This window comes from Flavobacterium sp. AK-301, from assembly GCF_058310215.1.
This window is the reverse complement of the sequence record NZ_JBZEES010000008.1, coordinates 60,383-118,053: the sequence shown is the minus strand read 5'-3', so window position 1 is coordinate 118,053 and position 57,671 is coordinate 60,383. Positions and strand designations below refer to the sequence as shown.

Sequence of the window (57,671 nt, the reverse complement as noted above, 5' to 3'; positions counted from 1 at the left end):
CCCTTAGAGGAGCGTTTCGATTTATTTAAAAAAATTAACTTTTATTTTTGTAAATTCTTTGCTTCAATACTCATTGTAGCATGTGGCACTAGTTTTAATCTTTCTTTTCCGATTAATTTTCCTGTGACTTTACAGACTCCGTATGTTTTATTTTCGATACGGATCAGGGCATTTTTCAGATCACGAATAAATTTTTCCTGTCTTGTTGCCAATTGTGAATTTGCTTCTTTGGACATTGTTTCACTTCCTTCTTCAAAAGCCTTGAATGTGGGAGACGTATCATCTGTTCCGTTATTCAAATCATTCATGTAGGCACTTTTGATTAAATCCAGATCTGCCTTCGCTTTCTCAATTTTCTTATTGATGATTTCCTTAAACTCTGCTAAATCAGCATCTGAGTATCTTACTTTTTCATCCACCATAATAAATACATTATTTTGAAATTAATAATACAGTTTTTATCTCGTCAAATTCTATAGGGGTACCATCGCTGATAGTATCTTTTATTATTAATTCTTCTGTTAATGTTTCTGTTTTAATATATTCTTCATTACTTTTTATTGCTTCTTCAAGGATACCGTTTCTCTGAACAAAAACTTTAATCTTATCTGTTACTTCGAATCCGGAATCTTTTCTAAGATTTTGTATTCTGTTTATAAGTTCTCTTGCAATACCTTCTTTTTGCAACTCTTCAGTTATTGTAATATCTAAAGCTACAGTAATAGTTCCTGAATTTGCAACTAACCATCCTTCAATATCCTGAGATGTTATTTCTACGTCTCCCGATGTTAAATTAACACTTTTCCCTGATATAACAATGCTTATATTTCCTTCTTTCTCTAATTTACTTATCTGTTCTTGAGAAAAAATACCTATCTCTTTAGAAATCAACCCCATATCTTTACCAAAACGAGGTCCTAAGGTTTTAAAATTAGGCTTTATTTGCTTCACCAACACACCTGAAGCATCGTCTAAAAGAACAATTTCTTTAACATTCACTTCTGCTTTTATCAAATCGGAAACTGCTTCGATCTCTTTTCTCTGATTCTCATCGGAAACAGGGATCATAATTTTTTGTAATGGCTGACGTACTTTTATCATTTCTTTTTTACGAAGTGATAAAACTAAAGAGGAAATCGTTTGTGCTTTTTCCATCTTACTTTCTAATTTTTTATCGACACAATTTTCGTCATATACCGGAAATGATGCTAAATGTACTGATTCAAAAGCCTCAACACCTGTTGGAGTAGTCAGATCTTTATAAATCTTATCCATAAAGAACGGGGCTATGGGAGCACTTAATTTTGCTACAGTGACTAAACAGGTATATAATGTCTGATAGGCAGCAATTTTATCTGTTTCGTATTCTCCTTTCCAGAAACGTCTTCTACATAGACGGACATACCAGTTACTTAGATTTTCCTGAACAAAATCAGAGATTGCTCTAGCTGCTCTTGTAGGTTCATAATCTTCATATAACTGATCTACTTCTTTAATCAGCGTATTCAGCTCTGATAATATCCAACGGTCGATTTCGGGTCTCTGTTGTAAAGGAATCTGTTCTTCTGTAAACGAAAATTTATCAATATTAGCGTATAAACTAAAAAATGAATAGGTATTATATAATGTTCCGAAAAACTTTCTGCGTACTTCTGCAATTCCTTCGAGATCAAACTTAAGATTATCCCATGGGTTAGCATTGGAGATCATATACCAACGAGTGGCATCAGGACCGTATTCTTCTAAAGTTGTAAAGGGATCTACGGCATTACCTAAACGTTTGGACATTTTTTGTCCGTTTTTATCCAGAACTAGTCCGTTTGAAACTACATTCTTATATGCTACAGTATCAAAAACTGATGTTGCTATAGCATGTAAAGTATAAAACCATCCACGAGTCTGGTCTACTCCTTCAGCAATAAAATCTGCAGGAAATGCTTTATTTTGATCAACAAGGTCTTTATTTTCAAAAGGATAATGCCATTGGGCATAAGGCATTGCACCTGAATCAAACCAAACATCAATTAGGTCGCTCTCTCTTTTCATTTCTTTACCGGATGGAGAAACTAAAACAATTTCATCTACTACATTTTTATGCAGATCAATCAGATCATAGTTCTCTTCGCTCATATTTCCAATCTCAAAACCTTTGAAAGGGTTTTCTTTCTGGAAACCTGCACGGATTGATTTTTCAATTTCATTGTATAGCTCTTCAACGGAACCTATTAAAATTTCTTCTGTTTTATCTTCTGTTCTCCAAATCGGTAACGGAATTCCCCAGTATCTTGATCTTGATAGATTCCAATCATTGGCGTTTTTCAGCCAGTTCCCGAAACGTCCTTCTCCTGTTGCTTTTGGCTTCCAATTAATCGTTTCATTTAAATCGAACATACGATCTTTGAAATCTGTAACTTTAATAAACCATGAATCTAACGGATAATACAAAATAGGTTTGTCTGTTCTCCAGCAATGTGGATAACTGTGTACATATTTTTCTACTTTGAAAGCTCTATTCTTTTCTTTCAGATCAATTACAATTTCAACATCAACTGATCTTTCCGGTGCTTCGTTTTCATTATAATATTCATTCTTCACATATTTTTCAGACAGACTACCTAATCCTTTTATAAACCTACCTTGTAAGTCTACTAATGGTTCCGGATTACCTGCTTCGTCTAAAACCAGCATCGGAGGAATTTCGGGAACTGCTTCTTTAGCTACTTTAGCATCATCTGCTCCAAAGGTAGGTGCGGTATGTACTATTCCTGTTCCGTCTTCTGTAGTAACGAAATCACCTGCAATTACACGGAAAGCATTTTCAGGATTCTGATACGGTAATACATATGGCAACAACTGTTCGTATTTTATACCTACTAAATCTGCTCCTTTTATCTCGGCAAGAACAATATATGGAATTTTCTTATCATCTGGTTTATAATTCTCTAAATCACTTTCGTTTTCTATCTCAAAATATTTTCCTGAAAACTGACTGCTTATTAATGGTTTTGCCAGTATTACGCTGATAGGCTCGAATGTATACTGATTGAATGTTTTTACTAAAACATAATCAATCCTCGGACCTACTGTTAATGCTGTATTGGATGGTAATGTCCATGGAGTTGTTGTCCATGCCAAAAAGAAAATCTCATCTAAATCTAAAACTTCAAATTTATAATGTTTCAGGTTTTTTGAAGTGATATAATTATAAAATCTGGATAACAACCGTTCTACATCTTCATCTACTACTTTAAATTGTGCTACTACGGTCGTGTCTGTAACATCTCTGTAACTTCCCGGCTGATTCACTTCATGTGAACTTAAACCTGTCCCTGCCTTTGGAGAATACGGCTGAATGGTATATCCTTTATACATCAGATCTTTGTTATACATCTGTTTTAAAAGCCACCATACCGTTTCCATGTATTTTGGTTTATAAGTAATATACGGATCTTCCATATCTACCCAGTATCCCATTTTTTCTGTCAGGTCATTCCATACATCTGTATAACGCATTACTGTATTTTTACAGGCTTCGTTATATTCTTCAATGCTTATTTTTTTACCAATATCTTCTTTTGTAATACCTAATTCTTTTTCGGTACCGAGCTCTACGGGTAATCCGTGGGTATCCCACCCTGCTTTACGCTTTACCTGATATCCTTTCTGGGTTTTATAACGACAAAAAATGTCTTTAATGGCACGAGCCATTACGTGATGAATACCTGGTAGTCCGTTTGCTGAAGGTGGTCCTTCAAAAAACACAAAGGGCTGGTTTCCTTCACGAGAAGTTATACTTTTTTCAAAGATGTTTTCTTTTTTCCAAAATTCAAGTACTTCATTAGCTACATTTGGCAAGTCAAGTCCTTTGTACTCAGTAAATTTCTTACTCATTTTATCGTTTTCTAAAATCAATTTGCGAAAATAAGAATTTTAAAATTAATGATAGAAAAAAAAGAGAAAGAAAGAGAGTATAAAGTTTTCAGAATGCAGTCTCAATTTTCAGTAACCAAAAACCAATTTTTAATTTTTAAAATAATTTTTAAGAAAGAATTATTGATGTTTTATTAAAGTTTGAAAAAAGAAAAGTATGATTTCTGATAAAATCAACAGCAATGGGCAGTTTATTCTCACTTACCATCTCTTAAGATCATCACTTTTCAACACACCAAACTAAACAGAGAAATTTATCTGCTATAGGAAAAATTAATTCAATCTGTTCTTAAATATTATGGTGGTTCTGTCGAATGGATTCAAGAACTTCTCCTTTAATCAGATCATCCTGTAAGATCCAATTATTACCAGAGAGGTGTTTTTATTTTTCTGACTGTAATTGTTCGAAAAATAAAGCCTATTTCTAACATTCAAAACTTTGCAATACTACTGCTGCTTCCTGTTCTGTATAATATCGTTCAGATAATTTCAATATCTTACATACAAAATGGTATTCGGCATGGTCAAAATTATTTTTAAAAACAATATCAAAGGAAGCTTCTTTTGTAAAATTAATCCTTATTGAATAATTTTCTTCTAAACTACACAACATCTCTAATTCTTTTACTGAACAAGGCATATTCTCCAACTGCTCAAGTCTTAATTCCATAACAGGATTCTCCTTATGGAAAGCCATCCCTGTATATGAATATCCCATAAATAAAATTGAATCTTCTTCAATTTTGCAACTAAACAACTGACCTATCACTGCTTCCATAAAATTAAATTTCAAAAATCTATATATTTCTGTATCCGATAAAGGTACAAAAAAATTTATTCTTCAACAAAATCGAATCAAAAAAGGAACCAAAGTTAACAAAATATAACTTTATAGCCAAAAACCTTTTATTTATTGCATATTTTAAAAATTTATACAGAAAAGGGTTTTTCTGAAATCTAATATCTTTTTACCTTTTAACCAACAACAATAAGTTTGCCACTTTTACAAAGTAAAATACAATACTTCACAAAAAACATTAAAAACATTTACCTCTATTTTTTATTTATGCAAAAACCTCTTTTAATACATCAAGTGATTTTGGTTTTCTGAAACCACCAATGTGGGCTGAATAATAATTCATCAACAGATTTAATAACATTTGTCGTTCTATTACATGAAATGTTTTCTCATTATTGTCCAGTTTGAGATCTAATAAGATTCTGAATAAATCGGTCTGATGTTTCGTCAAAGAACTTACTCCTTTAAAAGACGTAAAAACACCTTCTGAAATTTCAAAAAAAGGTAAATCAACATTGGAAATATCAGGATAAAAACCAAAATATTTGGTTATCTCAAGAAGCAAAATCAGATGAAAATTTGCTATTTCTTCGTGGGTATCGAGCCATACTAAAGCTGCTTCTAGATAAGAGAATAGGTTTTCATTCTTTTCTTCTTCCTGAATGCTATGAGATAAAACTTCTGAAAGAAACATAATAATAGTACTTTTTGTAATATCAATGGTGATAGTCTGATACTGTATACTTACTTTTATTTCTTTGAAATTTTCTAAAGTTCCTTTATTCTTATGACTGGCTTCAATTTCCAGAATGGTAAGTGGCTGAAAATAAGCAATTCTCTGATTGTTTTTTTTAGAAGAAAAGGCGTCTCTGACAAAATAGGTCTTTAATCCATCAGACAGTGTAAAGCATTTTACAATGAGACTTTTTTCATTGAATTTAATGGTGCTTATTACTATTGCTTTTGTTTTGATATTCATTCTATTCGAATCTCTGTTCTTAAAGCTTATTTTATTCTTTAAAGCAAAAATACATCATCATTTTGGTCTACCTATCTTTTTGATAACATACTACAAAAAAAGCTTTCTGTTTAGGAAAGCTTTTCGTTCTTTATGGTTGTGTCACTTTTACAAGTGAAACTTCTTGTTCTCCATTCGGAAAACTCCATACAATTTTATCTCCTTCGGCATATCCTATAAGAGCAGTTCCCATAGGCATCAAAACAGATAATTTTTTCTGTGCAGGATTACTTTCTGTTGGTATAACTAACTGATATCCTTTCATCAACCCTGCTGGTCCTTGAATATCGATAACGCTATTCAGTCTCACTACGTCTGCAGGCATATCGGACTCTTCGCGAATATCTGCTTCTTTCAGTTCTGCTCCTAATTTAGCGTAAGAAGCTTCATGTACTGCATCTTTAGCACCTGCTTTAGATAGAATCTCTTCTAATAATTTGTGCTCTTTTTTTTCAATAACTAATACGTTATATTTCATAATTTCAATTTTTAATAAAACTAAAAGCGAAGGCACCATCGCCCAAGCTTTATTTTTTTGTGAAACAATCTATTCTGTTCTTCTATATTCTTATATAACAAAAAACCCGTGTTGTACACGGGTTTTTCAATTTTTATATTAAAGCTTTAATCACTTTAAAAAATCAAGGAAAAATACCCCGTTGTTTATATGCTAATTCTATTCTAGTCAATGCTTGTATATATGCTGCATTCCTCCAGTCTATCTGATGTAACTTAGCAATATTGTTTACTTTTTCAAAAGCATCTTCTATTTTTTTTCTCAATTTAGTAATCACATCTTCCATTTGCCAAATTTCTCCACTTCTATTCTGTAACCATTCATAGTAACTTGTTATTACTCCTCCTGAATTGCATAAAATATCGGGAATTATTTCTATTCCCCTTGTTAATAATATATTTTCTCCTTCTATATCTATGGGTCCGTTCGCTCCTTCTGCAATTACAACAGCTTTAATATCTCCTGCATTTTCGGCAGTGATCTGGTTTCCTAATGCTGCTGGTATACATATATCACAATCTAGCCCAAAAAATGTATTCGGACCTATGTTTTCTGCATCAGCAAAACCGGATATCCTATTTCCGTTGGCTTCCTGATAATTCAGAACTGCTTCGGGATCTATTCCATTCGGATTATATAATGTTGCTGAAGCGTCTTGTATTCCTACAAGAATAGCTCCATTCTCTTTCATAAAATGAGCGGCCCAGTATCCTACATTTCCAAAACCCTGAACAATATATTTCTTCCCTTTCAGAGTTGTATTTCTATATTTTGCCCATGCTTCGAGTGTGACTACTACTCCAAAACCTGTTGCTCTGTCTCTTCCTTCTAGTCCTCCGGAACCTACGGGTTTCCCTGTAACTACATGCTGGTTCTTAGAGCGCTCATTTGGTGCTTTTGTCGACATATAAGTATCTGCAATCCAAGCCATCATCTGAGGCGTTGTATTTACATCCGGCGCAGGAATATCATGTTCTGGACCTATATTATCTCCTAATGCAAATGTGAAACGACGTGTAATGCGTTCCAACTCGGACTGAGAATAGTTTTTAGGTTCAATTTCAATCCCTCCTTTGCCTCCTCCGTATGGTAGTCCTGCTAAAGAAGTTTTCCAGGTCATCCAAGTGGCTAAGGCTCTTGCTGCATCAATATCCACTGTTGGATGATATCGTAACCCTCCTTTATACGGGCCTAAAACATTATTATGCTGAACTCTATATCCTGTAAAAATTTCGACTGTTCCATCATCTAACTTTACAGGAAAATGAACTACAATCTCATTGTTTGTAATCGCCAGAATTTTTCTGACACTTGGATCTAATTTCATAATATCAGCTGCTTTTTCAAACTGACGTTTTACATTTTCGTACATGCTGGGCTTTAATTTACTTTTTTCTGCCATAAAAATATTTTTTTATCAAAAAATTAAACGTTTTATATCCGGAATATCATCCTTAAAGTTACATAAACTAATTTTAAGACTCTAAAAAAATCCTTCTCATTTTAATTTTTTATGCAGATTCTTGCCATTTTAGCACCAACTACAACGTTTTCGCACGAAGTATCAATTACAAACATAAGCAAAAAATCAAAACACCTCTCCTGAAAATTCTTAAAATAGAAAATTTGGAAAACGCTTTGACTTAATATGTTACAAAGATACATTATATAAAGACAATACAATCTATTTTTTCTAAACAGGATAATTATTATCTTAAATTCATGTATTATCTCTACTCAATAAAATAACATCTGTATATTTTGAATTTTAATAGATTTATTTTAAACAAATAAGTTATTTTAAAGAATAAACATCACACCATATTTATTTATTTTTAAGGAGGTAATATAAAAATCCCCTTATTCTACTCTAAAACTTTACGTGTTATATATTTACATCTATTAACTAGTATACCTGCAAGGTCTTTTGACCTTGCAGGTATACTAGTTAATATCTCTATCCTGATCCTTTACCGGTTGTTTAAAATCCGGATATTATTGTAATGCTTGTTTTAAGTCCTGTATCAGATCTTCTATGTCTTCTACACCTACGCTTAATCGGATCAGAGAATCAACTACCCCGGTTTTTTCTCTTTCTTCTTTTGGTATTGAGGCATGTGTCATACTTGCAGGGTGCCCTACTAATGATTCTACTCCTCCTAAAGATTCTGCTAGTGTGAATACACGAAGTTTTTCCAATACTTTTATGGTTTCCTGATAATTATTTCCTTTTGTTGTAAAGGAAATCATTCCTCCAAAATCTTTCATTTGTTTTTTTGCAATCTCATGATTTGGATGACTTTCAAAGCCCGGCCAGTATACTTTTTCTACTTTAGGGTGAGTAACGAGATATTCGGCAATTGCTTTTCCATTCTCGCAATGACGCTGCATTCTCAGATGTAGTGTTTTTATCCCTCTCAGCACCAGAAAACTGTCCATTGGTCCACAAACGGCTCCACTTGCATTCTGAATAAAATACAGACGATCTGCTAATTCTTTCTCTTTTACGATCAATGCTCCCATAACAACATCTGAATGTCCTCCGAGATATTTTGTTGCGGAATGCATCACAATATCTGCTCCCAGTTCTAACGGCTGTTGTAAATAGGGTGTTGCAAATGTATTATCTACCGCTAAAAGCAGATTGTGTTTCTTAGCCATTTTTGCAGTTTCGGCAATATCAATAATATTCATCATTGGGTTCGTTGGTGTTTCTACCCAAATTAATTTTGTGTTCTTATTAATATAAGACTCAATATTTGCTGCATTTTGCATTCCAATAAAATGGAATTTTATCCCGTAACGTTCAAATATTTTAGTAAACAAACGATAGGTTCCTCCATATAGATCATTAGTCGAAATTACTTCATCTCCGGGATTAAATAATTTTATAACAGCATCTATTGCTGCTAATCCTGAACCGAATGCTAATCCAAATTTTCCGTTCTCTATACTTGCCAATCCGTCCTCTAAAGCGGTTCTGGTAGGATTTGCTGTTCTGGAATATTCATAACCTTTATGTGCTCCCGGTGAGGTTTGTGCATAGGTTGAAGTCTGATAAATTGGAGGCATTACTGCTCCTGTACTTGGGTCATGTTGTTGACCACCATGTATAACTTTTGTGTTGAACTTCATATAAATATTTTTAATAGTCTCTTTAATTTACAAATTTACCGTTAAATTTCCTGTTCGCAGTAATCAAAACCTTACCTTTATGCTTAATTAACATTTTTTAAGATGAAAAAAGCAATATCATTAACACTATTACTCTTTCTAATAGTAAGTTGTAATAATGACAAACTAGAGTTTTCTTATAAAGAATATGAGAAAACTTCATCCTTAAACTGTGGGGACAGTTGCCCAAAGGTAACGATAAGAATCCCGATTGCTAAAAATGTTCCTATTGTTGCTGACAGTATTAATAAAAGGGTCTTTAATGTCATAAGAGACATTATCTATTTTGGTGAAGATCCTTATGTAGCAACGGATTATGACCAGTTACTGGACTCGTTTATTGACTCTTATGAGGATATAAAAACAAAATTTCCAAATGATGCTCTGGGATGGGAAGCAAATGTAGATGGTAAAATAAAGTATGAATCAGACAGTATTATTAATATTGAAATCTCTCATTACTCATATACGGGAGGTGCTCATGGTTACAGTGGACTGAAATCTCTAATCTTCAATAAAAAAACAGGTAAAATAATTCCTAATGAACAACTTTTCAGTGATTTGAAAGGCCTGAAAGCTTTTGCTGAAAACAAATTCAGAATAGAAAACAATATTCCGGCAACGGAGCCAATCAATACTACCGGATTAATGTTTGAAAACGATGTTTTTGACCTTCCAAGTAGTATTTTCTATACGGATAAAGGCTTACTTCTTTACTTTAACATCTATGAAATCGCCTCTTATGCAGATGGCCCAAAAGAATTATTATTAACTTATGATGAGATAAAACCTTTTTTAAAGGTTAGATAAATTTCTTGATGGATGCTATGACTCCTAAATGCATTGCTTCATGGAAGTTATTGAAGGCAATGGCATCCTCAATGTTTTTTAGCGTGAAACCTATGCTTGTAGGATATTCTTTAAAGGAAGTGAAAACTCCTTTTTCATAATCTGTTCTGGTCTGATCGTAACTAGTACTCAATAAAATCCGTAACTCTTCCAGTTCTTCGGAAGTAGTATCCTTTATCGGTCTGGTACCATTTCTATACTGGTCTACTAAGGTATCAGAAATCATCATAGGCAACCCTGATAATTTATAGATCAATAATTGTTGTGTTACTATAACATGAGCAATATTCCAGATCAGATTATTGTTAAAACCAACTGGGATCTTATTTAATTGTTCTAAAGAATAATTCTTTAAATAATTAGCATATAGCTCTCTGCTAATTTTGAAAACATTAAAGGACTGGTTCATGGTGTTTATTTTTTAGTAAAAATAGAAATTTTGATTCAATATTTAAAAGAAGTTTCTTTGTATAAATTTTAAAAACTTGAAAAATGAACGTAATATACTACCTGGCTTCTTGTGATACTTGTAGAAAAATAATTAAATCACTTCCTAATTCGGATAAATTAACTTTTCACGATATTAAACAGCATCCTATTACAGAAAAAGAACTGGAAGGAATGCATACTCTTGCGGGAAGTTATGAGGCTCTTTTCAGCAAAAAAGCACAACTTTATAAATCTATGGGTTTAAAGGATAAAGCCCTGACGGAACAAGATTATAAAAAATATCTACTGGAACATTATACTTTTCTAAGTCGCCCTGTATTTATAATTGACAACAATATATATATTGGCAACAGTCAAAAGAATATAGCGGAAGTTATTACTGTATTGAGTTGATCGTTTTTAATTGATTTTGTTTAAAGTTTAAGATTTAAAGTTAGCTAGACTATAAATAGAGTTAAATGTCGAAAGTCTTAAAGTCAGCAGAGCTACAAATAACATTTTACTTTTTACCTCTTACAAAAACTATCAACTCTAATTTAACTATCTTTGCACCTATTTTTATAATTCTTTTATGATACAATCAATGACCGGTTTTGGTAAAGCAACATTGCAATTACCAACAAAAAAAATAACAGTGGAGATCAAGTCCCTGAACAGCAAAGGTTTAGATCTAAATGTAAGAATGTCTTCTATTTATCGTGAGATGGAACTGGGACTGCGTAATCAGATCGCTCAAAAACTGGAAAGAGGTAAGGTAGATTTCTCTGTTTATATTGAGGTAACGAGTGAGGAAACTTCTTCAAAACTGAATATTCCAATTGTTAAAGGCTATATTAATCAATTACGTCAGGTGGTTGATGGTGATGAAACGGAATTATTAAAAATGGCGGTCAGAATGCCGGATTCGATGAAAACGGAACGTGAGGAGATTGATGAAAATGAATGGAAAAAAATTCAGAGTGTCATTGATGAAGCTTTAGAAAACATCTCTAGTTTTCGTATTTCGGAAGGGGCTTCTTTGGAAAAAGAATTTCAACTGCGAATCGGCAATATCCGCTCGTTAATGAATGAAACACTGGCACTGGATCCGGAAAGAGTACAGGCTATTAAGGATCGATTACAAACTGCAATCGCGGAACTGGCACTAAATGTTGATGAAAACCGCTTTGAACAAGAACTGATCTACTATCTTGAAAAACTGGATATCACGGAGGAAAAGGTGCGTTTGACTAATCATCTGGACTATTTCTTAGAAACTTTAAGAGGGAATGAGGCTAATGGTAGAAAATTAGGTTTTATCACTCAGGAAATGGGAAGGGAAATTAATACAATGGGTTCTAAGTCGAATCATGCTTTAATGCAGAAACTGGTTGTCCAGATGAAGGATGAGCTGGAAAAAATAAAGGAACAGGTTCTTAATGTTTTATAATTTTTTGAATATAGAGCTTTAAACAAGATAATACACAACAATGAATAAAGGGGGTAAATTAATTGTTTTTTCGGCACCTTCAGGGTCTGGAAAAACAACTATTGTAAGACACTTATTAGGGAAAGAGGATCTGAATCTGGAATTTTCTATATCAGCTACTTCGCGTGATCCTCGTGGTGAGGAAATTAACGGAACTGATTATTATTTTATATCGTTACACGACTTTAAACAACATATTAAGGCGGAGGATTTTCTAGAATGGGAGGAAGTTTATCGTGACAACTTCTATGGCACTCTTAAAACGGAAATAGAACGTATCTGGGCTAAGGGAAAGAATGTTATCTTTGATATTGATGTTGCGGGGGGATTGCGTATTAAAAAGAAATTCCCGAATGAAACTCTGGCCGTTTTTGTAAAACCACCAAGTATTGACGAGTTAAAAATCCGATTAAAAAAGCGCTCTACGGAAAGTGAGGATAAGATTAATATGCGTATTGCTAAGGCTTCAGTGGAACTGGCTACTGCTCCTCAATTTGACAAGATTATTAAAAATTATGATCTGGATACGGCAAAAAAGGAGGCTTATGAACTGGTGAAAAACTTTATAAAATAATCGGGCAAATGAAAATCGGTCTTTATTTCGGAACGTTCAACCCTATTCACATTGGTCATATTATCATAGCAAATTATATGGCTGAATTTTCTGATTTGGATCAGGTATGGATGGTGGTAACGCCTCATAATCCGTTGAAAAATAAAGAGACACTTCTGGAGGATCATCACCGTCTGCAGATGGTCTATCTTGCAACGGAGAATCTTCCAAAAATAATTCCTTCGGATATTGAATTTAAATTACCGCAACCTAATTATACGGTCAATACGCTTGTTCATCTTGAAGAAAAATTCCCTCTACATGAATTCTCTCTAATCATGGGTGAGGATAATCTAAAATCTCTTCATAAATGGAAAAACTATGATGTTATTTTACAAAAAAATGACCTCTATGTTTATCCGCGTATCTCTAATGGGGAAATGAATCCTGAATTTGTGAACCATCCAAAGGTTCATCGTGTGAATGCTCCTATTATCGAGATTTCTTCTACTTTTATCAGAAACTGCATTAAACAGGGTAAAAACATTGAGCCTATGCTTCCTCCAAAGGTATGGGAGTATATTGAGCATAATCTGTTTTATAAAAAATAGAATCCGGTTTTAAAATTTGAAAATGTGCTAATTTGAAAAATAGAACTAAAAAAAATTAAAACTCTAAGAACTTGTTTAAACTTTCAGGAAAAACATATTCTTCAAAGAAAGTCATTGGCTATTTCCTGAGAATAAATTTATATAAAATACTCCAAGGATTAAAATTATAAAAAAAACCGCTTACAAAAGCGGTTTAAAATAACATTATAATTTTCTTTCTTACATACTTGAAATAGCAAACACTATAAATTTTAATCCAAACATCAAAACTACATATATTGAAATAAAGAATAAGAAAAAATTTAAGTTTTTACTTTTTTTTAATTCTTTAAATGGATAAATAAGATGCATAAAATAAATAAAAGGTATTAAGAACACAAAAAACATATAATGAATGAGTTCCATGTTTTTTAAAACATTATAAACAACTACTATAATAGTAAAATAGATACTCAAACTTATAAGAAAAAATTTTAAATATTCGTTTTTTCTATCAATCCATTTATCAGGGCAAAAAAGATAAGATATAGTCATAAATATTATTGCCATAAAATCCCAAGCATAAAATACTCCTACTGTATACATAATATTATTTTATAATTCATTCCAACATTGCCCTCTACCCATAGCATAATCACAATCACTACCTGCAAAATTTCGGTATCTTTTCCAATGAGTCTTTCTATATTTTACGCAATCAGTTACCCAACCATTATAATCTAAACAAGTAACACTTTGTCTTGCACATCTTCCATAATAGCCAAAAGCTGTTGAACAATTCCTTCTTCCATGATTACTATAACAGGTTACTTTACTACCCTCAAATGTTTCTATTCCCTGTTCTTCTGCATGACAATGATCAAATTCTCTAATTCCTAAGTCAAAGACATAGACTAAATTATTTGGTTCAACTTTAGAACGGGAGGCTGTTAAACTGGTACTTAACAATATCTTATCTTTCATTATGATATTTGAACCTGTTCCTTGTATAAATTCTGATTTTTTTCTACCAACTATCGTAATTTCTGTATTATTATGTTTAGTTTTAAGGTTCTCTTTTACATAATTAAATAATCCATTTTGGTCTGCTTCAAACGTTTTTCCATCATATTCTATAATAGCCTCATTTAAAGGAAAATACACCCTTACAAAGGAACCATCTTCAGCATAATAATGGTTTTTGTTTTTATTTATATCTTTTTCAAAAACATTTAAAAATTCTAAAAATTCTTTTCGTTGATCTTCTTCTATAGGAATAGTCTTATAGCCTATTAGTTTAACAGAATTTAAACCATTAAGTATAGTGTCATAAAAATTATTTACATATTGTTTTTCAAATTCCTCAATAGTCATTGGTTTAAAAACAACATTACCATCATCAGAGATATTAGAAGACTCTTCTGAACACCCTATATTCATTAACAAAATTGTAACGAACATAATTTTTAATACGAAATTTTTTATTGCATACATAATATTAATATTTTGATAATTAATATCAATATTAATAAATAATTTCAAATAAAAAAAATTAAAACCCAAAAAACAAACTAATTATTTAAATTAAAACCAAAAATTAAATTAATAAATTTATTTTAATTAATCAATTATCTTGCTAACTTTAATCTTTTTTAACACTTTGCTACTGACTCCAAGTCTTTAACTGATGATATAAACTAAATCAGTATAAAATAGTTTTAAAAATTAGATGACTTTTAAAAACTCTACAAAGAAGGCGGGATGTTCAAGTTTTACGTTTTAACTACGTTACCGACTTTAAATAAAAATGAACTAAAAAAATCAATTTAGAATATTTTTTAATTTTTCTTTTCTCTTCTCACAAAAAACATTTCACTTATTGCTCAATTAACATAGTTTTAAAAGTCTCTGAGATAATCTTCCTTAACTTTAATCTTTTAATTTTAAAACTAAAGTTATTATGCAAAACTTCGAATTATACAATCCTACAAACCTTATTTTTGGTAAGGGTCAGATTGCTCAGATCAATAAGCACATCCCTACAAACAGTAAGGTACTGATTGCTTATGGTGGTGGAAGTATTTTTAAGAACGGTGTTTATGATCAGGTAAAAAAAGCACTGGAAGGTTATAATATTATTGAATTTGGAGGTATTGAGCCAAATCCTCATTTTGAAACACTGATGAAAGCCGTAGAGCTAATCAAAGAGAAAAAGGTAGATTTTATTTTGGCTGTTGGTGGCGGATCTGTAATTGATGGTGTTAAATTTATTAGTGCTGCTGTACATTTTCAGGGAAATCCAATAGATATTCTTCAAAAAAGAATACGCATTGAAAATAATGCAGTTCCTTTTGGTACGGTACTGACTTTGCCTGCAACAGGAAGTGAAATGAATTCGGGTTCTGTTGTGACAATTGAAGCTACTCAGGAAAAACTAGCTTTTGGAGGACCTGCTATATTCCCAAAATTCTCTGTTTGTGATCCTACGGTTATTGCTTCTTTACCGAAACGTCAGATTCAGAATGGTGTTATAGATGCTTTTACTCATGTTATGGAACAATATCTAACTTATAGGCATGATGCATCTCTTCAGGATCGTTTTGCGGAAGGGATTCTGCATACTCTTATTGAAATAGGACCGAAAGTAGTGGAAAACCCAACGGATTATGCATTAGCTTCTAACTTTATGTGGTCCTGTACTATGGCGCTAAACGGACTGATCCAGAAAGGGGTTCCTCAGGACTGGACTACTCATATGATCGGACATGAATTAACGGCTCTATATGGTATTGATCATGCCCGAACTCTAGCTGTTATTGCTCCCAACTTGTTTACGGTTATGTTCGAAACAAAAAAAGAAAAATTAGCACAATATGGAGAAAGGATCTGGGGTTTAAATGGGGATATTGATACGGTGGCTAAAAAAGCAATTGAAAAAACAGTTACTTTTTTCCACACTATGGGAATGGGTACTAAACTTTCTGATTATACACCGGAATATAAAAATACGGCTGACTTTATTGTAAACCGTTTTGAGGAAAGAGGATGGATTGCTATGGGTGAAAAACAAAACATTACACCGGATAAGGTTAAAGCAATTGTTGAAATGAGTTATTAAAAAGACTTATAAATCATTTCTTTTTATAAGTTCAAAATTTAAAAGGCGTTTTCAAAAAACAAAAAACGCCTTTTTTAAAACACTAAAACAAAATTTAACTAACTTCTTTATTAAAAACGTAGATACAAACTCATTAATTGTTTTATAAATCATAATATATCGTTAATATTTTGCTTTTTATTCTAATAAAATAAAACTGTTGATAAAAATCATAATTCTTTGTCTATTATCAGTTTATCAGTTTTAAAAATGAATTATTTCTACTCTTTTACTACTATTGGATGCTTTGTAACTATTACTATTTTAAGTACTTTTGAAGATTAAATGAATATTAAAAATGAATGAATATCCAAAATTTGCTGTTATAGGTGGTGGCAGCTGGGCAACAGCAATCGCGAAAATGTTATGTGTTAATCTTCCTGAAATTACTTGGTACATGAGAAACACTTCTGCAATTGAGCATATGAAGATTTATAAACATAATCCTAATTATTTAAGTTCTGTTGAGTTTGATACCAATAAATTAAAATTGACAAGTGATATAAATGAAGCGGTCATTTATGCGGATTATATTGTTTTTGCTATCCCTTCGGCTTTTTTAAGTACTGAACTGAAAAAGTTAAAAGTAAGTCTGAAAGGAAAAATCATTTTCTCGGCTATTAAAGGGATTGTTCCTGAAACAAGCCTGATTATTGGGGAGCATTTCCATAAAACTTATAATATTCCTTATGACAACATTGGTGTAATTACAGGTCCTTGCCATGCGGAAGAAGTGGCTTTAGAGCGTTTATCTTATCTTACTATTGCAAGTGGAAATGAAGAGAAGGCCAAAATAATGGCAAAATGTTTATCTAGTGATTTTATTAAAACGAAAATATCGGATGATATCATCGGTACGGAATATGCTGCGATGTTAAAGAATATATATGCTATTGCTGCGGGTATTGCTCATGGTCTGGGTTATGGTGATAACTTTCAGGCTTTACTAATGAGTAATGCTATTCGTGAAATGAAAAAATTTATCCGAAAGGTGCATAAAATGAAACGTAATATCAATGATTCTGCTTATCTGGGAGATCTGTTGGTTACGGGTTATTCTTTGTTTTCCCGAAACAGAACGTTTGGAAATATGATAGGTAAAGGATATACGGTAAAATCAGCAATGACAGAAATGAGTATGATTGCTGAGGGTTATTATGCTACTAAAAGTGCTTATCTGCTAAATCAGGAACTTAAAGCTAAAACACCAATCATTGATGCTGTATATGAAATATTATATGAAGGAAAAGAGGCTAAAAAAGTTTTTAAGAAACTCACGGATAAATTAGATTAAAAATTATAGGATTGGCTATAATGTATATTGAGAAGTTAGGATTGAGATTACTAAAGTTTGCTAATTGAGCCTGACAGAATATAAAAAGGGAAGTTAATAAGATAAAAAAAGGTCACTGATTAGTGACCTTTTTTTTATCTTATTTTTTAGAATCTTCGATAGATACCTTACGGAATTCTTTTAACGATTTTTCAATTGCTAATGATGATTTTCTTGCACGTGTTCCTGCTGCTTTATTTCCGCCTTCTGCCTGTAATGCCGCGTCTTTTGAAAATTCTGCGATCAACCCGTTTAAGTTTTCTAATAATGCTTTCATGTTGTATCTTTTTTATTTTAAAAATTGAAGTGCAAAGATAAAAATGCTTTTTATATCTGTATGAATTTCGAGATTTAATTTATGCTGAAAATGCTTTTTTAAGTCTTTTTAACAAAAGTAGGATATGTGTGTTTTTGTTTAACAGAATTTTCTTTCAAGTTTTCAAATTCAGAACATTAAAATCAAAGATGTACTTAATGTTCTGAATAACGGAATAGTAACTATATATATCGGTCAGATGCCGATTAATGCTTTCACAAAATAGAGATTTCCAGAAGCTGGTTTTTTTGAAAACTAAAACTGAAAACTTATTTACTACTTCGCAAAGTAATTTATCCGATCATAATACCGTCTTTAAAAAGAATAGGTACCTCTTCTACTGCACTTTCATTAATGGAATTCGCTTTAAAAATATAGTTTTTGTCATATAGTTTTCCATCAATAAAGAAGGTTACCATAAACTCATTATTTAAGGCTAATACGCTTTTTTCAATTAATTCTATTTTAACGACGGAAACCGGTTCTATTTCAACAAAAGCATGTCGCAATAGTGAAGTCTTCTTCATTTCGCCATTAATCAAGCCTGAAGCTTTAGAAACTACCATAACGCCTTCGAGTTTATAATCACTGTCATTTATTAGATAGGCATACCAGGTTTTTTCCATAAAGTCATCATTCCACTCCTGAACGGCTGCAATATAAACGTTTTCCACTTTGGGGATAATAATATCTTCTTTCATCTTTAATTAAACAGGGAGAAATTATAAGTTGTAGAAACAACTGAAAGAAAGAGACTGGCATTTTTAAGAAATAACCAGTCTCTTTTCATTTTTATATACTTGATTTAAATTGCTCTAAAAAACGAACATCATTCTCATAGAACATTCTGATATCTCCGATCTGATATAACAACATCGCTATACGTTCGATTCCCATTCCAAAGGCAAAACCATTATACTTTTCTGAATCGATTCCACAGTTTTTCAGAACATTCGGATCTACCATTCCGCAACCCATGATCTCCAGCCAACCGGTTCCTTTTGTGATTCTATAATCGGTTTCTGTTTTCAGTCCCCAGTAAATATCTACTTCGGCACTTGGTTCTGTAAAAGGAAAATAAGACGGTCGTAAACGGATCTTCGATTTCCCAAACATTTCTTTTGTAAAATATAATAATGTTTGCTTTAAATCGGCAAAAGAAACATCTTTGTCAATATACAAACCTTCTACTTGATGAAATATACAGTGTGAACGGGAAGAAACGGCCTCATTTCTAAATACTCTCCCGGGAGAAATCGTTCTGATAGGTGGTTTGTGATCTTCCATATAACGTACTTGTACGGGTGAGGTATGGGTACGAAGTAAAATATCCGGATTGGTCTGAATAAAGAAAGTATCCTGCATATCTCGTGCGGGATGATATTCGGGTAAGTTCAATGCGGTAAAATTATGCCAGTCATCTTCGATCTCGGGACCTTCTGATATATTGAAACCAATATTTGAAAAAATATCTACAATCTGATTTTTAACAATGGATATCGGATGACGTGAGCCTAATTGTACTAATTCGGCAGGACGTGTTAAATCTCCATAAAAACCGTTGCTTTCTTCTTTACTCTCAAATTGTTCCTGGATAGCAGTCACTTTGTCCTGAGCAGCATTTTTTAACTGATTTATTATTTGTCCAAATTCTTTTTTCTTATCATTTGGAACGTTTTTAAATTCAGTAAAAAAATCATTCAGAAGACCTTTCTTTCCTAAAAATTTAATTCTGAATTTTTCTAATTCTTCTTTACTTTCAGTTCTAAACGTCTCTGCTTCGGCGACTAATGCTTTTATCTTATCTATCATTGTATTTTAAATAATTGACCGCAAATTTAAATAAAATTTTTTAGTCGGTAATGGGTTATTCTTTCATTCCTATTTCAATAAAACGGTATTAAAATCGAAATCCTGCTTTGTTTCTATATTACAAACTTAACTTAGAACCTATTTAAAATTTAAACAGGCTCTAAAATATTACTTTTTTTTCTAAAAAATAATTTACAATTGCTTCTTTCATTAGTACGGACTGCTCTCCAGCTCTTAATGCGGGAAGATTTTCTTTCACTTTATAATGTGGCCAGCTGTCTTCGTCATAAAAATCAAATTCGTAGAAACCATATGGCTCTAACAGTCTGCAAATCGCAATATGCATCAGATTTAATTTTTCATCTTTTTTAAATTTCTGATTTAACTTTCCAAGTTCCTGAACTCCTATAAGATAAATAATGGCATCCAGATCCATTTTTTCTCCTTCTGCAAACTGATTGGATAATATAGTGACGAGCTGTTCCCAGCGTTCTTTTAATTGTAAGTCTCTTGACATATAATAGGGGTTATTTAAAATGTACTGGGTTTACTGATACACTTTAAAATTTTAGAACACAAAGATACGGACTTGAAGTTAAATTTTACATGAAAGTCTTTTATCTTAGTTTTATTTATCTTTGCTGTTTTGCGATTTATATGGAAGTTATAGATATTATATTGGGTGGATTTTTAATCTATGGTCTGATTAAAGGGATATGGAAAGGTTTATTTGTGGAACTCGCTTCTCTGGCATCTCTGGTTCTAGGAATTTATATTGCTATAAAGTTTTCTTATCTAGTACGTTCTGTCATCACAGACTGGGTGTCCTGGAACCCAAAATACATTGAAATAACGGCTTTTACTATTACTTTTATAGGAGTTGTGGTCGGTGTTATTTTACTTGGCAAATTCTTCACTAGTGTGGCTGATTTTGCCAGTTTAGGCTGGCTGAACAGAATAGCGGGAGGTGTTTTTGGTATTTTGAAAATTATTCTCATTCTGAGTATTGTTCTACATTACTTCGAGAAACTAAATTATAATGGGTTTCTGGTAAAACAGGAAACAATAGACAAGTCCTTCTTCTTTAATCCGATAGTACAGGTTTCTAATACCGTTTTTCCAATAATTGAGGAGTGGTTTCCCGAAGTAGTTGATAATTAACAATTGATAGTTGATAGTTTTTGTGAGAAGTGAAAAGTTGTTTGTAAAATGTGAGAGGTGAAATAGTTTTTTAGCTCGCAAAGTCGCAAAGGTTTTCTGAATACTGTTGACTGAATACCGGAAACTGAATACTCATTTAACAGCTCATTTTTCAAATTAACGAATCTTCAAATCTTCAAATTAAACTTATTTCAGCTTTTTAATGCTTTCGGTAGTGATCCAACCTTGTGAACCGTCTTCGAGTTTTATTTTATTCCAGCCTTCTAAGGTTTCTAATATAAATACTTTTGTGCCTTCGTGTAAGGTAAAGGCGTCAGAAGAGGCTGTGTTCGGTTCGTCTTTAACGGTTATTTCTTCTGCAAAAACGATGGCAGGTTGTTCACTGTCAAAATCTTTTTTCTCAAAAACAGCGGCTCCTATACTTAACAGAATACAGATCAGAAAGATAAACATTCCTGCAAAGAAAAGACGTTTGGACAATGTGGTGCCTGTAAAGTAATATCCTATGAAACAAAGTAGGAACAAAGCGGAAAAACTTACTGCAATCCATGCCCATGTATTGTAATGTACCATAGAGGTAAAACCATGAACTAGTTTTGCGAAACCTACTTCGGGAATAATTTTAATGTCGTCTACTCTTCGGTTCTGTGCAAATTTCAGATTATTCTGTACATCGGTATTATTAGGGTTTAACAACAATGCTTTTTCATAATAATAAATAGCTGGAGCTACTTTATTAAGCTTGTAATAGGCATTCCCTAAGTTATAATATAATCCAACAGATTGATTTCCTGCTTTCAGCACGGCTTCATATGATTTTACGGCTTCTTCGGAATTATTTTTTCTATAATATTCGTTTCCTTTGTCAAAGGCACCTTGTGCCCAGAAAACCTGGGTAAATAATAAAAATAAATAGATACTCTTTTTCATCTTTCTAATAGTTTCAATTGTTATACGATTTGCTTTTCTAACTCGGAAATAATGGTTACTGCTTTATCGTAATCTTGTTGAATGGTTACTTGTGATGAAGGGGCATATCTTGCTAAATCACAATTCTCTGTAAGATATATAAATGATTCTACAGATTCGGGAAGTGCTTTTCTGGAAAGCAATATTTCTCTGATCTTGTCTTTACTCATTTCTGAGGTTTCAATATCTAATTTTGCTTTTAGAAAGTTATGCATTGCTTTTTCTAATGCGATATAAAACGGTTCTTTATTATGGATTTGCTTTTTAGCTTCTGACAGATATTTTTTCGCCAGTCTGTTAGACAGCTTAATTCGATTTCCGACAACGTCTCCGTCTATTGCTTCTTTTTTCTTTTTGGTAATAACAATCACTGGAATAATCAGTAAAGGTGCAAAAAGGAAAGAATAGAATAATCCTGAACCAAAAAAATCTTTAGTATTGGTTGGTTTTAAATTTGTCTTTAACTGAATAAAACGGAACTGGTCACCGCTGGCAACTCGTTTTTTTTCTACTCCGGGATTACCTGAATTAGATGATGCAACCTGATCGGACGCAGATGGTCCGTCCAGGACGGAAATCATCACTTCCGGAGACTGAATGGTTTTATAACTTTTACTGCTCAAATCAAAATAGGAGAAAGACATTGGTTTAATAACATAGTCTCCTTTGAACTGAGGAATTAGCGTATATTTATCTGAAACGGTTCCTTGAGTTCCGGCAAGTGTTGTGGTTACCTGCTCATTATGAACAGGATCATACATTTCTAATGCTGAAGGAATGGCTGGTTTTGGTAAATTGAATAATTTCAGATTCCCTTTTCCTGTAACTGCTACGTTTAATTCAAGGGATTCTCCGTGTTTTAAACTGGTTCTGGAAGAGGTTACTGCAAAACTAAACTGCCCTACGGCACCATTAAAGTCTTCTGGCCTTCCTTCTTCGGGAAAGGATTTCACCGTAATAGTTCTGGCTCCTGTTGTAATGGTTTTATTGGTATTGGTAACCATAACGCCTCCAAAAATATCTCTTCTGTTTGTAGGCACTTCAACAGCAACATCGAGTGTTAAAGGTTCAATGGTCAGTGTACCTGATTTTTGCGGATACAGAACCATTTTTCTTAATACTACAAATCGATATCTTTCTCCGTTATAGTTTCCCTCTTCGGGTATTAACTCTTTTATATTGATATTCTGACTCCAGAAATCGTTATATTTAGGAGAATCGAGTTCTTTCCATGTTCGAATACCAATATTGTTACCAAAATACATTTTATATACAACGGTTATCGGTTCATTGATATACGGATTCGTTTTGGAAACCTCCGCTACTAAATGAATATTAGCATTTGGTACATAATCCGGACTGCTTGGGTCTTTAGACTGATCTACAGCTGCGGTAACGGTAATATTTAAAGGTGCTGTTTTATAAATCTGATTATCAATTTCTATGGATGCTTGTTTTATTACTACTGCTCCTTTTTGCAAGGGTAATAAAAAATAAGAATAGGTTTTATTAAACGATTTTTTACCATTCACCCATGAGTAACTTACAGATTGATTGGGTCCGCCAATAATCCTGAATCCTTCAAAGGAAGGTGGTGTGAAATTATCACCATCTTCATTCATCGTAAAGTCTACACGTAATCTTTCATTTATCCCTAAGGTAGCTTTACTGACTTTAGCCTCAAACTGAACTTGGGCTAAAAGTCCCTGAAAACAGAAAATTAATACTACGATAATATACTTTTTCATTCTATTGTGTTTATTTCCGAAAATTCTTTTTTTACCAATTTTTTTCTTTCTGAACAGGTCTGCCTTTTACTTTCTGAGCATTTACTTTATCCTGAACTTTTTTCTCTTCGTTATTTACAGCCTCTAAAATATTCTCTAAGCGTTGTTTGGAAATGCCACCTCCTTGCCCCTGCTGTTGCTGAGGATTCTGATTCTGTTCTTTATTTCCTTTTTCTCCCTGAGGGTCTTTGCCTTTATTATCTTTATCGCCGGACTTATCTTCTTTATCTTTTCCGTCCTTTTTGTCGTCCTTATCGTTCCCGTCTTTATTTTTATCTTCTTTATCGCCCTTATTCTGATCTTTATCCTGATCGTCTTTCTTATCCTTGTCCTTATCATCCTTCTTATCGTCTTTTTTATCAGGCGGTGGAGGATTGTTTTTCAGATATTCTTTTGCCAGTGCATAATTGTATCTTGTTTCTTCGTCTGTGGGATCATTTCTTAATGCATTCTGGAAGGCGCTGACGGCTTCCTGATATTTCTTCTCGGACATAAATACATTTCCCAGATTATGAAAAGCTCTGTGTTTTTCTGATTTTGTTTTAGCATTCTGAATTGCTTTTGCATAGGCATATTTTGCCTCACCGGGCTGATTCATTTTATAGATTGCATTTCCTAAATTGTAGGTTGCTGTAGCTTCTGTCGGTTTTCTTGATTGTGAAATACGATAATTTGCTTCTGCTTCTATAAATTCTTTCTTTTCAAATTCCTGGTTCGCTTTAGGCAAAAAAACATCCTTTTCTTGTGCTTGAACGGCAAAAGAAAAGAAAATTAAAATATACAAAATCAGGTTCTTCATTTTATTTTTAAAATTTTATGCTGTTTATGCTCTACTACTCTTTTTTTGTTTATTCTCATTAAATAAATTCATCTTTTTCACCCAGCCTGTTTTTCTTTCGAGAAAGAAAACATCAATGAACAGTAATACAAATGCAATACCTAAAAACCACTGAAACTGAGACTGAAAATCGGCTACCTGCTGACTTTCAAATTCGGTTTTTTCAATATTATCCAGTGTCCTTTTTATATATTCTAATACTTCTTTAGTATTATTTCCATTCACATAGCCTCCTTTAGTGTTCTTTCCAATTGTTCTTAAGATATCTTCATTCATCTTGGTCACAACGACCTGTCCTTCTCTATCTCTTAAAAAGCTTTCTACAACTCCATTTCTGTCTTTTACCGGAATGGGACCTCCTTTTTCGGTACCTACTCCGATACTTATAATTTTTAATCCTATATCATTGGCTTCTTTGGCTGCTACGTCTGATTCTTCTGAATGATCTTCTCCATCTGAGATCAATATCAATAATTTATTTGTCTTCTGATCATCATCATCATAGGTCGATGCTAAATGGATTGCTTCATCTATTGCGGTTCCTTGTGATGAGATCATATCGGTATTCATGCTCTGCAGATACATTTTAGCGATATTATAATCGGTCGTGATCGGTAAGACCGGATATGCTCCGCCTGCATAAGCTACAATCCCTATTCGGTCATTTCCCAGTTGATTAATAATCTGGGATACGATCTGTTTACTTTTTTCTAATCGGTTAGGCGCAATATCTTCTGCCAGCATACTTTTAGAAACGTCGATTGCAAAAACAATATCAATACCTTCACGTTTTACTGTTTCCATCTTTGTTCCCATCTTCGGATTGACCAGACCGATAATCAAGCAGGTAAATGCAAGCAGAAAAAGGATTAGTTTTAAAACGGGTTTAAAGATTGATTTTTCTGGACTTAATCTTTTTAACATTGCTTTATCTGCGAACTCACGTTGTTTTTTCCTTTTCCAGAACTGGATATACAGAAATAACAACACCAATACGGGAATGATAAAAAGTAAGTATAAATATTTTTCTTCTTCTAACTGATACATACGTCTGATACTATATAAAACTTCTAAAAACAGTTTTTCTTAATCCAAATTCAAATAACAATAAAAAACCGGCTAATAAAAGAAACGGTCTAAATTTTTCGTCATAATTATAAAACTTTAACTCTTCAACATCTGTTGTTTCCAACTTATTGATCTCTTCATATATCTCTTTTAGTTTTTTATTATCTGTTGCTCTGAAATAGGTTCCGTTTGTGATCTTTGCTATTCCTTTCATTAAAGGTTCATCGATTTCAACGGGCATATTTCTGAACAAAAATTCTCCGTTAGGTGCTACTGCATAGGGAGATTGTGCCATTCCGTTGGTTCCTATACCAATGGTATATACTTTAATTCCGTATTCTTTTGCTATATCTGCGGCTGTGAGTGGTTCTATAAAACCGGAATTATTCACACCGTCTGTCAATAAAATAACGACTTTACTTTTTGCCTTACTGTCTTTTAATCTATTTACTGCGGTTGCCAAACCTACGCCAATTGCTGTACCGTCCTGAATTATATTTTCATATTTTACACTTTTCAGTGCTTCAAGAACTACTGTTTTATCACTTGTAACGGGTGTTTTTGTATAGCCTTCTGCGGCATAAACAACCAGTCCTATCCGGTCATTTGGTCTCTCTTTAACAAAATCGGAAGCTACTCTTTTTAAGGCTTCCAGTCGATTCGGTTTCAAATCTCTTGCCAGCATACTTCCTGAAACGTCAATAGCCATTACAATATCAATACCTCGTGTTGTTTTTGTTTTACTGCTGATGTCAACGGATCTTGGTCTTGCCATTGCAATGATCAAGAAACTAAGTGCCAACAATCGCAACACAAACAATGTCGGTTTTAATTTTCCCAAAACGGAAGGTTTTGCTTTAAATCCCTGTAAAGAACTTATTTTCAGCGTTGCGGTCTGTTCATTTCTTGTCCAGAGATACCAGGCTATTGCTACTGGTAGTATTAAAAATAACCAGAAGAACCCCGGATTTAAAAAGGTTACATTAGCCATCGTTAATTCGTTTTTTTAAGTTCTACGGAATTCAAAATGCGTTCTGAAATTTTTACAGCATACTGATCTTCGTCTCTGTAAGTCATTATGATTTCTTGTAAACCATTCTCTTGTAAGAAAATCAGAATCTGATATCCCATTTTTATTTCTTTCTTCTTAACCGGATCAAAAATAGTCATTGTTCCGTATGCTTTTTTACCTGTTATTCCTTGTTTTGTATCATAATCTTCTTGTTTTACAAGGATATTCTTAGCGGTATATTGTGTTTCAAAAGCTTTAATCTTTTCTTCCATGGCTTCTTCCAGACTTATGGTCTGTTTCTCTTCTCCTTCTTTCGGTAACGGAAAGTGCTCTGTTATTATGGTAACATAGAAATTATCTAATAAACTACCGTATAAAAAGCGCTGACTTTCTTTTATGTTGCTGTCATATTCTTGTGTGTCAGAATTCTTATACCTTTTCAGCACTCGCGGAGTCTCTATGAATACGGCAGGATCTCCATAATCACTTCCAACCCATTCTCCTTCAAGCAGCTCTTTTGTACTGTGTCCAAAAATCGAATCTTTTACATTCGTCCATCCTGTACTGGAAATAAAATAACCCACCCCGAGAAATACTACTAATAAAGCGATAACAACTCCAGTCTGAATCCTTTTTTTACGTTTTGCTTTCTGGATAAGCTCTTTTCTGGATTCATCTAATGCTAGTTCTTCCGGCGTTGGCTCCGGAATGGCTTTATCTATTATCGTAATTACTTTTTCTATTCGGTTTCTGTCGTCTGCAATTTCAAAATCCAATGGTTTTGATTTGGCGAATTTTACCAGATCGGCATTTTTCAAAACGTGTTCTAAATTCTCAAGGGTTTCTTGAGAAAGTGACATTTTCTTTTTAATAATAGCAGAACGAAGACCAAGTATCAGTTCATTTGTAGTGCTTTCCATTGCAGGAAGCTCCATTGCTTCTTCGATATAATTTCTGGCAATATCGGTCAGTTCACTGTAATAGTTCTTTACTTCTCCTTTTTGCCAGAGTTCTTTATGTTCTAAATTTTTAAGTAAACTACTTGCTTTTTCTATTGGGGTGGCAAAAACTTCGTTTTCTTCTTTTTTCTTTTTCTTATATTTTTTAATCAGCCAATAGGTCAGAACTGCCAGACCGATCACCAGTAAACCTAATACTATATACTGCCATACTGATTTGCCTACTGGCGGTACTTCCAAAATAGGCTTAATATCATATAATCCTTGTTTTAGGGTATCGACTGCAATATTATTTACCTCAACGTGAAGGGAATCGGTCAAAAAGGGCTTATCATTGATAAACACAGCTACACTTGGAATCGTATATCTTCCTGAATCAAATTGTGTTAAACCATACTTTTTAACCAATTCATACTGATTGTTTTTTTTAACGGTATCTACAGGATAAGACTCTAAAACTTCTAATCGTCCAAAGGTAGGTCCTTCGGGGAAAACGACGTGTGACAATGTGTCAACAGTTGTTTTTAACGTCAGATGAAACTGAGAACCTATTTTAATCTTTGTTGAGTCAGCAGAAGTTTCCACTTTTTTTTGTTGTCCAAAAATAGAAGTTGAAACCAACAATAACAATAGTATATAAAACTTATTTTTTGTCATTTTACAAAATAATTATTCCTGCGTATAGTATATAAATTTAACTTCTTGCTTTAAAGTAGCCTAATAGTTTTGTAACATAGGATTCGTCTACCCGGGTATTTACTACACCGGAACCGCAACGACTGAATGTTTCTTTAAAATATTTCACTTTCTCATGATAATACTTTTCATACTCCATTCGCACTGATTTTGAACCTGTATTAACGATCACGGTCTCTCCTGTTTCAGCATCGGTCATGGCAACCATTCCTACATTCACCATCTTTTCTTCACGAATATCATAAACACGGATACCGGTAACATCATGTTTTTTACCTGCTATTTTTAAAGTCTGTTCGTAATCATCGCTCATGAAATCGGAAATTACAAAAACAATTGCTTTTTTCTTAATTACACTGGAAAAATATCGCAATGCCTGAGAAAAATCTGTTTTATGGCTTTTTGGTTCAAATTCAATCAGCTCTCTGATAATACGTAAAACGTGAGATCTTCCTTTTTTAGGAGGAATAAATAATTCTATCTGATCTGAAAACAATAACAAACCGATTTTATCATTATTTTGTGTGGCTGAAAAAGCAAGCGTGGCAGCAATTTCAGTAATTATTTCATTCTTGAACTGGTTTTTCGTTCCAAAGCTTTCGGAACCACTCACATCAACCATCAGCATCATTGTCAGTTCACGTTCTTCTTCAAATACCTTAACGTAAGGTTCGTTATATCTTGCTGTTACATTCCAGTCGATAGCGCGTACATCATCCCCAAACTGATACTGACGCACTTCGCTGAAAGTCATCCCTCTTCCTTTGAAAGAGGTGTGATATTCTCCCGAAAAGATATGATCGCTCAGCCTTCTCGTTTTTATTTCTATTTTTCTGACCTTTTTTAATAACTCTTTTGTATCCATAATTGTAGTTTTCAGTTTTCAGTCCCGGTTTCCAGTCTCCTGTTTTTCGCTCAGTTTTTAAAACTGAAAACTGAGACTGAAAACTGGTTTAAGGTACTTCAACTTCATTTACAATTTTATTGATAATATCAACAGATGTAATGTTTTCGGCTTCGGCTTCGTATGAAATTCCGATTCTATGGCGTAATACATCATGTACTACTGCTCTGACATCTTCAGGAATTACATATCCTCTACGTTTGATAAAAGCATAACATTTTGCTGCTGTAGCCAGATTAATACTTCCACGAGGGGAAGCTCCGAAACTGATTAGTGGTTTCAAATCTGTTAATTTATATTTTTCAGGGTAACGAGTTGCAAAAACAATATCTAAAATATATTTTTCAATTTTCTCGTCCATATATACTTCACGAACTGCCTGTTGCGCTCTGATGATCTGCTCAACGGAAACAACAGCATTCACTTTTTCATAGGTTCCTTTTAAATTCTGACGGATAATTTGTTGTTCGTCTTCCATTTTAGGATAATCGATCACTGTTTTCAGCATAAAACGATCGACCTGTGCTTCTGGTAACGGATAAGTTCCTTCTTGTTCTACGGGATTCTGAGTTGCCATTACTAGAAATGGTTTATCCAAAATAAATGTGGTATCACCGATAGTTACCTGTTTTTCCTGCATCGCTTCTAATAAAGCCGACTGTACTTTTGCAGGAGCACGGTTAATCTCATCGGCAAGAACGAAATTAGCAAAAATAGGCCCTTTTTTTATTGAAAAATCATTCTGTTTAATATTATAGATCATGGTACCTACAACATCGGCAGGTAATAAATCCGGAGTAAACTGAATACGACTAAATGAGCCGTGAACGGCCTGAGCCAGTGTATTAATCGCTAATGTCTTTGCCAAACCGGGAACTCCTTCAAGCAGAATATGTCCTTGTCCCAAAAGCCCGATAAGTAAACGTTCAACCATGTGTTTCTGACCAACAATTACTTTATTCATTTCCATTGTAAGCAAATCAATAAAAGCACTTTCTCTCTCGATCTTTTCATTAATTGCCCTAATGTCTAAAGTAGCAGAATTTTCTTCCATAATATGATATTTAAAGCTGTGAAATTAGTTTTAATATTTTCATCACGCAAATTGAAAATTAATTTAGAGGATTGATGTTAATATAGCGTTAAAACTTATACAAAGACTATACATTTAAGGATGAATTATGATTTTCTTTTTATATTTTTAAGACCTAAAATAAAATCACCTTGAAAACATCTTTATCTCCCATAATTGCGGGAACAATGAACTGGGGAGTTTGGGATAAAAATCTCAATACTTCCGAAATGGCAAACTTGGTACATGTTTGCATTGAAAATAAAGTTACAACTTTCGATCTTGCTGATGTATACGGAAGCTATACTACGGAAGCAACCTTTGGGGAAGCACTTACAGAAAGCAAAACCAACAGAGAGAGCATACAGTTAATTTCAAAATGCGGCATTCAGCACGTTTGTGAAAACAGAACCAACAAAATCAAATATTATGATTTTTCTAAAAAATATATTATCTGGTCTGTTGAAAATTCTCTGAAAAATCTACAAACAGATTATCTTGATGTACTTCTTTTACACCGACCAAGTCCTCTGATGCGGATTGATGAAATTGCTGAAGCGATAGAACAGCTTAAAAAAGAAGGAAAAATCCTGGATTTTGGTCTTTCTAACTTTACTCCTTCACAAACAGATCTGATTCGTTCACGATTAGAAGTAAACCATAACCAGATACAATTTTCAGCTACACACCATGAGCCGATGTTAGATGGAAGTCTGGATCACATGCAGTTACATAATATTACTCCAATGGCATGGAACCCTCTTGGAACGGTTTTTAGAGAAAATACGGATCAAACGTATCGCCTGAGAAAACTGCTAGCTACTCTTGTAAGCAAATACCATGTAGGTTCGGACATGATCTTACTGGCGTGGATCTTACAACATCCTGCAAACATCCATCCGGTTGCAGGAACGGTTAACGTTGCCCGAATTCAGTCTTTATCCAAAATAACAGAACTGATTTTGGATCAGGAAGATTGGTTTGCTATCTGGACAGAAAGCCTGGGACATAAGGTGCCGTAGTAGCAAAGGTTTAAAGTTACAAAGACTCAAAGTTGCAGAGGTTAGAAGAAAGAGGAAAGAATCAAGAAGAAAGAGAGATATGATGTTTTTGAAATTTTTGCGAACCTTGCGGTTAAAAACATTTACAAATACAAAAAATCAGGAAAGATGAAAAAGAAAACAGCTTTAATTACCGGAGCAACAAGTGGAATAGGAAAAGCAACAGCTCAGTTATTAGCAAAACAGGGTTATAATTTAATCCTATGTGGGAGAAGACAGAAACGACTGGATGAACTACAAAAAGAACTTTCTGCTGAAGCAAAAATCATTACATTGAACTTTGATGTAAGAGATAAAACGTCTGTTTTTAATGCAATTGGATCTTTATCCGGTGAATTTTCTACTATTGATATTCTGATCAATAATGCTGGTAATGCTCATGGACTGGATCCTATTCAGCTAGGAAATACCGATGACTGGGATGCTATGATCGATATTAATGTAAAAGGATTACTGTATGTTTCTAAAGCGGTAATTCCTCAAATGGTGGAAAGAAAAAGCGGGCATATTATCAACATCAGTTCTATAGCGGGAAAGGAAGTTTATCCAAACGGAAATGTATATTGTGCGAGCAAACATGCTGTTGACGCGCTTAATAAAGGAATGAGAATGGATCTGAATCCTTACGGAATTAAAGTAGGTGCAATAAATCCGGGGATGGTGGAAACAGAATTTAGTACTGTTCGCTTTAAAGGAGATTCTGAAAAAGCAGCAAATGTTTATAAAAATGTAGAGGCTCTGCAACCAGAAGACATTGCTGATGTTATTCACTTTGTAGTATCAAGACCGTATCATGTTAATATTGCTGATCTGCTGATCTTCCCGACTGCTCAGGCTTCAGGAACGATAGTAAACAGAGGTTAGATTCTCAGTATACAGTTTTCAGCATACAGGAATCGGATTGTGAAAAGTGAAATGAGGAACAAAGAGAATAATAATGGATGGTATTGAGTAGGCTTTCTTTGAGCCTCTGCATCTTTGTCTATTTTTTAAAACTTTGTCCCTCATTCCACTTCTTACAAAAAACATTTTACATATAACATTTTACAACAATCAGCGGATAACATGATTAACAAACGTCTTTTAATAAAAAATCTATTGGCTCATAATGATGAGAGTAGTTTTTATGATAAAAAACGACAGTTGAATCTACATACTAAAGAGGGGAAAGGAAAATTTTTAAAACATATCTGTGCGTTATCAAACTCAAATCCTACTAACAATTCTTATATTGTGGTAGGTGTTGAGGATCATGATAACGAAATTGTGGGTGACGATTTTTTTGACGACAGCAGAATCCAGAATCTGGTCAATGCTGTTCTGGAAAACCCACCTAAGATTCAATATGAAAATGTTCCGTTTCCTGATTTATCGAAAGATAAAGTAATCGGTTTGGTTACAATCAAACCAAATAATAAAATTACTTCTTTCAAAAAAACAATCGGAAATATTCCTGCCAAATCTATTTTTATAAGACGTGGTAGTAATTCTATTCCATTGGAAGAACCTTTTGAATTCAACCATCAGAATTCAGACACGGTTATTGATATTGAGAACAACTCCAGAAACAGTATCGGATATACACTCGACGGGGTTATTGACTTTATGAATAACCGACATAAGGATATGAATCCACAATATCTCGTTTTTAAAGAATTGTTTGTTGTTTGCTGGGCGGGAAATAAAAAGAAGGTCAAAGATAAAGTTTATTACTCAAGGGTAGATATTGAACTAATCAATGAACAGGTTAAACTATTCTATTCTGCTCTGGATGAAGTCAGTATTATGTATGACAAAGACTCTTTTACAATCACGGAATATGTTATTCTGGGATTAAACGATAAAACAAGTTATTACCCTCTTGAAGAAGTCAGTATCAAATTCTATGAAAATGGATATTATAAGATTGACCGAACATTTTTGTTTGATCCACCACAATATAACCGAAAAATGATGTACCATATTTATAATGCTACTCTTTCGATGATCGGTAAATTAAAAAAAGGAATTCATCTGTCAGAAAGAGAAACTAAGGATATGGAAAACCTGCCTTCTACTCTGATGATCTGTTACCTGAATGGTTTTGAGGAAGCAAAACAAAAACTAATAGATACTAAAGAACTTCTAAAAACACAACTTAATCCAACGGTTTACCTCTCGTTTAAAGAAGCCATGCGGATTTTACGAAAAATGAAATATGATAATTAGTTTTCAGAATTTAAAGGTTCAGAGATTCAAAGGAACAAAGTTTAGAACCGGAAGCAAAGAAGAAAGATCTAAAGTATTCCTTTTTAGTACTCAGTCAACAGTTTTCAGTTAACAGGGCAAACCATCAACTATTTAAACACATAATATACAATGAGCAGAACTTTAGTATTCGGAGATATACATGGTGGATTAAAAGCATTAAAACAACTTTTTGAAAAAGCTACAATTACAACTAAAGACCGACTGATTTTTTTGGGAGATTATGTTGACGGATGGAATGAATCTCCTGATGTTCTGGATTTTTTAATAGAATTAAATCTTTCTCATCAGTGTGTTTTTCTGAGAGGTAATCATGATGAATTACTATATCAGTATCTGACTAAAGGGACAGCTGATATACGATGGCAAAAACATGGTGGAGCATCTTCTGTTTTCTGTTACAGCACTGTTTCACAGAAACGAAAAAACAATCATATTCAGTTTCTGGAAAGTTTACTGAACTATTATATTGATGCTCAAAACCGACTATTTATACACGCCGGATTTACCAGCACGGAAGGGGTTCTTTCTGAATTTTTTCCGGCAATGCTGTACTGGGACAGAACTTTATGGGAAACTGCTTTAGCTCTGGACCCGGAACTGGACAGAAACAGTCTTTCTTATCCAAAACGTTTTCTAATCTACAAAGAGATTTTTATTGGTCATACTCCACTTACGCGAATTGGAAAAACTCTCCCAAAAAATAAATCTTCAATCTGGAATTTGGATACGGGAGCAGCTTTTAAGGGACCATTAACGGTAATGGATATTGATACAAAAGAATACTGGCAGAGTCAAAATGTATATGAATTGTATCCTGATGAGAACGGCAGGAATTAATACAGAATACTTAAAACAAAAAATCTATTAATAAAAAAGGTTAAAGAAATCTGTACCTTTGACACTTATATCTCATTTTATGAAAAAAGTCCACTTCAGTTTACTATTACTTTTTACTTTTTTACTGGCAAAAGCACAGCAAGGAGAAGTAAAACTCAACATGTTCAACACCATTGTTTTGGGTTCTGTAGAACTTGGATATGAACATTTCATTGACGGCAGTCAGTCTATAGGGTTAGAACTTTTTATTAATGATCGGTTTTCTTATCATTCTGAAAAACGTAGTCGGGAATTTAAAACAAATAGTTTAGCTGCTTCTTATAATTTTTATATTTCTCACGAAAACAACGGTTCCGGGTGGGTTATTTCTCCTTTTTTTAAATATCGTTTTGGAAATTATGAAGAGAAAAAAACAATTAATGAAATCCCTGATATAAGAGTAAAAATAGATATGAACAGTGCAATCCTGGGATTAACAGGCGGATATAAATGGGTATATAATCAATTAGCAATTAGCCCTTATGTCAGTATTTCTAGAAACTTTAGTGAAGAAGTAAACGATCGTTTTTCGGCAGTCGAATTTAATGCCGGATTTAGTGTAGGATATCGATTTTAATACAAAAGATTTTGTTTAATAATTTTGTTTTTAAATGAATACTACAAATTATTTAATTATTCTCATCCCGGATTCTATTTATTATCCGGAAGAATCTTTTTTCTGATAAAAAATCACTTTATCCTTACTTAATACTTCTAGTTTGCTCTAAAATATTTATCTTAGATTTTCTTTATTATACAGAAAAGAAATTATAACCTTAAAACCGACATCCCGTTTTGGAAAATAAAAACCAGCAAACAAAAGTAAAAACAGAAATTACAGGTCTAAAAAGAGGATTAACCAATCGTCATATTCAGTTAATTGCCTTAGGTGGTGCAATCGGAACAGGATTATTTCTCGGAATCGGACCTGCAGCAGTCATGGCAGGACCTTCTGTAATAATTGGTTATGCTATAGCAGGATGTATTGCCTTTCTAATTATGCGTCAGCTGGGTGAAATGGTTGTTGAAGAACCTGTATCAGGCAGTTTTAGTCATTTTGCCTATAAATACTGGGGACCTTTTGCCGGATTCTCTTCGGGGTGGAATTACTGGATCTTATATATTCTGGTCAGCATGGCGGAATTAACAGCTATAGGAACTTATGTGCATTTCTGGTATCCGGAAATTCCATTGTGGGTATCTAGTCTGTTTTTCTTTGTTGTGGTCAATCTAATCAATCTTACGAATGTAAAAATTTATGGAGAAGCTGAATTTTGGTTTTCTATCATTAAGGTTCTTGCTATTATTGCCATGATTCTATTTGGTATTTATCTACTAGTTAGCGGATCAGGTGGACCTGAGGCATCTATAACCAACTTATGGAATGATGGAGGTTTATTCCCAAAGGGGCTTTTTTCAACAGATGAAAAAGGTGAACCTAGTGGATTACTCGCAGCAATGGCAATTATCATGTTCTCTTTCGGTGGTCTGGAATTAATAGGAATAACGGCTTCGGAAGCAGAAAACCCGGAAAAAACAATACCTAAAGCAACGAATCAGGTGCTTTACCGTATCCTGATCTTTTATGTAGGAGCATTAATTATTTTATTCTCTCTTTCTCCGTGGAGAGAAATAACAACGGGAAGTAGTCCGTTTGTAACGGTTTTTAACACGATAAAAGGGTATCAGTTCGATTTATTCGGACATACTTTTTATTTTACCAGTATTATAGCAAATGTCTTGAATATTGTAGTCCTTACAGCTTCTTTATCGGTATATAACAGTAGTGTTTTCTGTAACAGTCGTATGCTTTATGGTTTGGCTATTCAAGGAAATGCACCTAAATTTTTATCCAGGTTAAATGGTAATCATGTACCGGTAATGGCAATCTTAGTGTCTGCTGTTTTTGCTGCCATCTGTGTAGTTATCAATAAAGTAATGCCCGAAAAAGCTTTAAATTATCTTATTTCTCTGGTGGTTTCTACTCTAATTATAAACTGGGTAATGATAAGTCTTACGCATCTGTTTTTCCGCCGACAAAAAGATAAAGAGGGAATTAAAACAAAATTTACTTCGTTCTGGTTCCCTATCAGTAATTATATCTGTTTATTGTTCTTAATAGGTGTATTATGTATCATGTGGTTAACTGGCTTAAAAATATCGGTTGAATTGATTCCTGTATGGCTGATCCTGCTGTTTGGCGGTTATAAAATGATGATGTATATAAAGTCTTAAAGTCCAATATCGAAAGTCTTAAAAACTGAAACCAATAAAAAACAGTAGTAAGCTCACGATTACTACTGTTTTAAAAATTATTATTTATATTTTCATTAATCCTATATTATCTTTCAAAACGAAACACCATAAACTTTATAACTGCTCTTTCCTATGACCGGAATATTGAAAAAAGACATATAAGAAAACAAAAATAACAACTTAAAAGTGTCTCTAAAAATACATTTATGCTCCTTAATTTGGTTATTAATTGTTATTAATATCACTGGTAGCGTTTACCCAATAAGGAACAAAACCCATTGTATGATCTACTAAAGGGATTGTTCTGAAAATAACATTTCCTCCTTTTTTATTATGCTCTTTGGCATACTCTTTTGACTGCCAGTAATCAACTGTAACATCTCCTTTTCCATGATAGATATAGAACTTAGCTGAATTTCTCCAGGGTTGGATATCATTTTCATCTAAAGCTTTTCTTATCTCTTTATACTTATTACTTGTTTTATAATTTTTTAAGAAATCTTCTGTATATAAATCTTCCATTTTTGAAGGATAATTAATGGCTCCGTTCCCAATAAAATCTTTAGAAGACAATGTAAGATAAGGCTCTTTCATAATCAACTCAACAGGAATACCAGGATATCTGTTATGTTTATAACCCCAAAGACCATAGGGGAAAAAATAAGGTACATCTGCTTCACCTAATGCAATTGTTTTATCTAAAACCTTATTTAAATTAGCTGGTAACCCACCCACTGTCAATAATTTGACACTAAGATCCCTATTTGCCGGATTAGTTTCTATTTCTCTGACAATAGAGGTTGCAGCAAAGGCTCCTTGTGAATATCCTGTAATGAATAATTGTTCTGAACGTAAATAAACACCTTTTTTTCGTAATTCTTTTTTAGCTTGTCTAATTAATTCCATTGATGTAGATGCCAGTATTTTTTGATCTAAATACGGATGATTAATTTGTCTGTTAGAATCTCCAAAACCAGGATAGTCAATAATAAAAACAGGGTTTTCTGCTGCATTTAATAAGTACGGAGCTATCGCTATAGCACTAATAGCCTGATTTTGCCAAGTCGATAAATCATCAAAAACCCTTGATGGTGATAATCTTTGCTCGGTATATGTACCAGGCGTAACTACTATTAAATTCATATTACTCTTAAACTTATAACGATTGGGATAAAGCAATATTCCTGAAACAGTTATTTTTTTTGCAGGATTTACAGGGTGTGATATCTCAACACTTATTTTTTTAGACGTTACAACGAATGCAGCTAAAAATTTTGTTTGTGAAGAATCTACTTCTACATCTTTTTTTATTCTTGTCATCATATCAGAAAGATCATATCCTTGTTTTTCTATTTCCGATGCTATTGTCTCTAAATCTCCTATACTAAATTCAATAGGATCGGACTGCACGTCTTCTGAAACAACAGATATTACTGAGCTATCAGAATTATCACAAGAACTAAAAAAAGAAACTCCAACTGTAACTAACAACATCCCTAATAAGGGGGGTAATACTTTTTTATACATATTTCATTATTTAAAATTAAAAAGACAAAAATGACTCTTTATATGTTTAAAAAAAAAACAAAAATATACTTTATTTCTTTTTTTTTAATTAATAATTAATTTTTTTAGAATAATAAAAAAAATAAGTTTTGTTTTTTAATTAAAAAAAAATCTATAAAATTTCTACAAAAGATGGTTTTTTAGGCTATTTATTATTGTATTCAGTAGTCAAAACGAATTAATAGCTGAGTTAGAAGCAACTCAGCTAACCATAAAATATTTATTCTGTGGAGAGTAAAAGTAATATTAGGAGAAATAAAAAAACAGAATTGAAGTCTTCTTAACTTTTTGTAGACAAATACCAAACTATCTCTTTTTTGGTAACTATTTTTTCATCTTTTCTTCCATCAAACTCACGTTAAAACAAGCTCTTAGCATTCTGAATATAAATTTCTCTTGGAGATATTGGCACTTTATAATTATAAGCTTCTATACATCTGTTTACAACACCATGCAATCGTAAGGGCCCTTCCCAGTAATCATCAGGATGTACAAAAGCTCTTATTGTTAATTTTAAACGATCTTCGAGAAACTGATCTATTTCAACTCTGATCGGTTGTTCTTTTAAAAATAATTCGTCTTCTCGAATAGCCTCTATTAACAGAGGTTTGAATTTTTCTATATCAGATTTGTATTCCAGTCCAACGGAAATATCTATTCTATAATATTCTTTTTCTGAATAATTATGTAAAGGATTATTGAATAAAGGAGCATTGGGAAGTGTAATCACCTCATTTTGGACAGTACGAATAGCGGTGTTTAAAAAATTGATCTTTTTAACATAGCCGATATTATCACCGGACCGGATCAAATCTCCTACTTTAAACGGCTTTGTGGAAATAATCATTACTCCGGCAGCAAAATTGGATAAACCGCCTTGTAATCCCATTCCCAGACCCAGAGTTGCTCCGCCAATTATCGCTAATATAGAAGTCACTTCAATCCCGATCGTATTTACAGCCATTAATACAACAACCGTTTTAAGCGCAATCACTACAGACTTGATCATAAACACTCCTACGGAAGGGTCAATTTCTTTTTTCTCAACAAATACAATCAGATATTTTTTGATCTGTTTACTGATCCAGAACCCCACAACCAAAATCAGAATTGCCTGTACAACTAAAACTCCATTCCCTACTATTTTCTGTAAATAAGCATCTTTCTGAATACCTTCTAAAAATTCTTTCATGTTAAAAAATCAACTTCTCTGTTATATTTTTACTAATTTATATTTCGCTGAGAGAAACACTATACTGTCCGACAACATCGGTTTTCTATCCGGACAGTATAAATATTCTATTTATAAATCAAACTTAATACCTTGTGCTAAAGGTAATTCAGATGTATAGTTTATAGTATTAGTTTGTCTTCTCATATATACTTTCCAGGCATCTGATCCGGACTCACGTCCGCCACCGGTTTCTTTTTCTCCTCCAAAAGCACCTCCTATTTCGGCTCCTGAAGTTCCTATATTAACGTTGGCAATTCCGCAATCTGATCCTGTTGCTGATAAAAAACGCTCTGCTTCACGCAGATTGTTTGTCATTATTGCAGAGGATAATCCTTGTTTTACTCCGTTTTGTAGCTCAATCGCATTCTCTACTTCTCCTCTATATTTTAATAAATACAATACAGGAGCGAATGTTTCATGTTGTACAATGGGATAATGATTTTCTGCCTCGGCAATTGCGGGCTTTACGTAACATCCGCTTTCATAACCTGCACCGGACAAAACACGTCCTTCTACAATCAGTTTTCCTCCTTGGGCAACTACCTGATCCAGTGCTTCACTATACATTTTTACAGCTTCTTTGTCAATAAGCGGACCTACGTGATTATTCTGATCTAAGGGGTTTCCAATTCTCAGTTGTTTATAGGCTGCTGCTACGGCTTCTTTCACCTTATCATAGATCGATTCATGAATAATTAATCTTCTGGTAGAAGTACAACGTTGTCCTGCGGTTCCAACAGCACCAAAAACAGCACCGATTACCGTCATTTTAATATCGGCATCCGGCGTTACAATAATTGCATTGTTTCCTCCTAGTTCCAGCAGTGATTTTCCTAAACGTCCTGCTACTGCCTGAGCTACTATTTTACCCATTCTGGTAGAACCGGTAGCAGAAACCAACGGAATACGAATATCATTAGTCATCCATTCTCCTACTTTATAATCTCCATTAATCAGACAGGATATTCCTTCGGGAAGATTATTTTCTTTTAATACCTCTGCAATAATATTCTGGCAGGCAATTCCACATAATGGTGTTTTTTCACTTGGTTTCCAAACGCAAACATCTCCTGATATCCAGGCTAATGCAGTGTTCCACGACCAGACTGCAACAGGAAAATTAAATGCGGAAATAATACCCACAATCCCTAGTGGGTGATATTGTTCATACATCCTGTGTCCGGGACGTTCGGAATGCATCGTAAACCCGTGTAACTGACGGGATAATCCTACTGCAAAATCACAGATATCGATCATTTCCTGTACTTCTCCCAGTCCTTCCTGAAAGGATTTACCCATCTCATAAGAAACCAGTTTGCCAAGTGCTTGTTTATTCTGACGTAATTTTTCTCCAAACTGACGTACGATTTCTCCTCTTTGTGGCGCCGGCATAAATCTGAAAGTTTTAAATGCTTCTGTTGCTTTCTGCATTACTTTCTCGTAATCTTCTTTTGAGGTTGTTTTTACTTTTGCAATTAAAGCATTATCTACCGGGGAATGAGATTCAATAATCTCTCCTCCGGAAAACCAGGATGTCCCGGTTGAAGTTCCGTCATTTATTTCTTTTATACCTAATTGTGTTAAGGCTTCTTTGATTCCAAATTGATTTGCGATTGTTGTCATTGTAACTTTTTGATTAGATATTGTTATAGTATTACAAATATAGATTTTTAAAAGGTATAAATCTGAAGTTCGATTTTTGGATTATACGGTTTTACAAAGGTTCTTTTAAACCTTATTGATATTTATACTCAAAACGGTAAATACTTTCTGAAAAACAACATCTTAACATCATTTATCGATAAACATCAAAATTACATATCTAAACGAAATGGGTACAAATCTTCAAAAAACAGATTTATTTCTTCGCTAGAAATTTCGGATCGGATTCCATTACCGTTCCACAATGCTCACAGATTCTTAATTCTTCTGAACTATAGAAATGCTCATAATGGGATAAAAAATCCTTTTCAATATTATGAAGATCAAAATACACTTCATACAGTTTATGGTTACAGTTATCACAATACCAGAGCAAACCGTCCGTAAATCCTCTTCCTGCTCGTTTTCTCTCAACTACTAAGCCTATTGAATTTTCACTTCTGACAGAACAATGGGGTACTTTTGCAGGAAGCAGATACATATCTCCTTCATTTATCTCTATTATCTGTCGTTTCCCTTCCAACTGAATTATTACTTTAATGTTTCCCTCCAACTGATAAAACAGTTCTTCTGTTTCATTATAATGATAATCTTTCCTTGCATTGGGACCTGCAACAATCATAACAATAAAATCATCTGCATCTGCATAAATATTTTTGTTACCAACCGGAGGTTTTAAAAAAGCTCTGTTTTCTTCAATCCACTTATTGAGGTTAAACGGTTTCATCATGGTATTTGGGATTAATTTGTTTTGGTAAAAATAGTGGATATTTTTTAATTGATAGTTGATAGTTTTGCAAGAGGTGAAATGTAAAATGTTATTTGTTTCTCAGCTTTATCTTTAACCGCAAGGAACGCAAAGATTTTCGCGAAGTGCGCAAAAGGTTTGATTGTTTTGTGAAATGTTATTTGTAGCTCAGCCAACTTTAAACCTTGAACTTTAAACAAAATCTTATTCCGTTTCTTTAATCAGATAAATATAAACCGGAAAATGGTCGCTGTATCCAGGTTCTGTAATGGTGTTTCGAAGCGGGTATCCTTTATAAACTCCTGTTCTTTGTGTTAAAAAAGATGTATTAAAAACATTGGCTTTCCAGAAAGTATAGGAAGAATAATCTCCAACAATAAAGGACTGAGTAAGAATCATCTGATCAAACAAGTCCCAAGCATCACGATAAGCTAAAGTACCAATTCCTTTGTTTGACATTTCTTCCATCGGATTATACAACTCAAATTCTTTAGTATCTGCTTTTTTAGCTTTTGCTCGCAATATTTTTTTGATACTCTTATTATTAGGTCCATCATTCATATCTCCCATAGTGATTACTTTAGCTTTGGGGTTAATTGTCTGAAGGGAATCTATACTTTTTTTATTTAATGCTGCTGCTGCTTCACGATAAGGACTGCTTTTCTTTTCTCCTCCCACACGGGAAGTCCAATGATTTACTATAAAATGCATTTCTTCTCCATCCAGAAGACCTGTTACCAGTAACTGATCTCTTGTATACACTTTTTTACCACTTCCATCTACATTATAAAGAACCAATGGAATATTATGTGCACTTATCGGCTGAAAAAATCGAGTCTGATATAAAAAGGCAACATCTATTCCTCTCCGATCCGGAGAATCAAAATGGATTATTCCATATCTTTTATCAATTAACTTAGAATCTCTCACCAGATCTTCCAAAACTCCTCTGTTCTCTACTTCGCTTAAACCGATAATAACCGGAGAATTAGCATTATTATCACCCACTCCAATCTCTGAGATCACATGAGCAATATTACTGATTTTTTTTTCATACTTCTTTGTAGTCCATCGTCTTTTACCTGCAGGAGTAAAATCTTTATCATTTACTCCAGGACTATCAATTGTATCAAACAGGTTTTCCACATTATAAAATGCAATGGTCTGTATTTTAAACTTTTTGTCTTGTGAATACACTTTATTCAACAAAAGAGCAGCAATAAATAAAACGATATGGGTTTTGTTTTTCATTAAGTTAATTTGTAAAATAATTTACAATAGACGCAAATTTAACAATATATGCAGGTAATAGTTTATAAAAACTTATTTTTGGTTTTTTAACAAAACATTGCTTACAAACTAATCAACAGTATTATATTTTATGACAAAAAAACTACTCAGTCTCTTTTTTATACTGCGGCTATTTTTTATCTGGGGTCAGCAATCAACAGGAATTACAGGAAAAGTTGTGGATGCAAAAACACAAAAACCGTTGCAGAATGTCATTGCGACACTTCAAAGCACCACTCTCTCTCAAATGACCAATTCTAACGGAGTCTTTCTTATTGAGCAGATTACAGAAGGAAATCAGATTCTACAGATCAACAGTACCGGCTTTACTTCTCAACGCTTTACACTGGAGTTAACCAAAGATAAAATCTCCGATCTGGGTATTATCTTCCTTGAAGAAGATAGTACTAATGAACAGCAGTTAAGTTTAGTAATTCTCACTGAAAATGACCTGGGTGATGGTAATAACGGTTCTGAAAATACTGCCGGCTTATTACAGGCTACCCGAGATGCTTTTAATCAGGCTGCTGCATTTAATTTTGGTCAGGCACATTTCAGAGTAAGAGGTCTTGACAATGAATATGGGATAACCATGATCAATGGTATTGTCATGAATAAAATCTATGATGGAAGACCACAATGGAGTAACTGGGGCGGACTAAATGACGCAACCCGAAATCAGGAATTTACCAACGGTTCAAGAGCTGCAGACAACACCTTCGGAAGTATACTGGGAACGCAGGTAATCAACACAAGGGCTTCATTTTACAGATTGGGAACGCGTATTTCTTTTACGGGAACGAATTCAAATTACAACGGACGAATGATGGGAACTTTTGCCTCCGGAATGAATCAGAACGGATGGGCTTTTATGATTTCTATTTCCAGGAGGTTTGCTAAAGAAGGTTATTTTGAAGGAACAGATTACAGTGCCAACTCTTTTTTTGCTACCATAGAAAAAAAGATCAATGATAATCATAGTTTAAACTTTACGTCTATTTATGCTCAGAACAGCAGAGGTAAAAACTCTTCTAACACAAAGGAAGTAACGAATCTGACAGATGAGAAATACAATTCTTACTGGGGGTGGCAAAACGGTAAAAAAAGAAATTCCAAAAACAAGGATATTAAAGAGCCCTTGTTTCTATTAAGTCATTACTGGAAAATGGGAGAAAACAACACACTGAACACCAATCTCGCCTATCAGTTTGGTTCTGTCGGAAACAGTCGTCTGGACTTTAACGGAGCAAATAATCCTGATCCGACTTATTATAGAAATTTACCAAGCTATTATTCTACAAAACATGATACATTTGGGGATTATACGGGTAATTCTCCTGAAAATATCGAATTAGCAAATCAGGCAAAGGAATATTTTTTACAGAACAAACAAATTGACTGGGATGCAATCTACAGAGCCAATATGGAAGACCCTAACAAAGAGAGCCTTACTATTCTGTACGAAGACCGAACGGATGATAAACTATTTACGGCAAACTCTGTTTTTAATTCTCCGCTAATGGATCGTATTATACTGAACACAGGGGTTACTTTCCGAAAAGTAAGATCGAAAAACTTTCAAAATTTACTGGATCTTTTAGGAGGAACGTATTATAAAGATATAGAACCTTTTTTTCAGGATGATAAATCTCAAAACAACCTGAATCACCCTGATAGAATGGTGATAAAAGGGGATCGTTTTGGCTACAATTATATTTTATGCGCTAACACTATTACACTTTTTACACAACTGAAATTCAACTATAACAAACTTGATTTTTATGGTGCTTTAAACTATTCCCAATCGGAATATCAGCGTGAAGGTCTTTATAAGAACGGATTATATCCTTCTGGCTCTTTTGGGAAAAGCGATAAAAAAGATTTTAATAATTATGGCATTAAAGGAGGAATTACTTATAAAATTACAGGTCGTCATTTACTCGATTTTAACGGGGTGTATATGACAAAAGCGCCTTCTTTAAGAAACACCTTCCCTAATGTCCGACTGAATAATGATATTGTAAAAGATATGAAAAGCAAATCTATTATAAGTTTTGACGGTAGTTATAGTATCAGAGATCCAAAACTAAAAGTACGATTAACAGGTTATTTTTCAAAAATAAAAGATGTGACAGAAATAAGTTTCTTTTTTGCGAAAGGCATTGGTATCACAACAGAGGAAGGGGAGCTTATTAACACCAACGGTAATGCTTTTGTTACCGAAATTGTAAAAGGTATCGATAAAAAAAACATTGGTGCGGAACTGGGAATCGAATATCAGATTACCAAAACAATAAAAACGATCGCTGTTGCTGCTTATGGTCAGTATATCTATGACAGTAATCCTAATCTTGCCCTGAATGTGGATACTATTCAGTCTCCTATTGATTTTGGTAAATCGGCAATAAAAAAAAACAGACAACCGGGTATGCCACAACAAGCCTATTCTTTAGGCCTGGAATACAGAGATCCAAAATACTGGTGGATCGGCACTAATCTGAACTATTTAGCGGACAATTATCTGGCTATTTCTCCTCTGTTGCGAACTAATAACTTTTTCATCAATCCAAAAGACCCGCAGGGACTCCCTTTTGATGGCACAACGAAAGAAAAAGGAAGAGAATTATTAAAACAGGAGAAATTCAGCAATATCACACTGGTTAATCTGACAGGTGGTAAATCCTGGAGAGTAAGAAGGAAAACTATCGGTTTTTTTACCAGTATCAATAATCTCTTTGACAGAACCTACAAAACAGGTGGTTTTGAACAGGTAAGAAATGCAAATTTCAAAGAACTCTGTGAGGATCTCACTGGACCCAATCGTTCTTTTGGTCCTAAATATTTTTATGGTTATGGAAGAACGTATTTTATAAACCTATATGCCAATTTTTAATTCTATTTAAGAAAACAATACTATTATGAAAACATCTATTTTCAAATCTTTCTTGTTTGTTACTTTATCTGCCAGTACCTTCTCCGGCTGTGTTAGCGACAATGACTATTCGATACCTATTCCGAAATGTACAGACCTTACTATAACACCTAATAAAACGATTCTGGATATTTATAATCAGGCTAAAGCTTCTCCAACCCAATATATTGCTGATGACTCAATTGAAGCTTATGTTGTATCTAGTGATAAAAGAGGGAATTTCTTTAAAACACTGCATCTGCAGGCTGTAGATAATTTTCTTGCTTTTACAATCCTTGCTGATTATTCTAATCTGACAACTTTATATCAGCCGGGCAGAAAGGTACTTATAAAACTAAACGGACTTTATACACAAATCAAAAACGGAGGCCTTGTTCTAGGAACACTGAACAGAACGAATGTGGGACGAATTTCACAGTTTGGCACCCCTAAAGTAATCTTACGTGATTGCAATGCACCTATTCATGAAGAGCTATTAGTACAGCATATCACCATGACCGAAGCACTGTCCTCTGACACTTATCTGAACAAATTAATTGAATTTGACGAGGTACAGTTTAAAGATGATGCGATAGGTAAACCTTATTTTATTACGGGAACTTCCGGTACCAGTCGCGATCTAACAGATAAAAATGGAAATGTAGTTATAGTAAGATCAACTGGTTATACAAAGTTTGGTTTTGAAATTATTCCGAAAAACAGCGGTAAGGTAAGAGGTATTCTGACCCGTTTCGGGACTACTTATCAGTTTACGCCAAGGTCTGAATCGGATATCCAGTTAACAGAAGCCCGATTCTGTGTCAATACTATGCTTAGCGGAACTCCAACCAAAGCAGTGGAATAGTTACTCTGCTAACTTTCAAACTTGCGACATTGAATTTTTAAACTTATCCAACACTTAAGCACTCTAAAAATTAAATAATCGAATAATCCAACCCTCTATTCTCTTGATATTAAAATCAAATCGCTAGCTTTGTTCCTATAAATATTTTTATGTTAGAAAAAGAGCAAATTAAATTCGAAAAGACCGTTATTGTAGGGATCATTACTCAGAATCAGGATGAGGAGAAACTGAATGAGTATCTTGATGAACTGGAGTTTCTGACCTTTACTGCCGGCGGAGAAGTCGTAAAACGATTTTCACAGAAATTAGAGCGCCCTAATCCTAAGACTTTTCTGGGAACGGGTAAAATGGAAGAGATTAATTTATATACAAAGGAGAACAAAATAAACACTGTTATTTTTGATGATGAATTATCGCCTTCTCAACAAAAAAACATCAGTAAAATACTAGACTGTAAAGTACTGGACAGAACGAATCTTATCCTAGATATTTTTGCACAGAGAGCAGAAACATCTTATGCAAGAACGCAGGTTGAACTAGCACAATGTCAATACCTTTTACCAAGATTATCGGGTATGTGGACCCACCTTGAGAGACAAAAAGGGGGTATTGGTATGCGTGGACCCGGAGAAACGGAAATTGAAACGGACAGACGTATTGTTCGTGACCGCATCTCCCTGTTAAAAGAGAAGATTAAAATTATTGACCGACAAATGTCGGTTCAGCGAAGTAATCGTGGTGCAATGGTACGCGTTGCTTTAGTGGGATATACGAACGTAGGGAAATCTACTCTGATGAATGTAATCAGTAAAAGTGAGGTATTTGTAGAAAACAAACTGTTTGCTACACTGGACACAACGGTTCGAAAAGTAGTGATCAGAAACCTTCCATTCTTACTTTCTGACACCGTTGGATTTATTCGAAAATTACCGACTCAACTGGTAGATTCTTTTAAAAGCACACTGGACGAAGTACGTGAAGCAGATTTATTATTACATGTTGTGGATATTTCACATCCTGATTTTGAAGATCATATTCATTCTGTAAACCAAACACTGGAAGATATAAAAAGTGCGGATAAGCCTACTATTATGATCTTTAATAAAATAGATGCTTATAAGCATCTTACAATCGATCATGACGATTTGATAACGGAAAAAACGAAGAGACATTATACACTTGAGGAATGGAAAGCAACCTGGATGTCTACTGTTGGAGAAAACCATGCTTTATTCATATCTGCTACTAATAAAGAGAATTTTGAGGAATTCAGAGAAAAAGTATATGAAACTGTAAGAGAAATTCACATTACCCGATTTCCTTATAACAAATTCCTATATCCTGAATATCAGGAAGCTACTGAAGAAAACAATGAATAACACAAAGGGGGTTGAAAATTTTCAACCCCCTTTGTGTTATTTAAAATGAAGCCTTTTAAAGACCATAATTAATTCCTACACCAAACACTTGTCTGGTTTGAAATCCACTAAAAGCTTTATCATCATATATAGTTTGAAAAGCGATATTAGTAGATAAATATCTGTTCACTTTTAAAACTACGTTTAATTGATAGTCAAGAACTACGTTTTTTGGTTTTTCCAGATAATTACTATATAAATTCAGTATATTTTCAATAGAAACATTAGCCATTATATCTAATTTATAATAAGCAGAAGCATTAAAACCTAATTCATACAGCATGCTTTTACCTTCTTCTACACCAAAATAATTTTTATCCGGTAATGTACGATTACTGTCCACAATTGTAAATCTGGAAGTTAATGGTGCTATGTTTACTTTCAGATTATCACTTTTTTTCCATAACATACCCGGACCAAAAGATAAATAACCCGGAGACAGGAAATTTGTATATTCAGTTCTTATTTCAGCCCCATTAACATCTTTACTGTAATTATAACCTTTAGAAAACTGTGTCTTAAAATTTAAAAAAGCAGAATAATACCAGTATCCTTGTGCTTTCTTTCCTAAAAGAGAATTGAGTTCCAAACGGTCATCTGTTTTTTTTGAAAAGGTACTTGTTCCTGTTTTTGCAATACCGTAAGAAGCTATGATCTTATTGTCCCAGGCCCAGTCTTCTTTTTTATAATTAATATCATAATTTAATCCCAGGTTTCCCGATAGGCTATTATCTCCACCGGCTAACCAGTTCTCAAAACTAGACTGATTAAATAATAAGGACATATTACCTTTTGCTGTCCAGAGCTTTACTGTATCAACCTCCTGTACCCGTAATACCACTGGCGACTCTTCATGTACTGCTACTTTCGTCAAAGCTACTTCTTGTGCCTGTAAACCCACTGCTCCAAGAATACAAAACAAACTAAATACCGCTTTTTTCATCTATTAACTTATTTATTGTTACTTTTTTAAGCACTTGTTAGTATTGGTTCTGAAGACAAAAATAACCGATGTCATCATAAAACTATTTTTTATTAGGGCAAATATAATACTTTTAACTAAAAAAAGTTAATTTTTAAAATGAAAAAATTATTTCTTCTTAAATAAAGGAACGCTTGAGCAGGCTTCACCATACATTATACTCTTTACATGTGGTTGCAAATACTGTGCTACCAGCACATAAGCATTTACCGGAACCGATTTTTTTGAACATCCTTTGATAATCACCGGTTTATCCTGATATACTGAATAATCTATCTGAGATAAGACCTCCTGATACAGTACTGTATCCAGATCTTCAATAGTTCCCTGTATTGTTTTTCTGGCAAAAGGAGCCAGATGTAAAGTAACCAGAATATAAGACCATGCAGGTACAATAGCGCCTGTGCTACAAAAAACTGCAACATACTTATTTTGATACTGTGTCCAGTCATGTTTCTTCAGCAACTCCCTAAAATCTTTTTCTTTTAAAAGAATCCCCTCATAAAGCCATTGTGCAATATCAACCTGTGCATGATCTTCATCAGGATAATAATCTTCTAGATCAAACACCATCAAAGCGCTATTAGCAACCCTGTTTATAATTTCTTCAGCCATAATAAAAGGTTTATAATTTGAGATTCTCTGCTAAAAACTCATTCAGACACTGTGTACAAACTAAAACCAGTTCTTTATTTATAGCTTGTATCAGTATTCTGTCATTTAGTTTTTTCTGTTCTTTATTTCTGTCTTCCAATAAAATGGACTCTGTATCACATTCCGGGAAAAAACGGGAAAAAAGACCTTTATCAACAATCGTTACTTCTTCATTTTGTATGTCAGAATACACTTCGTTTTTCTTAATCTGAATGTATCTTATATCCTGTTTATCAACAACCTTTTTTTTATATAACAGGTCTGCAATTACAGGAGAAACGGAAACCTTAGATCCGATAGCATGTATGGAACAAATCATGTTCATTTATTCTTAAAATCATAATTCTGTTTAACTGCTAATTCTTTTTGGAAGAGCTTAAAGCATTCCCAGTTCAAATTTAGCTTCTTCACTCATAAGGTCTTTACTCCATGGCGGATCAAAAGTAATTTCTACTTCTGCTCCTTTTACATTATCAATAGACCTGATCTTTTCTTCTACTTCCTGAGGCAGTGATTCTGCTACCGGACAATTAGGTGATGTCAATGTCATTAATATCTTCACTTCGTAGTCTGTGTTGACCATTACATCATAGATCAAACCCAGTTCATAAATATCCACAGGTATCTCCGGATCATAAATGGTTTTTAATATTTTTACGATCTCTTCCCCTAATAGGTTTGTGTCTATAATAACTTCTTCGCTCATAATTTAATTTTTTGAATCAAATGCTAATGCATACATTTTAATTTGTTTAATCATTGATACCAATCCGTTGGCACGTGTTGGAGAGAGGTGCTCTTTTAACCCTATTTGATCAATAAAGTCCATGTCTGCCTTTAAAATATCTTTTGCTTTCTGGTTTGAAAACACACGAATCAGAATAGCAATAATTCCTTTGGTTAGAATAGCATCGCTATCTGCTGTAAAAACGACATTCCCTTCTTTTTCTTCTCCCTGCAACCAAACTTTTGACTGACAACCTTTTATTACATTCTCTTCTGTCCTATATTTTTCATCAATCAGAGGAAGGCTTTTCCCTAATTCAATAATATATTCATAACGCTGCATCCAGTCGTCAAACATTGAAAATTCATCAACTATTTCATCTTGTATTTCCTGAATTACCATTCTTATTTTTTATTTGATATTTCTATCACTTTGTTTACTATTTTCTCTATCTCTTTTGGTGGATTACCAGCATCGAAACTATCTGACTGATAGGTTTTATCTTTATAAACCACTTTCAGATTAGCATGTAAGGCACCGTCATGCGCTCTTTTATCTGTAGGAGCTTTCATTTTTTCTATCGAATTCACATCCACTTTTTCCAACAGACTCAACAGCTCTTTCCAGTCATTTTTACTAATCTTAGATTCTGTAATCTTTTCTGATGAAGCATCATGAATCGTAAAAATCGTATCCTGTTTTGCAATGATCTTACTATAAGAACCTCTGGTTAAGGTTTCATATTCAAAAGAAATGTTTTCACTTTCTTTTTTTAAATCTGAATTGCAACCTTTTCCAAAAAGAACAACTAAAAATAATAGAGGTATTGTTTTCATATTAATTCATTTATTAGTTTATGATAACATTATTTTTGCTTTTTTAATTGCTTCTACCATACTATCAATTTCTTCTTTAGTATTATAGAACGCAAAAGAAGCTCTTATTGTACCCGGAATCCCAAAAAAATTCATAATCGGCTGCGCACAATGATGTCCTGTTCTCACGGCTATACCTAATTTATCAATAATAGTCCCTATATCATACGGATGAATCCCTTCTATATTGAACGATATAACGGACGTTTTTTCTTCTGATGTACCAAAAATTTTCAATCCTTCTATTTCAAGTAAACGCTTTGTTCCATAAACTAATAATTCCTTTTCATATTGTGCAATATTCTCAAAACCAATAGAGTTCAAATAATCTACAGCGGTTCCGAGAACTATCCCTCCGGCAATATTAGGTGTTCCTGCTTCAAATTTATGAGGCAGATCAGCATATGTTGTTTTTTCAAAGGTAACTTCTTTTATCATTTCTCCACCACCCTGATAAGGAGGCAGTCTATTCAGCCATTCTTCTTTTCCGTATAAAATCCCTGTTCCGGTCGGACCACAAATCTTATGCCCTGAAAAAACATAGAAATCACAACCCAACGCTTGTACATCAGGTTTAATATGTGGAACAGCTTGTGCTCCGTCAATTAAAACTGCGGCACCAAACTGATGTGCTTTTTGAACCATATACTCGATTGGATTAATAGTTCCCAACGCATTTGAAATATGATTAACTGCCACAATCTTAGTTTTTTCGGATAATAACGCATCATACTCTGCCATAATCAGTTCTCCTTTTGTATTCATCGGGATCACTTTTAGAACAGCTCCTGTTTTTTCACATACCATTTGCCATGGTACAATATTAGAATGATGTTCTAATGCTGATACCAGTACCTCATCTCCTGTTTTCAATAAAGAAGCAAAACCAGCAGACACTAAATTGATACCATGGGTTGTTCCTGCTGTGAAAATAACCTGTGATGATTTTTCTGCATTAATATGTTTCTGGATTGTAACGCGTGAAACTTCGTAAGCATCTGTAGCTAACTGACTTAATGTATGAACACCACGATGTATATTGGCATTGATCTCTTCATAATATTTTACAATGGCATCTATAACTACTTTAGGTTTCTGAGCTGTTGCAGCATTATCAAAATATACTAATGGCTTTCCATTTACTTTTTGTGAAAGTATTGGAAAATCTTCTCTTATGGTCTGAATATCTAACATATCTTAATATAAAAATAACATGGTTGCAAAGTTACGTTTTGTTATTTAAAATAAGAATAAATTAATATATGATTTGCAGAATATTATGAATCTATATACTTAAAAACATGAACTGTATTACTAAAATTTCACATCAATAGATTATCAAAATTAATTATAATTATAAAATAAATAACACTTATTTTAATATAAAACCCCTCTGTAATGTATAAAAAAACAATATTCTTTTTGTCAAAATAGAGAATAAATTTTTATATTTTATTTGTTCAAAATACAAATTATTATTTTAATATTATCATATTAAAACACATATTTCAATAATTATATCATTTTTATTTTATAAATTACATTCTTTTTTAACAAAATCATTTGTCTTAAATTTTTTGTTTTTTATTTAAAACACCTGGATTTAAAACAGATGGAGAAATTAATTCAATAAGGGATTACTACTATTTTTCTTCAACTGAAATTTTGTATAAATTATAGAATAAATTATAGAATAAATATGAACAACAGAACATCAAACAGCATTCGACTAATTACGTATAGTTTACTTGGAATCTTTTTTTTCTTTATCGAAATAGAGTTCATCTGGCTCAATAAAGGCATGAAAACAATTCCCATTGATCATGTATTACAATTAATTATAAGAAATGAAAATTTAGAAATCTTCGTTTTGGGGTATCTCTTATCAGCTGTTGCTTTTGGTGCAATTAAACCATTTGTTACAAAGTCCTATAAGAAAGATGTAAGTACTTTTATTTTTTCTGCCTTAAAGATTTTTGGTCTTATGCTGGCATTGGGATATGTTTTTAATGTTTTACCACCCATTCTTATGACCGAAAACCCCAACAGTATTCCTTTTATTGTAACGAAACTAATGATCCCTATTGGAGTTGTAGTACCTATTGGAGCTGTTTTGCTTTCGTTTATATCTGATTATGGGTTAATGGAGTTTATGGGCGTGTTTTGTCGCCCTGTTATGCGTCCGATATGGAAAACTTCCGGTAGATCTGCGGTAGATATTGTTGCTTCGTTTATCGGCAGTTATTCTGTGGGGTTACTCATTACCAATAAAATGTACAAAGAGGCGAAGTACAGCACTAAGGAATCTATTATAATCGCTACCGGATTCTCTACTGTCTCGGTTTCTTTTATGATTATTATCGCAAAAACATTAGATATTATGCAATATTGGACGTTGTTTTTCTGGAGTACATTAGTGGTTACTTTTGCAGTATCTGCAATAATGGTCCGAATCCCTCCTATCAGCAAAAAAAAGAATGATTATTATAATGGTCAGGAAGGCGAAAAAGAAGTTGTTATACAAGGGAATATCATAAAAACGGCATGGAATGAAGCTTTAACGGCAGCAGCTAAAGCTCCTCCTTTAGCATCTTCTGTCAAACGAAATACAATAGACGGGTTATTAATGGTTTCAAATATTCTACCTTCTATTATTTCTATTGCACTAATAGGTCTTCTTTTAGCAAACTACACTCCTGTTTTTGATTGGTTATCATATCTATTTTTACCATTAACTTATATATTACCTTTCCCGGAAGCGGAACTATTAGCTAAGGCTGCTGTTCTTGAACTTCCGGAAATGTTCTTACCGGCAGCTCACGTAGCAAGTATGGATGTAGATTTAGGTACTCGATTTATGACCGCGATATTATCCATTTCGGTAATACTGTTTTTTTCTGCTTCTATTCCTTGTATTTTAGCTACAGATATTCCAATTTCTGTAAAAGATATCCTGATTATTTGGTTTGAAAGAACTGTTTTAACCTTACTATTATCAACTCCTATTGTGTATTGTATTGTACATTATCTGATATAAAAGTTTAGAGATATTTTAAATTTACGATATATGATATTGTTATAGAGAGGAAAGAATCAAGAGACGGGAATAAAGACATAAAGCAATCATTATCAGGTTATAATGCGCGAATTACGATGTTTGATATACGATTTATTCCTGCAAAGTCTTTTTTGACCTTGTAGGTTTTTCAATCATTCATCTATTCAAAAAAATCAGAACGAGAATCACACTACTGATTCTTTCAAACCGTATTACATCTATATTCTAAAGTAAAAAATGAATTGATTACACATTATTAGCTAAAAATAAATAAGTTAAACATTAATAAAATATTGATATGTACTTTTAAATTCAATAAAGCATCTCCTGGATTTTCATAATCTTCTCAACAAAACAATTCCTTCCACTCCATATACTTACATCTACTTTTTTTGGTGTAATAGTATAATCCGGAATAGGAAATCCGATCTCTACAGTACCTTCGTCATGAATAAAAAACAGATAATCCATCAAACCAATCTTTTATTATGATTTATGTTAAATTTAAATAATCGTTTAAGACGAGATTCTTTAAGTATGGAAAACATTCTTGTCTTCCAAAAACTAACATTTTTTTAAGAAAAAATTCCTTTGGAAACTTAAAAAAAAGAAATAGATTTGCTTTTATTTAGATTAATTAAAAATAACAACTTAACCGATCCTTTAATGAAAACATTAAAACCCCTACTTGTAATGTTATGCTTAACATTTGCTGTTATTTCTTGTAAAAAAGAAGACAAAAAAACGGAAGAGACTGTCTCTAAGCCAATAGCTGTTCATAAGATCATCTCCCTTAATGGTACTGTTACTGAAATCATAAGTGATCTGGGGCATGAATCTGAGATAATTGGTGTTGATGTAACCAGTACTTTTCCTGAATCTATAAAAAGTAAGGCAAAAGATATGGGGCATGTTCGTTCTCTTTCTATAGAATCTATTATGGCTTTACAACCTACTCTTATACTTGGAACGGATAAAGATCTGAGTCCGGAATTACTAAAAAAAATAAAAGAATCAGACATTGAAACTCATATTTTCACTCAGGAATATACTACTGAAGGAACTAAAAAATTAATTGAAGAGATAGCGACTGTTCTAAAAAACAATGACTACAAAAAACTACAAAACAAAATCGATGAACAACTAGTACAGGTACAACCTATTGAAACAGCTCCAAAGGTATTATTCATTTACGCAAGAGGTATGGGAACCTTAATGGTAGCCGGAAAAAACACTCCTGTAGAAAAGATGATCTCTTTAGCCGGAGGGCAAAATGTAATAACAGAGTTTGAAGACTATAAGCCGCTGACTCCGGAATCATTATTAAAGAACAATCCGGATGTGATCTTACTTTTCAGTTCAGGACTGGAAAGCTTACACGGAATTGATGGTTTATTGAAAATTCAGGGGGTAGATAAAACAAATGCCGGAAAAAACAAAAGAGTGATCACCATGGATGGACAATTACTATCCGGATTTGGTCCAAGACTTGGTGAAGCAGCAGTAGAATTAAATCATTTATTACTGAATAATGCAAAATAGACTTCCTTTATATCTCCTTATAAGCCTGTTATTGTTACTTCTGTTAGCAATAGCATCACTGTATATGGGAGTTTATAATTTTGAAAAATATTCTCTTTACGAAATTTTTAAAAGTCTCTTTTCGCAAAACGCATCTGTTTCTACGAATGACCGATATGTTTTGTTACAATTACGTCTTCCTCGTATTGTTATGGCAATTCTGGTGGGGAGTGCACTGGCAGTTTCAGGAACTTGCTTACAGGGAATGTTCAAAAATCCGTTAGCAACACCGGATCTGATCGGTATTACTTCTGGTGCATCTTTATTTGCTGCGGTAACTATTGTACTGGGCAGTACGATAAAAGCCTATATCCCGGAAGTATTGCATTATTCAATGTTAAGTATCAGTGCATTTATTGGCGCATTTATAACCATGAGCTTTATTTACCGTATCTCCACTTCGCAAGGAAAAACTAATGTTGTTATTATGCTACTTTCCGGCGTTGCCGTTACTGCATTAGCAAGAGCGCTCACCGGTTTTCTGACCTATTTATCTACAGATGAAGAACTTCGAAACCTGACATTCTGGGACTTGGGAAGCTTGGGTGGTGCCAGCTGGACGAAAAACAGTATTCTGGCAGTGGTAATTATCGTTTCTTATTCTTTTCTGATCACAAAAGGGAAAGCTCTTAATGCCATGATGTTGGGAGAAAAAGATGCTGCTCATCTTGGCATTCAGATAGAAAAAATAAAAAAAGGGATTCTTTTATTAACTGCCTTATTAGTAGGGACATCAGTTGCTTTTTCAGGAACAATCGGTTTTGTGGGACTGATAATACCTTATATATTAAGGCTGATATTTAAATCTAATTATCATATTATTTTGCCTCTTTCTGCTGTTATCGGGAGTATATTACTGCTTTGTGCAGATACGATCAGTAGAACTCTGGTCGCTCCATCGGAAATTCCAATAGGAATTTTGACCGCATTTATGGGAGCACCAATATTTATTGCCATACTACTACATTATAAAAAAGCATTGTAATTATGATAGAAGCACATCAGGTATCGTATTCTCATAAAAAAACACCTATTCTGAAAGGTATCAATTTCACGGCAAATTATGGTGAACTCCTTATTATTGTGGGTCCTAACGGAGCAGGGAAATCTACCTTGTTAGGAGTATTAGCCAATGAAATGTCCAAGAAAAATGAAAACATTCTTTTTAAAAAGAAAACATTTACGGAATGGGACTCAAAAGATCTGGTAAAAAGCAAAGCGAAGT

55 protein-coding genes (1 of these 55 cut by a window edge) are annotated in these 57,671 nt (G+C 33.4%); 21 read left to right on the top strand and 34 right to left on the bottom strand.

Annotated elements, in window-relative coordinates:
- Positions 1-41: 41 nt before the first annotated feature.
- The 7 genes from AC4FQX_RS11620 to AC4FQX_RS11590 all read right to left on the bottom strand — a co-directional run bounded on the left by AC4FQX_RS11620 (position 42) and on the right by AC4FQX_RS11590 (position 9,399).
- Positions 42-422: a TraR/DksA family transcriptional regulator gene (locus AC4FQX_RS11620; RefSeq protein WP_491167870.1), complete on the bottom strand. Its 381-nt coding sequence runs from the start codon at positions 420-422 to the stop codon at positions 42-44.
- Positions 423-432: 10 nt separating this feature from the next.
- Positions 433-3,891, bottom strand: coding sequence for an isoleucine--tRNA ligase (ileS, locus tag AC4FQX_RS11615; RefSeq protein ID WP_491167869.1), 3,459 nt, complete (start codon positions 3,889-3,891; stop codon positions 433-435).
- A gap of 463 nt (positions 3,892-4,354) precedes the next feature.
- Complete coding sequence (locus tag AC4FQX_RS11610; RefSeq protein WP_491167868.1) at positions 4,355-4,708, bottom strand: hypothetical protein; 354 nt, start codon at positions 4,706-4,708, stop codon at positions 4,355-4,357.
- A 286-nt stretch (positions 4,709-4,994) separates the two neighbouring features.
- Positions 4,995-5,708: a DNA repair protein RecO gene (gene recO, locus AC4FQX_RS11605; protein WP_491167867.1), complete on the bottom strand. Its 714-nt coding sequence runs from the start codon at positions 5,706-5,708 to the stop codon at positions 4,995-4,997.
- A 130-nt stretch (positions 5,709-5,838) separates the two neighbouring features.
- The gene (locus AC4FQX_RS11600) at positions 5,839-6,225 is read right to left on the bottom strand and encodes a GreA/GreB family elongation factor (protein WP_491167866.1); all 387 of its coding nucleotides are present in this window, start codon (positions 6,223-6,225) and stop codon (positions 5,839-5,841) included.
- Positions 6,226-6,388: 163 nt separating this feature from the next.
- A complete protein-coding gene (locus AC4FQX_RS11595; RefSeq protein WP_491167865.1) occupies positions 6,389-7,666 on the bottom strand; it encodes a Glu/Leu/Phe/Val family dehydrogenase in 1,278 nt (425 codons plus the stop codon).
- A 593-nt stretch (positions 7,667-8,259) separates the two neighbouring features.
- On the bottom strand, positions 8,260-9,399 hold the full coding sequence (locus AC4FQX_RS11590) for a cystathionine gamma-synthase (RefSeq protein WP_491167864.1): 1,140 nt from the start codon (positions 9,397-9,399) through the stop codon (positions 8,260-8,262).
- Positions 9,400-9,501: 102 nt separating this feature from the next.
- On the opposite strand from AC4FQX_RS11590, the gene AC4FQX_RS11585 reads away from it, so the two are divergent.
- Positions 9,502-10,248: a DUF3298 and DUF4163 domain-containing protein gene (locus AC4FQX_RS11585; RefSeq protein WP_491167863.1), complete on the top strand. Its 747-nt coding sequence runs from the start codon at positions 9,502-9,504 to the stop codon at positions 10,246-10,248.
- Here AC4FQX_RS11585 and AC4FQX_RS11580 read toward each other — a convergent pair.
- Complete coding sequence (locus tag AC4FQX_RS11580) at positions 10,241-10,696, bottom strand: DinB family protein (RefSeq protein WP_491167862.1); 456 nt, start codon at positions 10,694-10,696, stop codon at positions 10,241-10,243. The two genes, AC4FQX_RS11585 and AC4FQX_RS11580, sit on opposite strands and share 8 nt — an antisense overlap.
- 83 nt (positions 10,697-10,779) lie before the next feature.
- Here AC4FQX_RS11580 and AC4FQX_RS11575 point away from each other — a divergent pair, with 83 nt between their 5' ends.
- The 4 genes from AC4FQX_RS11575 (at position 10,780) to nadD (ending at position 13,369) form a co-directional block, all read left to right on the top strand.
- Positions 10,780-11,130, top strand: a complete 351-nt coding sequence (locus AC4FQX_RS11575) for an arsenate reductase family protein (protein ID WP_491167861.1) — start codon at positions 10,780-10,782, stop codon at positions 11,128-11,130.
- A 178-nt stretch (positions 11,131-11,308) separates the two neighbouring features.
- Positions 11,309-12,166, top strand: a complete 858-nt coding sequence (locus AC4FQX_RS11570) for a YicC/YloC family endoribonuclease (RefSeq protein ID WP_491167860.1) — start codon at positions 11,309-11,311, stop codon at positions 12,164-12,166.
- A 40-nt stretch (positions 12,167-12,206) separates the two neighbouring features.
- Positions 12,207-12,779 (top strand): guanylate kinase, encoded by a 573-nt coding sequence (gene gmk, locus AC4FQX_RS11565; RefSeq protein ID WP_491167859.1) that lies wholly within the window; start codon positions 12,207-12,209, stop codon positions 12,777-12,779.
- Positions 12,780-12,787: 8 nt separating this feature from the next.
- A complete protein-coding gene (gene nadD, locus AC4FQX_RS11560; RefSeq protein WP_491167858.1) occupies positions 12,788-13,369 on the top strand; it encodes a nicotinate (nicotinamide) nucleotide adenylyltransferase in 582 nt (193 codons plus the stop codon).
- Between the two features lie 594 nt (positions 13,370-13,963).
- Here the strand turns inward: nadD and AC4FQX_RS11555 are convergent.
- A complete protein-coding gene (locus AC4FQX_RS11555) occupies positions 13,964-14,809 on the bottom strand; it encodes a hypothetical protein (RefSeq protein WP_491167857.1) in 846 nt (281 codons plus the stop codon).
- A 499-nt stretch (positions 14,810-15,308) separates the two neighbouring features.
- On the opposite strand from AC4FQX_RS11555, the gene AC4FQX_RS11550 reads away from it, so the two are divergent.
- Both AC4FQX_RS11550 and AC4FQX_RS11545 read left to right on the top strand, forming a co-directional pair.
- Complete coding sequence (locus AC4FQX_RS11550; RefSeq protein WP_491167856.1) at positions 15,309-16,466, top strand: iron-containing alcohol dehydrogenase; 1,158 nt, start codon at positions 15,309-15,311, stop codon at positions 16,464-16,466.
- 337 nt (positions 16,467-16,803) lie between these two features.
- A complete protein-coding gene (locus AC4FQX_RS11545) occupies positions 16,804-17,799 on the top strand; it encodes an NAD(P)H-dependent glycerol-3-phosphate dehydrogenase (protein WP_491167855.1) in 996 nt (331 codons plus the stop codon).
- 139 nt (positions 17,800-17,938) lie between these two features.
- On the opposite strand, the gene AC4FQX_RS11540 is transcribed toward AC4FQX_RS11545, so the two are convergent.
- The 4 genes from AC4FQX_RS11540 to AC4FQX_RS11525 all read right to left on the bottom strand — a co-directional run bounded on the left by AC4FQX_RS11540 (position 17,939) and on the right by AC4FQX_RS11525 (position 20,483).
- Entirely contained in the window at positions 17,939-18,115 is a 177-nt protein-coding gene (locus AC4FQX_RS11540) for a histone H1 (protein WP_491167854.1), read from the bottom strand.
- Between the two features lie 332 nt (positions 18,116-18,447).
- Positions 18,448-18,855 (bottom strand): hypothetical protein, encoded by a 408-nt coding sequence (locus AC4FQX_RS11535; protein ID WP_491167853.1) that lies wholly within the window; start codon positions 18,853-18,855, stop codon positions 18,448-18,450.
- Between the two features lie 91 nt (positions 18,856-18,946).
- Positions 18,947-19,966, bottom strand: coding sequence for a phenylalanine--tRNA ligase subunit alpha (locus AC4FQX_RS11530; protein WP_491167852.1), 1,020 nt, complete (start codon positions 19,964-19,966; stop codon positions 18,947-18,949).
- 160 nt (positions 19,967-20,126) lie between these two features.
- On the bottom strand, positions 20,127-20,483 hold the full coding sequence (locus AC4FQX_RS11525; RefSeq protein WP_491167851.1) for a hypothetical protein: 357 nt from the start codon (positions 20,481-20,483) through the stop codon (positions 20,127-20,129).
- A gap of 140 nt (positions 20,484-20,623) precedes the next feature.
- Here AC4FQX_RS11525 and AC4FQX_RS11520 point away from each other — a divergent pair, with 140 nt between their 5' ends.
- Entirely contained in the window at positions 20,624-21,127 is a 504-nt protein-coding gene (locus AC4FQX_RS11520) for a CvpA family protein (RefSeq protein ID WP_491167850.1), read from the top strand.
- 186 nt (positions 21,128-21,313) lie between these two features.
- Here AC4FQX_RS11520 and AC4FQX_RS11515 read toward each other — a convergent pair whose 3' ends face one another.
- From AC4FQX_RS11515 to AC4FQX_RS11480, 8 genes are all read right to left on the bottom strand, one after another.
- On the bottom strand, positions 21,314-22,057 hold the full coding sequence (locus tag AC4FQX_RS11515; protein WP_491167849.1) for a tetratricopeptide repeat protein: 744 nt from the start codon (positions 22,055-22,057) through the stop codon (positions 21,314-21,316).
- Between the two features lie 20 nt (positions 22,058-22,077).
- Positions 22,078-23,844, bottom strand: a complete 1,767-nt coding sequence (locus AC4FQX_RS11510) for a BatD family protein (protein ID WP_491167848.1) — start codon at positions 23,842-23,844, stop codon at positions 22,078-22,080.
- Positions 23,845-23,875: 31 nt separating this feature from the next.
- The gene (locus tag AC4FQX_RS11505) at positions 23,876-24,682 is read right to left on the bottom strand and encodes a tetratricopeptide repeat protein (protein ID WP_491167847.1); all 807 of its coding nucleotides are present in this window, start codon (positions 24,680-24,682) and stop codon (positions 23,876-23,878) included.
- A gap of 24 nt (positions 24,683-24,706) precedes the next feature.
- Positions 24,707-25,768: a vWA domain-containing protein gene (locus AC4FQX_RS11500; protein ID WP_491167846.1), complete on the bottom strand. Its 1,062-nt coding sequence runs from the start codon at positions 25,766-25,768 to the stop codon at positions 24,707-24,709.
- A gap of 10 nt (positions 25,769-25,778) precedes the next feature.
- Positions 25,779-26,780 carry a vWA domain-containing protein gene (locus tag AC4FQX_RS11495; protein ID WP_491167845.1) on the bottom strand — a complete coding sequence of 334 codons (1,002 nt, stop codon included), beginning with the start codon at positions 26,778-26,780 and terminating at the stop codon, positions 25,779-25,781.
- 2 nt (positions 26,781-26,782) lie between these two features.
- Complete coding sequence (locus AC4FQX_RS11490; protein WP_491167844.1) at positions 26,783-28,417, bottom strand: hypothetical protein; 1,635 nt, start codon at positions 28,415-28,417, stop codon at positions 26,783-26,785.
- A gap of 37 nt (positions 28,418-28,454) precedes the next feature.
- A complete protein-coding gene (locus tag AC4FQX_RS11485; RefSeq protein WP_491167843.1) occupies positions 28,455-29,321 on the bottom strand; it encodes a DUF58 domain-containing protein in 867 nt (288 codons plus the stop codon).
- Between the two features lie 88 nt (positions 29,322-29,409).
- Positions 29,410-30,414, bottom strand: a complete 1,005-nt coding sequence (locus AC4FQX_RS11480) for an AAA family ATPase (RefSeq protein ID WP_491167842.1) — start codon at positions 30,412-30,414, stop codon at positions 29,410-29,412.
- A 170-nt stretch (positions 30,415-30,584) separates the two neighbouring features.
- Here AC4FQX_RS11480 and AC4FQX_RS11475 point away from each other — a divergent pair, with 170 nt between their 5' ends.
- The 6 genes from AC4FQX_RS11475 (at position 30,585) to AC4FQX_RS11450 (ending at position 36,854) form a co-directional block, all read left to right on the top strand.
- Positions 30,585-31,454, top strand: a complete 870-nt coding sequence (locus tag AC4FQX_RS11475) for an aldo/keto reductase (protein WP_491167841.1) — start codon at positions 30,585-30,587, stop codon at positions 31,452-31,454.
- A gap of 147 nt (positions 31,455-31,601) precedes the next feature.
- On the top strand, positions 31,602-32,357 hold the full coding sequence (locus AC4FQX_RS11470) for an SDR family NAD(P)-dependent oxidoreductase (RefSeq protein WP_491167840.1): 756 nt from the start codon (positions 31,602-31,604) through the stop codon (positions 32,355-32,357).
- A gap of 201 nt (positions 32,358-32,558) precedes the next feature.
- Positions 32,559-33,701, top strand: a complete 1,143-nt coding sequence (locus tag AC4FQX_RS11465) for an ATP-binding protein (RefSeq protein ID WP_491167839.1) — start codon at positions 32,559-32,561, stop codon at positions 33,699-33,701.
- A 150-nt stretch (positions 33,702-33,851) separates the two neighbouring features.
- Positions 33,852-34,580: a metallophosphoesterase gene (locus AC4FQX_RS11460; protein ID WP_491167838.1), complete on the top strand. Its 729-nt coding sequence runs from the start codon at positions 33,852-33,854 to the stop codon at positions 34,578-34,580.
- A gap of 79 nt (positions 34,581-34,659) precedes the next feature.
- The gene (locus AC4FQX_RS11455; protein WP_491167837.1) at positions 34,660-35,196 is read left to right on the top strand and encodes a DUF3575 domain-containing protein; all 537 of its coding nucleotides are present in this window, start codon (positions 34,660-34,662) and stop codon (positions 35,194-35,196) included.
- A 218-nt stretch (positions 35,197-35,414) separates the two neighbouring features.
- On the top strand, positions 35,415-36,854 hold the full coding sequence (locus tag AC4FQX_RS11450) for an amino acid permease (protein ID WP_491167836.1): 1,440 nt from the start codon (positions 35,415-35,417) through the stop codon (positions 36,852-36,854).
- A 246-nt stretch (positions 36,855-37,100) separates the two neighbouring features.
- Here AC4FQX_RS11450 and AC4FQX_RS11445 read toward each other — a convergent pair whose 3' ends face one another.
- The 5 genes from AC4FQX_RS11445 to AC4FQX_RS11425 all read right to left on the bottom strand — a co-directional run bounded on the left by AC4FQX_RS11445 (position 37,101) and on the right by AC4FQX_RS11425 (position 43,336).
- A complete protein-coding gene (locus AC4FQX_RS11445) occupies positions 37,101-38,402 on the bottom strand; it encodes a hypothetical protein (RefSeq protein WP_491167835.1) in 1,302 nt (433 codons plus the stop codon).
- 397 nt (positions 38,403-38,799) lie between these two features.
- The gene (locus tag AC4FQX_RS11440; protein ID WP_491167834.1) at positions 38,800-39,633 is read right to left on the bottom strand and encodes a mechanosensitive ion channel family protein; all 834 of its coding nucleotides are present in this window, start codon (positions 39,631-39,633) and stop codon (positions 38,800-38,802) included.
- A gap of 111 nt (positions 39,634-39,744) precedes the next feature.
- Entirely contained in the window at positions 39,745-41,298 is a 1,554-nt protein-coding gene (amaB, locus tag AC4FQX_RS11435; protein WP_491167833.1) for an L-piperidine-6-carboxylate dehydrogenase, read from the bottom strand.
- A 235-nt stretch (positions 41,299-41,533) separates the two neighbouring features.
- Positions 41,534-42,067, bottom strand: a complete 534-nt coding sequence (locus AC4FQX_RS11430) for a 3-hydroxyanthranilate 3,4-dioxygenase (RefSeq protein ID WP_491167832.1) — start codon at positions 42,065-42,067, stop codon at positions 41,534-41,536.
- A 222-nt stretch (positions 42,068-42,289) separates the two neighbouring features.
- Positions 42,290-43,336: an endonuclease/exonuclease/phosphatase family protein gene (locus tag AC4FQX_RS11425; protein WP_491167831.1), complete on the bottom strand. Its 1,047-nt coding sequence runs from the start codon at positions 43,334-43,336 to the stop codon at positions 42,290-42,292.
- A 130-nt stretch (positions 43,337-43,466) separates the two neighbouring features.
- On the opposite strand from AC4FQX_RS11425, the gene AC4FQX_RS11420 reads away from it, so the two are divergent.
- From AC4FQX_RS11420 to hflX, 3 genes are all read left to right on the top strand, one after another.
- Positions 43,467-46,268, top strand: a complete 2,802-nt coding sequence (locus tag AC4FQX_RS11420) for a carboxypeptidase-like regulatory domain-containing protein (protein WP_491167830.1) — start codon at positions 43,467-43,469, stop codon at positions 46,266-46,268.
- Positions 46,269-46,293: 25 nt separating this feature from the next.
- Positions 46,294-47,151: a DUF5689 domain-containing protein gene (locus AC4FQX_RS11415; protein WP_491167829.1), complete on the top strand. Its 858-nt coding sequence runs from the start codon at positions 46,294-46,296 to the stop codon at positions 47,149-47,151.
- A gap of 149 nt (positions 47,152-47,300) precedes the next feature.
- Positions 47,301-48,530 carry a GTPase HflX gene (hflX, locus tag AC4FQX_RS11410; protein ID WP_491167828.1) on the top strand — a complete coding sequence of 410 codons (1,230 nt, stop codon included), beginning with the start codon at positions 47,301-47,303 and terminating at the stop codon, positions 48,528-48,530.
- 55 nt (positions 48,531-48,585) lie between these two features.
- Here hflX and AC4FQX_RS11405 read toward each other — a convergent pair whose 3' ends face one another.
- The 7 genes from AC4FQX_RS11405 to AC4FQX_RS11375 form a co-directional block, all read right to left on the bottom strand.
- Entirely contained in the window at positions 48,586-49,512 is a 927-nt protein-coding gene (locus tag AC4FQX_RS11405; protein ID WP_491167827.1) for a DUF3078 domain-containing protein, read from the bottom strand.
- Positions 49,513-49,659: 147 nt separating this feature from the next.
- A complete protein-coding gene (locus AC4FQX_RS11400) occupies positions 49,660-50,166 on the bottom strand; it encodes a DUF2480 family protein (protein ID WP_491167826.1) in 507 nt (168 codons plus the stop codon).
- 10 nt (positions 50,167-50,176) lie between these two features.
- Complete coding sequence (locus tag AC4FQX_RS11395) at positions 50,177-50,524, bottom strand: hypothetical protein (protein WP_491167825.1); 348 nt, start codon at positions 50,522-50,524, stop codon at positions 50,177-50,179.
- A gap of 57 nt (positions 50,525-50,581) precedes the next feature.
- Positions 50,582-50,911 (bottom strand): DUF59 domain-containing protein, encoded by a 330-nt coding sequence (locus AC4FQX_RS11390; protein ID WP_491167824.1) that lies wholly within the window; start codon positions 50,909-50,911, stop codon positions 50,582-50,584.
- 3 nt (positions 50,912-50,914) lie between these two features.
- Positions 50,915-51,334, bottom strand: a complete 420-nt coding sequence (locus tag AC4FQX_RS11385; protein ID WP_491167823.1) for a SufE family protein — start codon at positions 51,332-51,334, stop codon at positions 50,915-50,917.
- Between the two features lie 2 nt (positions 51,335-51,336).
- Positions 51,337-51,768, bottom strand: coding sequence for a hypothetical protein (locus tag AC4FQX_RS11380; protein ID WP_491167822.1), 432 nt, complete (start codon positions 51,766-51,768; stop codon positions 51,337-51,339).
- Between the two features lie 18 nt (positions 51,769-51,786).
- Positions 51,787-53,001, bottom strand: a complete 1,215-nt coding sequence (locus AC4FQX_RS11375; RefSeq protein WP_491167821.1) for an aminotransferase class V-fold PLP-dependent enzyme — start codon at positions 52,999-53,001, stop codon at positions 51,787-51,789.
- Positions 53,002-53,506: 505 nt separating this feature from the next.
- On the opposite strand from AC4FQX_RS11375, the gene AC4FQX_RS11370 reads away from it, so the two are divergent.
- Complete coding sequence (locus AC4FQX_RS11370; protein WP_491167820.1) at positions 53,507-54,844, top strand: YjiH family protein; 1,338 nt, start codon at positions 53,507-53,509, stop codon at positions 54,842-54,844.
- Positions 54,845-55,177: 333 nt separating this feature from the next.
- Here AC4FQX_RS11370 and AC4FQX_RS11365 read toward each other — a convergent pair whose 3' ends face one another.
- The gene (locus tag AC4FQX_RS11365) at positions 55,178-55,336 is read right to left on the bottom strand and encodes a hypothetical protein (RefSeq protein ID WP_491167819.1); all 159 of its coding nucleotides are present in this window, start codon (positions 55,334-55,336) and stop codon (positions 55,178-55,180) included.
- 195 nt (positions 55,337-55,531) lie between these two features.
- On the opposite strand from AC4FQX_RS11365, the gene AC4FQX_RS11360 reads away from it, so the two are divergent.
- The 3 genes in view from AC4FQX_RS11360 to AC4FQX_RS11350 are tightly spaced (at most 2 nt apart) and all read left to right on the top strand, a layout consistent with a single transcriptional unit that may run on beyond the window.
- Positions 55,532-56,407 carry a heme/hemin ABC transporter substrate-binding protein gene (locus AC4FQX_RS11360; protein WP_491167818.1) on the top strand — a complete coding sequence of 292 codons (876 nt, stop codon included), beginning with the start codon at positions 55,532-55,534 and terminating at the stop codon, positions 56,405-56,407.
- Positions 56,397-57,431, top strand: coding sequence for a FecCD family ABC transporter permease (locus AC4FQX_RS11355; RefSeq protein ID WP_491167817.1), 1,035 nt, complete (start codon positions 56,397-56,399; stop codon positions 57,429-57,431). The genes AC4FQX_RS11360 and AC4FQX_RS11355 overlap by 11 nt, the downstream gene beginning before the upstream one ends.
- Positions 57,432-57,433: 2 nt before the next feature.
- A protein-coding gene (locus AC4FQX_RS11350; protein ID WP_491167816.1) for a heme ABC transporter ATP-binding protein crosses the window boundary here: on the top strand, positions 57,434-57,671 show its 5' portion. The gene runs 539 nt beyond the window's last position; only the first 238 of its 777 coding nucleotides appear in the window; it begins with the start codon at positions 57,434-57,436; its stop codon lies beyond the right edge, outside the window.

What these genes read in the sequence shown, in the direction of transcription:
- AC4FQX_RS11480 (WP_491167842.1), bottom strand. Translation starts at nt 30,414, where the DNA reads ATGGAAGAAAATTCTGCTACTTTAGACATTAGGGCAATTAATGAAAAG.
- AC4FQX_RS11360 (WP_491167818.1), top strand. Translation starts at nt 55,532, where the DNA reads ATGAAAACATTAAAACCCCTACTTGTAATGTTATGCTTAACATTTGCT.
- AC4FQX_RS11445 (WP_491167835.1), bottom strand. Translation starts at nt 38,402, where the DNA reads ATGTATAAAAAAGTATTACCCCCCTTATTAGGGATGTTGTTAGTTACA.
- AC4FQX_RS11490 (WP_491167844.1), bottom strand. Translation starts at nt 28,417, where the DNA reads ATGACAAAAAATAAGTTTTATATACTATTGTTATTGTTGGTTTCAACT.
- AC4FQX_RS11380 (WP_491167822.1), bottom strand. Translation starts at nt 51,768, where the DNA reads ATGAAAACAATACCTCTATTATTTTTAGTTGTTCTTTTTGGAAAAGGT.
- AC4FQX_RS11570 (WP_491167860.1), top strand. Translation starts at nt 11,309, where the DNA reads ATGATACAATCAATGACCGGTTTTGGTAAAGCAACATTGCAATTACCA.
- AC4FQX_RS11505 (WP_491167847.1), bottom strand. Translation starts at nt 24,682, where the DNA reads ATGAAGAACCTGATTTTGTATATTTTAATTTTCTTTTCTTTTGCCGTT.
- AC4FQX_RS11460 (WP_491167838.1), top strand. Translation starts at nt 33,852, where the DNA reads ATGAGCAGAACTTTAGTATTCGGAGATATACATGGTGGATTAAAAGCA.
- amaB (WP_491167833.1), bottom strand. Translation starts at nt 41,298, where the DNA reads ATGACAACAATCGCAAATCAATTTGGAATCAAAGAAGCCTTAACACAA.
- AC4FQX_RS11405 (WP_491167827.1), bottom strand. Translation starts at nt 49,512, where the DNA reads ATGAAAAAAGCGGTATTTAGTTTGTTTTGTATTCTTGGAGCAGTGGGT.
- AC4FQX_RS11470 (WP_491167840.1), top strand. Translation starts at nt 31,602, where the DNA reads ATGAAAAAGAAAACAGCTTTAATTACCGGAGCAACAAGTGGAATAGGA.
- AC4FQX_RS11535 (WP_491167853.1), bottom strand. Translation starts at nt 18,855, where the DNA reads ATGAAAGAAGATATTATTATCCCCAAAGTGGAAAACGTTTATATTGCA.
- gmk (WP_491167859.1), top strand. Translation starts at nt 12,207, where the DNA reads ATGAATAAAGGGGGTAAATTAATTGTTTTTTCGGCACCTTCAGGGTCT.
- AC4FQX_RS11425 (WP_491167831.1), bottom strand. Translation starts at nt 43,336, where the DNA reads ATGAAAAACAAAACCCATATCGTTTTATTTATTGCTGCTCTTTTGTTG.
- AC4FQX_RS11500 (WP_491167846.1), bottom strand. Translation starts at nt 25,768, where the DNA reads ATGTATCAGTTAGAAGAAGAAAAATATTTATACTTACTTTTTATCATT.
- AC4FQX_RS11375 (WP_491167821.1), bottom strand. Translation starts at nt 53,001, where the DNA reads ATGTTAGATATTCAGACCATAAGAGAAGATTTTCCAATACTTTCACAA.
- AC4FQX_RS11585 (WP_491167863.1), top strand. Translation starts at nt 9,502, where the DNA reads ATGAAAAAAGCAATATCATTAACACTATTACTCTTTCTAATAGTAAGT.
- AC4FQX_RS11415 (WP_491167829.1), top strand. Translation starts at nt 46,294, where the DNA reads ATGAAAACATCTATTTTCAAATCTTTCTTGTTTGTTACTTTATCTGCC.
- AC4FQX_RS11600 (WP_491167866.1), bottom strand. Translation starts at nt 6,225, where the DNA reads ATGAAATATAACGTATTAGTTATTGAAAAAAAAGAGCACAAATTATTA.
- AC4FQX_RS11510 (WP_491167848.1), bottom strand. Translation starts at nt 23,844, where the DNA reads ATGAAAAAGTATATTATCGTAGTATTAATTTTCTGTTTTCAGGGACTT.
- nadD (WP_491167858.1), top strand. Translation starts at nt 12,788, where the DNA reads ATGAAAATCGGTCTTTATTTCGGAACGTTCAACCCTATTCACATTGGT.
- AC4FQX_RS11370 (WP_491167820.1), top strand. Translation starts at nt 53,507, where the DNA reads ATGAACAACAGAACATCAAACAGCATTCGACTAATTACGTATAGTTTA.
- AC4FQX_RS11540 (WP_491167854.1), bottom strand. Translation starts at nt 18,115, where the DNA reads ATGAAAGCATTATTAGAAAACTTAAACGGGTTGATCGCAGAATTTTCA.
- AC4FQX_RS11550 (WP_491167856.1), top strand. Translation starts at nt 15,309, where the DNA reads ATGCAAAACTTCGAATTATACAATCCTACAAACCTTATTTTTGGTAAG.
- AC4FQX_RS11440 (WP_491167834.1), bottom strand. Translation starts at nt 39,633, where the DNA reads ATGAAAGAATTTTTAGAAGGTATTCAGAAAGATGCTTATTTACAGAAA.
- AC4FQX_RS11595 (WP_491167865.1), bottom strand. Translation starts at nt 7,666, where the DNA reads ATGGCAGAAAAAAGTAAATTAAAGCCCAGCATGTACGAAAATGTAAAA.
- hflX (WP_491167828.1), top strand. Translation starts at nt 47,301, where the DNA reads ATGTTAGAAAAAGAGCAAATTAAATTCGAAAAGACCGTTATTGTAGGG.
- AC4FQX_RS11555 (WP_491167857.1), bottom strand. Translation starts at nt 14,809, where the DNA reads ATGTTCGTTACAATTTTGTTAATGAATATAGGGTGTTCAGAAGAGTCT.
- AC4FQX_RS11455 (WP_491167837.1), top strand. Translation starts at nt 34,660, where the DNA reads ATGAAAAAAGTCCACTTCAGTTTACTATTACTTTTTACTTTTTTACTG.
- AC4FQX_RS11520 (WP_491167850.1), top strand. Translation starts at nt 20,624, where the DNA reads ATGGAAGTTATAGATATTATATTGGGTGGATTTTTAATCTATGGTCTG.
- AC4FQX_RS11395 (WP_491167825.1), bottom strand. Translation starts at nt 50,524, where the DNA reads ATGATTTGTTCCATACATGCTATCGGATCTAAGGTTTCCGTTTCTCCT.
- AC4FQX_RS11575 (WP_491167861.1), top strand. Translation starts at nt 10,780, where the DNA reads ATGAACGTAATATACTACCTGGCTTCTTGTGATACTTGTAGAAAAATA.
- AC4FQX_RS11430 (WP_491167832.1), bottom strand. Translation starts at nt 42,067, where the DNA reads ATGATGAAACCGTTTAACCTCAATAAGTGGATTGAAGAAAACAGAGCT.
- recO (WP_491167867.1), bottom strand. Translation starts at nt 5,708, where the DNA reads ATGAATATCAAAACAAAAGCAATAGTAATAAGCACCATTAAATTCAAT.
- AC4FQX_RS11385 (WP_491167823.1), bottom strand. Translation starts at nt 51,334, where the DNA reads ATGGTAATTCAGGAAATACAAGATGAAATAGTTGATGAATTTTCAATG.
- AC4FQX_RS11485 (WP_491167843.1), bottom strand. Translation starts at nt 29,321, where the DNA reads ATGGATACAAAAGAGTTATTAAAAAAGGTCAGAAAAATAGAAATAAAA.
- AC4FQX_RS11620 (WP_491167870.1), bottom strand. Translation starts at nt 422, where the DNA reads ATGGTGGATGAAAAAGTAAGATACTCAGATGCTGATTTAGCAGAGTTT.
- AC4FQX_RS11590 (WP_491167864.1), bottom strand. Translation starts at nt 9,399, where the DNA reads ATGAAGTTCAACACAAAAGTTATACATGGTGGTCAACAACATGACCCA.
- AC4FQX_RS11390 (WP_491167824.1), bottom strand. Translation starts at nt 50,911, where the DNA reads ATGAGCGAAGAAGTTATTATAGACACAAACCTATTAGGGGAAGAGATC.
- AC4FQX_RS11525 (WP_491167851.1), bottom strand. Translation starts at nt 20,483, where the DNA reads ATGTCAAGAGACTTACAATTAAAAGAACGCTGGGAACAGCTCGTCACT.
- AC4FQX_RS11530 (WP_491167852.1), bottom strand. Translation starts at nt 19,966, where the DNA reads ATGATAGATAAGATAAAAGCATTAGTCGCCGAAGCAGAGACGTTTAGA.
- AC4FQX_RS11545 (WP_491167855.1), top strand. Translation starts at nt 16,804, where the DNA reads ATGAATGAATATCCAAAATTTGCTGTTATAGGTGGTGGCAGCTGGGCA.
- AC4FQX_RS11400 (WP_491167826.1), bottom strand. Translation starts at nt 50,166, where the DNA reads ATGGCTGAAGAAATTATAAACAGGGTTGCTAATAGCGCTTTGATGGTG.
- AC4FQX_RS11465 (WP_491167839.1), top strand. Translation starts at nt 32,559, where the DNA reads ATGATTAACAAACGTCTTTTAATAAAAAATCTATTGGCTCATAATGAT.
- ileS (WP_491167869.1), bottom strand. Translation starts at nt 3,891, where the DNA reads ATGAGTAAGAAATTTACTGAGTACAAAGGACTTGACTTGCCAAATGTA.
- AC4FQX_RS11515 (WP_491167849.1), bottom strand. Translation starts at nt 22,057, where the DNA reads ATGAAAAAGAGTATCTATTTATTTTTATTATTTACCCAGGTTTTCTGG.
- AC4FQX_RS11495 (WP_491167845.1), bottom strand. Translation starts at nt 26,780, where the DNA reads ATGGCTAATGTAACCTTTTTAAATCCGGGGTTCTTCTGGTTATTTTTA.
- AC4FQX_RS11355 (WP_491167817.1), top strand. Translation starts at nt 56,397, where the DNA reads ATGCAAAATAGACTTCCTTTATATCTCCTTATAAGCCTGTTATTGTTA.
- AC4FQX_RS11365 (WP_491167819.1), bottom strand. Translation starts at nt 55,336, where the DNA reads ATGGATTATCTGTTTTTTATTCATGACGAAGGTACTGTAGAGATCGGA.
- AC4FQX_RS11580 (WP_491167862.1), bottom strand. Translation starts at nt 10,696, where the DNA reads ATGAACCAGTCCTTTAATGTTTTCAAAATTAGCAGAGAGCTATATGCT.
- AC4FQX_RS11610 (WP_491167868.1), bottom strand. Translation starts at nt 4,708, where the DNA reads ATGGAAGCAGTGATAGGTCAGTTGTTTAGTTGCAAAATTGAAGAAGAT.
- AC4FQX_RS11420 (WP_491167830.1), top strand. Translation starts at nt 43,467, where the DNA reads ATGACAAAAAAACTACTCAGTCTCTTTTTTATACTGCGGCTATTTTTT.